Genomic DNA, 57,671 nt, shown 5'->3' on the forward strand with positions numbered 1-57,671 from the left:
GGCTATTGAAGCCAAAGAAAACGTAAAGGTTGAAGATGCTACCCAAACTTTTGCAACCATCACACTGCAAAACTACTTCCGTATGTACCACAAGCTTTGCGGTATGACGGGTACAGCAGTAACTGAAGCAGGTGAGTTTTGGGAAATTTATAAGTTAGATGTGGTTGAAATACCAACCAACACACCGGCCAGCCGAGATGACAGGCAGGATTTGGTTTACCGTACCGTACGTGAAAAATACAATGCAGTAGCCGAAGAGATTGTTGGCTTAACCAAAGCGGGCCGCCCGGTATTGGTGGGTACTACATCAGTTGAAATTTCAGAACTATTGAGCCGCATGCTTAAGCTGCGCGGTATAAAACATAATGTACTGAATGCCAAAATGCACCAGAAAGAGGCCGATATTGTGGCCGAAGCAGGGCAGGCAGGCACCGTAACCATTGCTACCAACATGGCAGGCCGTGGTACGGATATAAAATTAGGCGCAGGCGTTAAAGAAGCCGGCGGTTTAGCCATTGTGGGTACTGAGCGTCATGAATCGCGCCGTGTTGACCGCCAGTTGCGTGGCCGTGCCGGCCGCCAGGGGGATCCGGGCTCATCACAGTTCTTTGTATCATTAGAGGATAACCTGATGCGTTTATTCGGATCTGAAAGGATCTCGAACCTGATGGTGAAGATGGGTATTGAAGAGGGCGAAGTAATTCAGCACTCCATGATATCAAACTCAATTGAGCGCGCACAGAAAAAGGTAGAAGAAAACAACTTTGGTATCCGTAAGCGTTTGCTGGAGTATGATGATGTGATGAACTCACAGCGTACCGTTATTTACTCTAAACGTAAAAATGCCTTATTTGGCGATCGTTTAGAGGTTGATTTGAACAACACCATTTTTGATGTGGTTGAAGATGTGGTTACCGAATACAAAGAATCAAACAATTACGAAGGCTTTGTGCTGGAGATGATCCGTTTGTTCTCTGTTGATACCGATATTGACCATGATCAGTTTACCGCAAAATCAATTAATGCATTGGTTGACATTGCTTTTGAAGAAGTGAACAGCTTTTACAAACGCAAACAGGAAGCTATTGCACAACAGGCCTATCCGGTTTTAAAAGATGTTTTTGAAACCAGAGGCGAGTATGTAGAAGATGTTGTAGTTCCGTTTACTGATGGCATCCACGGTATCCAGGTATCTGTTCCGCTTAAAAAGGCAGTTGCCAATCATGGTTTGGAAGTATTTAAATCGTTTGAGAAAAACGTAACCCTTTACCTGATTGATGATGCCTGGAAAGAGCACTTGCGCGAAATGGATGAGCTGAAACAATCAGTACAAAATGCCGTTTACGAACAAAAGGACCCTTTATTGGTTTATAAGTTTGAGGCTTTTGAATTGTTCCGCCAGATGTTAGCGAGTGTGAACAAAGAGATGGTGAGCTTCCTGTTCCGTGGTGGTATCCCGGTACAGCAGCAGCCCGAAGAAGTTCGCGAAGCAAAACCACAGCCCAAGCTGGATCTGAAAAAAATGCGTACTTCAAAACCTGAGCTGGTGACCGAATCAAACGGTGTACCTGTACAGGATATGCGCGAACTGCAAAAAGCAACACCTGTAAAGGTTGAGCAAAAAATTGGCAGAAATGATCCATGCCCTTGTGGTAGCGGCAAAAAATATAAAAACTGCCACGGCGTAGGCCAGGTATAATAATATAAAGCGTCATTGCGAGGAACGAAGCAATCCCAAACTATACAGAGAGACTTGTATAAAGCCGGGGTTGGTTTCCTGTAATGACATTAATATCAACACCATGAAAAATGCACCATCTTATTTCAAAGCTAAGTTTAGCGCAATAGGATGCTGCATTTTTTTTATGGCGTTTTTTGCGCTTCCGAACTTGGCTGCTGCGCAAACAAGAGGCAAGGTAGAGGTGGTTAAAGACCCGCTGATTGATACCCTGATGGCCCGCCGTGCATCATTAAATAAAAACAATTTAACCGGCGAAGAAACTGCAAGCGGCTACCGGGTGCAGATATTTTTTGGTTCGAGCAGGCAGGCGGCTTACAGCGCACAGGCAAAGTTTAACCAGGATTATCCTGAGCTTAAAACCTATATTATTTATAACGAGCCCAATTTTAAAGTTCGTGCAGGCGATTTCCGCACACGTTTGGAAGCCGAGAAATTACAGAAAGAAATTGCAGGTATGTTCACCAGCCTGTTCATCATTCCCGAAAAAATAAATATTCCTAAAACGGATACAACCAATGATTAAAGAGCAGATCCAGCAGTTATCAAAAACTATTTTTAACGATGTAGTGGCTAACCGCCGTCATTTGCATTCGCATCCTGAACTATCTTTTCATGAGGTTGAAACATCGGCCTATGTAGCTGCAAAGCTTGATGAGCTTGGACTTAAATATGAGCGCATGGCGGATAATGGCTTGGTAGCATTGATACACGGAGATAAACCATCAGATAATGTGGTGGCCCTGCGTGCCGATATGGATGCCCTGCCTATTACCGAAGCTAATGATGTTACCTACAAATCACAAAATGTTGGGGTAATGCATGCCTGCGGCCATGATGCGCACACCTCGTCGTTATTAGGAACAGCCAAAATATTAACCGAATTAAAGAGCCAGTTTGGCGGAACCATTAAGCTGATCTTTCAGCCTGCTGAAGAAAAACTCCCAGGCGGTGCCAGCCTGATGATAAAAGAGGGCGTACTGGAAAACCCTAAGCCACAGGCCGTATTAGGCCAGCATGTAATGCCGCTTATAGAAGCCGGTAAGGTGGGTTTCCGCGCGGGTAAGTATATGGCATCAACCGATGAATTATATGTTACCGTAAAGGGTAAAGGCGGGCATGGCGCACAACCCCAGCAAAATATCGACCCCGTAATTATAATGGCCCATATGCTGACTGCCTTACAGCAGATCGTCAGCCGCTTTGCTGATCCTAAAAGCCCGTCGGTATTATCATTCGGTAAAGTAATTGCCAATGGCGCTACCAATGTGATCCCTAACGAGGTTTATTTAGAAGGCACGTTCCGCACAATGGACGAGAAATGGCGCAGCGAAGCCCATATCAAAATGAAAAAAATGGCCGAAGGCATTGCCGAAAGCATGGGTGGCAGCTGCGATTTTAATATTGTTCGGGGTTACCCTTTCCTGATCAACGAAGAAAAACTGACAGCCTCAACACGCAGCCATGCCGAAGATTATTTAGGTAAAGAAAACGTGGTCGACCTGGATATTTGGATGGCTGCCGAAGATTTTGCCTACTACTCGCAGGTTGCCGATGCTTGTTTTTACCGCTTGGGCACACGTAACGAAAGCCGTGGTATTACCTCATCCGTACATACCCCAACATTTGATGTGGAAGAAAGCGCATTGGAACTAAGCACCGGGCTGATGGCTTATTTAGCCATTAAACAACTGGGAAACTAATACTTTTCAATCGATATTAATCAGGTTCCAGGATCTCATCAAACCAATAGCTTACATATTAATGCCGGGAGTAATTCAATGATCAACCTATATGAATAAAAAGATCTGCCTGCTCCTTTTCTTTTGCACGCTTACTTTAGCCTCTTTTGCCCAGCAGATCAAGCGCTTTAACCCGGATACCATTCGTACCATCGTTATCGACTCTGCCATCAATATTCATTCGCACAGATTAAATGCACAGGATTTTATTGATGCAGTAATGGCTGATACCAGCTTTTACAAGGCCTTTCAAAACATGAAGGGCTACGATTTTGTTGCCGAAAACCGCATTTATACTTACGATAAAAACAACAGGGTTGACGGGAAGATTTACCGTAAGCTCAGGCACAGTAATCCAAACGGCAAACACAAAATAGAGTATCTTACCAAGCGGGATAGCGGCACGGTTTATAAAAGCAATGGCAAATACCAGTTATACACGGTAGAGATGTTCGATTTTATATTTATGAACGCCTACAATTCCGATTTTGTTAAGGGTGATGCGCTGCCAGGGTCGGGCGGGAAAAACGAATCTTATAAAGACAAGCTGAAGACGCTGATATTTACACCGGGCCGCAAAGTAAAAGGCATTCCTTTCATCAGTGGCAAAACCGAGATCTTTTCAAAAGATATGCGTGATTATTACTTCTACCAGTTTGCACGGGGTAAATACATGGATACCATCCCGGTGTATCGTTTTAGGGTGGTAAGAAAGCCAAGCATTTCAGATAATGATGTGATGATAAAGGAAATGACCACCATTTTTGATATGCGTACCTTCCAGATCCTTGGCCGCTATGTGGATATGAAGTATCATAATTTTTTATTCAGCTTTGATGTGCAGATGAACATTGAGCTCAACAAATTTAACGGCGAGCTGCTCCCCACAAAAATAACCTACCAGGGTAACTGGGATATTCCCTTTCACAAAACAGAACGCGCCAGTTTTTTAGTAGTGCACAAGGATTATCAAAAAAATAAGTGATTTAATAAAGCCGGTGGCTAATTCAACCGTATAAAGAAAGGCCTCTACGCTCATCCTTCGAGTACCTCAGGATGACACCCAAATAAAAAACTAAAAAGCCTGTCGTGGTGAGGCTCTCGAACCACAGCGGGCAAAGGCCTCTGCGCCCATCCTTCGGATAACACAGGGTAACACTCCTTGAAAAAAAGACTTCAATCTGTGTAATCAAAAAAATCACCTAAAATCTGTGATCGCGTTCAGCGGTTTCCTTAATCACCTGGTTTCTTTTAAGCAGCAGCATTTCCATATACCGGGCGATAAATGCATAGCTTACTAATTCGCCAAGCCAGCCAAAGGGTGCTTCAAAAATAAAGATGTCTTTCATCACGGTTTCGTTGCCTATGGCAAAAAAGAGATGCTCATGCCGGAAACTTTTGAATGCCCCGCTAATCATTTCGTCGGTAAAGGAATTGGGCGGATCAAACTGGGTGATCTTTGAGGTAAGGTTTTGCCATATCCCGAAGTGCTTTGCGCGCCAGGTAACGGTTTCACCCATTGTTATCAAGCCTGTGGTACGTCCTGCTATTGCTTTTTCGCCCGTTTGCTGTGTTGATTCCACATGCAGGTCAATACTCCTTGCCAAATCAAAGCAAAGCGCAACAGGAGCCTTTATAAGCGTTGATAATTCTATATGGACCAATCTATAATGATTTATTTATTACGCGTTGTGAGGAACAAAGCAATCACGAACTATACAGCGCAAATAGAAAGATGTTAACCTTTATATTTGCGCTGCATATCGGGGGTTGCTTCGTCGTAACTCCTCGCAATGACGGAAGTGTAAAATCCTACCTAAACCCGCAATTAAAACTCTGCGTTTTTCGGGTACCTTGGGAAAGGGATCACATCCCTGATGTTGCTCATACCTGTAACAAACAGTACCAAACGCTCAAAGCCCAAACCAAAGCCGGCATGCGGGCAGGCACCAAACCTGCGGGTATCCAGGTACCACCAAAGCTCATCCTTAGGGATTCCCATCTCATCCATACGTTGTTCCAATTTGTCAAGGCGCTCCTCACGTTGCGAACCACCAATCATTTCACCAATACCGGGGAACAATACGTCCATAGCACGTACGGTTTTACCGTCGTCGTTCTGGCGCATGTAAAATGCTTTGATCTCTTTAGGATAATCGGTCAGTATTACCGGTTTCTTAAAGTGCTTTTCAACCAAATAACGCTCATGTTCTGATTGCAGGTCGGTTCCCCAGCCTTCAACCGGGTATTGGAATTTCTTTTTCTTATTCGGGGTTGATTCCTTTAATATCGTTATCGCTTCGGTATAAGTGATGCGCTCAAAATCATTGTTCAGGCAAAACTGCAGTTTTTCAAGCAGGGTCATTTCTGCCCTGTCCTGTTGTGGTTTTTGCTTATCCTCTTCAATTAAGCGCTGGGTTAAAAACTCAATATCATCCGCATTTTTATCCAATGCGTATTTGATCACATATTTCAGCATGTCCTCGGCAAGGTCCATGTTATCGTTCAGATCATTAAAGGCAACCTCGGGCTCAATCATCCAAAACTCTGCTAAATGGCGGGTGGTGTTTGAGTTTTCGGCACGGAAGGTTGGCCCGAATGTATAAATATCGCTCAGTGCCATAGCACCTAACTCACCCTCTAACTGGCCGGATACGGTGAGGTTAGTGGCTTTACCAAAAAAGTCTTCTTTAAAATCAATTTCTCCTTCAGGTGTTTTTGGCGGATTAGCCAGGTCAAAGTTAGTAACGTGAAAAGTTTCACCTGCGCCCTCCGCATCTGATGCTGTAATAATGGGCGTATGCAGGTAAACAAACCCGCGATCCTGAAAAAACTGGTGCACCGCAAAAGCCAGGCTGTTACGCACACGGAATATAGCGCCGAAGGTATTGGTACGGAAACGCAGGTGCGCCTTTTCCCTTAAAAACTCAAGCGTTTGTTTTTTAGGCTGCAGCGGATATTCTTCCGGGTCGCAATCCCCTAATATTTCAATCTCTTTAGCAATCACTTCAAATTTTTGCCCTTGTCCTAATGACGGGATCAGTTCGCCGGTAACGCTGATGGCGGCACCAAAGGTGATGCGCTTAAGCAAAACAGGATCGGTGTTTTCAAAATCAACAACAATTTGAATGTTGTTATTGGTTGAGCCATCATTCAAAGCAATAAAACGATTTTGACGGAATGCCCGTACCCATCCTTTAACTGTTACATCAATACCTGTTTGGTCACTTTCCAGTAATGCTTTGATCTTTGTTCGCTGGCTCATATAAATATATTTTGAGGGGCAAAAATACAATTATTTGAATGATTGTCTGAACCGGAATTTTATAGAAATTACAATTCTCCCTAATTTTAAACTGATCGTTTAAATTCATTATAGCTCATGGCACATTCCGCTTATCCTTTAATTCGGTAAATTCCGGTTCATAATAATTAAGTTTGCTTCCATGAACCCTAAAGCAAGCCTCATTATTGGGATACTTTGTATCGCCTTTTCACCAATATTTGTAAAGCTTTCGGGGGCGCCGCCTTTAACCTCAGGGTTTTACAGGCTTTTTATAGCCTGGCTTTGTTTAGCACCATACTGTATTATTAAAGGCAAACTTAGAATAGGCCGTAAAGAACTATTGATTGCTTTGATCGGCGGTATCGTTTTCGCATCGGATATTGCCGTTTGGAACATTTCCCTCGCAAAAATATCGGCTACGGTATCTACCCTGCTGGCCAACCTTGCACCGGTTTGGGTAGGGCTGCTTAGCTATATCCTGTTTAAAAAACTATCGGGCAGGTTATTCTGGATCGGTACCTTCGTGGCAATTATCGGGATGGTGATTTTAGTGGGTTACCAGCAAATACTGCACCTGCAGTTTAATGTTGGCATACTGCTGGCCCTGCTGGCGAGCTTTTTTTATGGCATTTACATTATGATAACCCGCGGCATTTTGCAAAAGATAGATACCGCAACCTTTATGTTTTACAACATGCTGGCCGGAAGTGTTTTTTTACTGCTGATAAACATTGGCCAGCATAACGAAATGCTTGATTTTCCTTTATCCGGATGGTTGTGCTTATTAGGGATGGGCATTATTTGCCAGTTAACCGGCTGGTTAACCATTAACCATTCATTGCGCTTCCTGGAATCAACCAAAGTATCCATTGCCCTATTGAGTCAAACCGTAATAGCCGGTTTTTTAGCTATCTGGCTGCTGCATGAAAAGCTGGAGCTGAAAGAAATTATAGGCAGCGCAATTGTTTTAGGGGGTATAGCCATTACTTTTTTAAAGCGCGATAATCCAAATAAAATTGTAAATTAACTTTTGTAAAGGGGCCACCTGTTGGTTTACCTTTGCATTTTTTAGCACATGATCACCAAACCCACCATCGACCGTATTATGGAAGCCACCGACATTGTGGAGGTGATTGGCGAGTTTGTGCAGTTAAAAAAACGCGGGGCAAATTACGTTGGGCTTTCGCCTTTTGCCAATGAGCGTACACCGTCGTTCACGGTATCGCCTGCAAAAGGTATTTTCAAAGATTTTTCCACAGGTAAAGGAGGTTCAGCCATTACCTTTTTAATGGAACTGGAAAAGTTTACCTATCCCGAAGCATTAAAATGGCTGGCCAAAAAATACGGCATTGAGGTTGAGGAAACCGTTGACCCAACAGAGAACCGCGAGGAAGAAAACCACCGCGAAAGCCTGATGATCGTTTCGGGCTTTGCTGCAAAGTTTTTTCACGAAAGTCTGCTCAATACCGATGAGGGTAAAAATATAGGCCTCAGTTATTTTAAGGAGCGTGGTTTCACCAACGAAACCATTAAGAAATTTGAATTAGGGTACTCGCCCGATCAATGGGAGGCCTTTACCGGGCAGGCGCTAAAGGAAGGTTACCTGCAGCAGTTTTTAGAAGAGAGCGGCCTTTCTGTAAAGCGCGATAATGGCTCGCTTTATGATCGCTACCGCGGCAGGGTAATGTTCCCTATCCACGGCTTTACGGGCAGGGTTATTGCATTTGGCGGGCGTACCCTAAAGAACGATAAAAACGTTCCCAAATATGTAAACTCCCCCGAGTCTGAGATCTATCACAAGTCGAGCGTTTTATATGGGCTATACTTTGCCAAAAAAGCCATCCGCGAGGAGGACAATTGCTTTTTGGTGGAAGGCTACGCCGATGTACTTTCGGTACACCAGGCGGGTATTGAAAATGTGGTGGCATCATCTGGCACATCACTTACCGTTGAGCAGATCAGGCTGATAGGCCGCTTTACCAAAAACATCACTATTTTATATGATGGGGATGCGGCGGGTATCAAAGCTTCGCTGCGCGGTTTGGATATGATACTGGAAGAAGGCCTCAACGTAAAGGTTGTGCTGTTTCCTGATGGGCACGATCCGGATTCGTTCGTGCGGAAATTTGGAACCAATGGGTTCAAAAAGCATATTGAAGATAATAAAAAGGATTTTATTTTATTTAAGACCGACATCCTGCTTAAGGAGGCCGGGAAGGATCCGATAAAAAAAGCCGGGGTAATACGGGAGATCGTTGAAAGCGTTGCCAAAATTCCGGATTCTATCAAGGCATCAGTTTTTATAAAAGAGTGTAGCTACCTGCTGCAGATTGATGAGCGTGCATTACTTACCGAGCTCAACAAAATGCGCAACGCCAAGGCTAAAAAAGACTCGCAGCACCAAACATCAAGGCAGGAAGAACCACCCGATGAGCCGAACTTTTTTGATGAGCCCGATGTAAAGATAGTTATCAAAGATGCCACGCAGGAGAAGGAAGTGATCCGCCTGCTGCTGCTTTATGGTAACCGTGTTATTGACTGGGATGGCATCGCCAATACCTACATAGGCCCGTTTATGATAGCAGAGTTAAGCGATGTTGATTTTGAGGATGCGGCCTGCAAATCTTTTGTAGAAATTTATCGTAAAGAGGTTGAAAATGGCGTGCTGCCCGATGAGCAGTACTTTATCCATTATCCTGATAAAGATATAGTTGACCTTACCGTAAACCAGATAGCTACCAAGTATACCCTGAGCGAAAACTGGTACGATATGCATAAAATATTGGTTAACGATGAGCAGGCTAACATGAAAGCCACTATTTTAGGGGCCATATTTCACCTTAAAAAGCACATGGTTGGCAAAATATTAGAAGGGCTGCGCAATGAGCTGCAAAAAACAGATGTGGAGGCCGACCAGGAGATACTGCTGAACCAGTATATGCACATGAAAAAGGTGGAAAAAACTATTTCTGATTTTTTAGGTTCAGTTATCTTAAAATAATGGCGCAGCATAACGACCTGGGCCGCAAGGGCGAAAGTTTAGCCAAAGCTCACCTGGAAAGTAAGGGTTACGAGATAATGGACGAAAACTGGACGCATGGCCGCCTGGAAGTTGACCTGATTGCCTATAAGGATAAGGTGATTATATTTACCGAGGTAAAGGCCCGCACGGGCAATGGTTTTGGCGAGCCGGAAGATTTTGTGGATGCCCGCAAGCAAAAGTTATTGGCTGATGCCGCAGATGAATATATTTACCTGATGAACCACCAGGGCGAAGTGCGGTTTGACATTATATCGGTATTGTTTGACCGGCAAAATAACTACATACTAAAACATATAGAAGACGCGTTTTGGCCTACAGCCTTGTAACAATAAAATGAAACATAAATTTAAAGTACTATTAGCCGCCGTATTATTTGTTTGTGGCTGCAATGAACATAAGCAGGATAGCGGCATCAGCATTAGCCCGGAGGCCGGCACAACGTTTAAATCAGGCGATAATGTTGAAATTAAAGCCCATTATCCTTCAGGTTCAAAACCCGATTCGGTAGTTTACCTGATTGATTCTGTAAAAATCGCCTCGAAGAAAGATTCAAGCGCGCTATCCTTAAAAACAGATACCATGCCGCTTGGCCCAAGGGTAATTACCGCAAAAGTTTATCAGGGTGGCAAAAGCCAGGATATATCAACCAATATAGTTTTATTGCCTGCCAAACCACCTGTTGAATATACCTACAAGGTTGAAAAAGTATTTCCGCATGATACCACCAGCTATACCGAAGGCTTGTTGTTTGAGGATGGTTATTTATACGAAAGCGGCGGCGGTTACCTCATTCCCCCGGCAGGGCAGGTAATAGACGGACAATCGAGCTTAAGAAAGGTTGATCTTACCACAGGTAAAGTGGTAAAAAAGGTAATGCTAGACCCCAAAGTATTTGGCGAGGGTATTTCTATCATTGGCGATAAAATTGTTCAGCTAACCTATCTGGAAAAAATCATATACGTGTATGATAAAAATACCTTTAAGCTGTTAAGCACCGCACCTTTTAATGTCGGCGTTGAGGGCTGGGGTATGTGCTTTGACGGTAAAAAGCTGTACATGGATGATAAAACCAACCGCATCTTCTTTTTAGATAAAAACACCTACCGCCAAACAGGTTATATTGACGTGTTTGACGATAAAGGTGCTGTTAATGAAATTAATGAGCTGGAATATATTGACGGTAAGCTTTACGCCAATGTTTTCACCAAAGATGAGATCATTGTGATTGACCCAAAAACCGGCGCCGTACTTGAACGCATTGACCTTAGCAATTTATACCCCGAAGATAAACGCAACCCCGAAGCCAACGTGCTGAATGGTATAGCGTACGACAAAGCCACTGGCCGCATATTTATAACCGGTAAAAAATGGAATAAGTTGTTCCAGGTTTCTTTTATGAAGAAGTAATCCCCCCAGCCCCCTAAAGGGGGTAGCTTTTGAAAAGCATATTAAACAAAATGCCCGAAGACACATATATCTCCGGGCATTTTTTATTGCTCCCCCTTCAGGGGGCTGGGGAATTACCTCCAGGCTTTATACTGATTGATCAGGCCATTGGTTGATGAATCATGGCTGCTGATCTCGGTGTCGTCTTTTAGTTCAGGTAATATTTTACCGGCCAATTGCTTGCCCAGCTCAACACCCCATTGGTCAAAGCTGTAAATGTTCCAGATAATACCCTGTACAAATATTTTATGCTCATACATCGCAATTAATGACCCTAAGCTTCGCGGGGTGATCTCTTTTAACAGGATAGAGTTTGTTGGCCTGTTGCCTTCAAATTCTTTAAACGGCGCTATCTTTTCAATCTCTTCGGCAGTTTTGCCCGCTTTTTGTAATTCTTCAACTACCACTTCACGGGTTTTACCGTTCATCAAAGCTTCCGTTTGTGCAAAAAAGTTTGATAGCAGCATGTTATGGTGTTCGCCAAGCGGGTTGTGCGATATAGCCGGAGCAATAAAATCACATGGGATCAGTTTGGTACCCTGGTGTATCAACTGGTAAAAAGCATGCTGGCCGTTTGTTCCCGGTTCGCCCCAAATAATTGGCCCGGTAGAGTAATCAACAGGCTTGCCATTGCGATCAACATGCTTGCCATTGCTTTCCATATCACCCTGCTGAAAATAAGCAGCAAAACGGTGCATATACTGGTCGTAAGGCAAAATGGCATTTGTTTCTGATTCGAAGAAGTTATTGTACCAAATACCTACCAATGCCAGGGCAACAGGCAGGTTTTGCTCTAATTCGGCAGATTTAAAGTGATTATCCATTGCATGTGCGCCGGATAAAAGCTCGGTAAAGTTTTCGGAACCGATGCTCAGCGAGATAGATAAACCGATAGCGCTCCATAAAGAGTAACGGCCGCCTACCCAATCCCAAAACTCAAACATGTTTTTGGTATCGATACCAAATTTGGCAACACCTTCGCTATTGGTTGACAGGGCTGCAAAATGCTTGGCAACTTCATCATCTTTTCCACCACCGGCTATAAACCAGTCGCGGGCACTGTGTGCGTTACCCATAGTTTCCTGCGTGGTAAAGGTTTTTGAAGCAATCAGGAATAACGTAGTTTCCGGGTTTAAGCCTTTTAAAGTTTCAACTATATGTGTACCATCAACGTTTGATACAAAGTGCATGTTCAGGTGGTTCTTATAAGCCTTTAATGCTTCGGTAACCATCACCGGGCCTAAATCCGAACCACCGATGCCAATGTTTACCACGTCGGTTATAGGTTTGCCGGTAAAGCCTTTCCATTTGCCTGATATAATATCATCGCTGAAAGCCTTCATCTGATCAAGCACACGGTTAACATCGGGCATAACATCCTTACCATCAACATAAATAGGCGTATTGCTGCGGTTGCGTAATGCAATATGCAAAACAGGGCGGCCTTCGGTAACGTTAATTTTTTCGCCGCTAAACATGGCTTCAATTGCCTTATTTACTGAACACTCCTTAGCCAGCTGAATCAACAATGCTACAGTCTGATCGTCAATGCGGTTTTTGGAGTAATCAAGCAATATATCCTCAAAACGGAGCGAAAACTTAGTAAAGCGTTGATCATCAGTTTCAAATAATTCTTTAAGGCTTTTACCAACTATATCAATATAGTGGTCGGTTAAGTATTTATAAGCCTGGGTAGTGGTAAAATCGGTATTTGGCAACATAATTGAGTGGTTTTTATCAAAAGTAGCAAGTTAATACTTAGATGAATATTAAATCTGAAAAGTATGACACATCGGTGTTATTTTAACACCTTTTGCACACTGTTTGTTTTAAACCGGCAAACGAAATATATATTGTCATATTATTAACATAATCTATATTTCATTCGTAAATTCGAAATTATTAATCAATATATTTGCAATGATGATAAATAAATCAGTGGTTTTTCATTATTTTATTAATGTGCTTTAAAAAATTAACAGTATGTTCGAAAAACTTTTTATGCTTGTCAAAAATAACGCCGGGATGGCTGTTATTGACAACCCTGCAATTCCGGTTAAATACCACGAGGCGGTGATTAATGAGGCTTCAAGTTCAATAATTGAAGTTTTGAAGGGACAGATGGAAACGGGAAAAATAAAAGACCTGATCAGGTTTTTTCAATTCTCGGGTATTTACAACAAATCGCTGGTAGCAAGCATAATCAACAGGTTTGCCAGTAAGCTTAACAACTTTTACGGTATTGCACCAGATAAAGCTTTGGTAGCAGCAAACTCATTGATAACTCCGGTAATGCTGGAGTTGGTTAAGGAATCAAAAAACGAACAGAATAAGGATTTTGGTTTAAGTAATTTTTTAGCCAAGCTAAATGGTAACCAGTCTGACTTTAGCGGTTTGGTTAACCGCATGATGGTTGCATAATTATTCCTCTTCTAAAAAATATCAGGGGCTTGTAAAGGTTAAACTTTACGAGCCCTTTTTTGTTATAAGCAAGTACCCAAACCATAACCATTAAACTACAATTATATATATTTGCCCTATGACTAAAGAACAAGTGCAGGATTTAAGGGATAGAGTAACTTCCCTGAGGAGGCATCTTTGACATCGACAAGAAACTCGATGCACTGCATATAGAACAGGAAATAACCATAGGTCCTAATTTTTGGGACCATCCCAAAGAAGCCGAAAAGGTATTGGCATCCATCAAAGTAAAAAAAGTATGGACCGATGCCTTCCAGGCCGTAGTTTCAATAATTGAAGATACCGGTGTGCTTTTTGAATTTTTTCAGGGTGGCGATGCTACCGAAGCCGAAATGCAGGAGCAATATAACGCAGCAATAAAGGCAGTTGAAGAACTGGAGTTTAAAAACATGCTCTCGGCCGAAGAAGATCAGTTCAATGCCGTATTACAGATAACTGCCGGTGCCGGTGGTACTGAAAGCTGTGATTGGGCCGGCATGCTGATGCGTATGTATATTATGTGGGGCGAAAAACATGGCTACAAAGTTACCGAACAGGATTTTCAGGAGGGTGATGTTGCCGGGGTAAAAACCGTAACCTTACAGATTGAGGGCGATTTTACCTATGGCTATTTAAAAGGCGAAAATGGCGTACACCGTTTGGTGCGCATCTCGCCTTTCGACTCCAATGCCAAGCGCCATACTTCATTTGCATCTGTTTATGTTTATCCTTTGGTTGATGATACTATTGAAATAGAGGTTAAGGATGCCGATATAGAGTTTGAAACCTTCCGCTCGGGCGGTGCAGGCGGGCAAAACGTAAACAAGGTTGAAACTGCCGTGCGTTTATACCACAAACCATCGGGCATTATCATCAAAAACCAGGAGTCGCGCTCACAGTTACAGAATAAGGAAAATGCGATCAGGTTACTAAAATCGCAATTATATGAGGCCGAGATGCGCAAACGTATGGAAGCCAGCAATGCCATTGAAGGGAATAAGAAAAAGATAGAATGGGGCTCACAGATCCGTAACTATGTTTTGCACCCATACAAATTGGTTAAGGATTTACGTACCGATCACGAAACATCAAACGCGGCCGCTGTGTTGGATGGCGACCTGGACGAGTTTCTTAAATCTTATTTAATGGAGTTTGGCGGCCCAAAAAGCTAATTTATTAGTAGCTTGTGCCCGGAATAAGTGATTTCTCCCTTTTAATAAAGAGCCGGTTGTATTACCTGTAACCAACAGGTAATGCAACCCAACCAATTATATAATATTTATACCTATAAATCATGAAACTAATCTGGTGTACCCTAATCATTATGAGCGCAGCAATACTAACCCGGGCACAAGAAAAACCAATGCCGCTATACCCGGCAGGTATACCAAATGCCAAACCCACTCCCGCAACTTATATTGAAAAAAACGATAAAGGCTGGGCTACCAATGTAAGTATCCCAACCATTACACCTTACCTGCCTGAAAAAGGAACTTCAAATGGATCCTCAATTATTATTTTCCCCGGGGGCGGTTATGCAGGGCTTTCTATGGAGAACGAAGGCTCAAGCATTGCTTTGGCTTTTAATAAGATAGGCGTTACCGCCTTTTTGATAAAATACCGATTACCAAGCGATAGTATTATGGTTGATAAAACCATTGGCCCGCTACAGGATGCGCAGCAGGCTGTGTTTACTGTACGCAAAAATGCAGTAAAATGGGGATTAAAGGCTGACAAGATCGGAATCATTGGGTTTTCGGCTGGCGGGCATTTAGCCTCAACCGAGGGCACGCATTTTGATAAAGTATTGATTGATGATAAAGAAAACATCAGCGTAAGACCGGATTTTATGATCCTGCTTTACCCAGTAATCAGCTTTGGGCCCATGGCGCATGTTGGCTCGCGCGAAAATTTGATAGGCAAAACACCATCAGCAGCACAGGTTGACCTGTACAGTAATGAAAAGCAGGTAACTGCTAACACGCCGCCAACGCTGATTATCCATGCCGAGGATGATAACGTTGTACCCGTACAAAATACATTGATGTTTTATGATGCCCTGCTTGCAGCAAAGGTAAAGGCCGAAATGCATGTTTTTGAGGCAGGCGGCCATGGGTTTGGCTTAAACAACCCAAAAAGCAAAGATAAATGGATTGACTGGGCCAAAAACTGGCTGGACGAAAACGGTTTTTTGTAGGTAGATAAAGCAATTTATTTTTCCAGTTATTACTTAACAATTAACACAAAAGGCGATCATTATCCCTTTCCTTTGCAATTACATTATGCTAATCAAATAGTTGTGTTTGATTAGCAGCTCTATACCTCAAAACAGGAGTTTCCCCCTTTTTAAATCTTTCCTTTAATACAGCCGATATAGCCATCGGGATTATTAGTACATGCTAAACAAAAGCTTATAGCATTGTAACAATTACCCTGATATGATAATTAACTATTGGGCAACCACTTTTTTGACCGTATCTTTGTAAGGCAAACTAACAAGTTTAACTTACTATAAAATGGACACCAATCACGACGTTCAATTTGCTTCAGATCTGCGTACGGCTGTAACCCGCCTGATAAAAAAGCTCCGGAAAGAATCGCCTACCGGGCTGCAGCTTTCTTTAACGGAGCGCTCAACAATGGCCATGCTTTTTCAGCATAAAGAATTACTGCCAAGTGAGCTTGCCACTGCAGAGATGATCACCAACCAATCCATGTCGCAGGTATTGAACCATCTGTTTGACCTGGGCTTTATTATCCGGAGGGCATCCCTTACCGATAAAAGAAAAGTGATCATTAGCCTGTCTGAAAAAGGAGAAGAAACACTTTTAAAGTTTCGGCACGAAAGAGATGAATGGCTGGCCCGGGCCATAAGCAAAGCTTGTACGCCACAAGAAATGGAGCTGCTTAAGGAGGCATTAATCCCATTAACAAAATTGGTTGACCTGAAATGAGCAGCCCGACAATATTATACTAATGACAACAGAATCTATCAAAAACTTCAGATTATTCCGGGCATTTAAAAGCCGGAATTATACCTTATACTTTACAGGCCAATCTATATCGCTTATTGGTACCTGGATGCAAAAAACCGCGGTAAGCTGGGTTATTTATACGCTTACCCACTCTACATTTATGCTGGGGCTAACCTTGTTTGCCAGCCTTTTTCCGTCATTTTTATTTTCGCTGATAGGGGGTGTGGTATCAGACAGGTATAACCGTTACCGGGTATTGCTAACCACACAGGTAGCCTCATTGATACAGGCCCTTTTGCTTGCCATACTTATCTTGCTAAAACACTACGCCGTTTGGGAAATTATAAGCCTGAGCGTGGTATTGGGAATTATAAACGCATTTGATGTACCGGCCAGGCAATCATTGGTTTATGATATGGTGGAGGATAAGGAAGACCTGCCCAATGCACTTGCGCTCAATTCATCAATGGTAAACCTGTCGCGTATTATTGGCCCGGGTATAGCCGGCATTATATTAGAGAGTCTGGGCGATGGTGCTTGTTTTTTACTGAATGCCCTAAGCTTTGTGGCCGTTATTGGCTCTTTGCTTTTTATGAAACTACCTAAATTCATTAAAAAAGAACATCCCAAAAATGTATTTGGCGAACTTAAAGAAGGGATGGATTATATTAAACGCACACCATCTATAGCGTTTGTATTATTAATGCTGTCGCTGATTAGCCTGATGGTATTGCCTTACAGCACCCTGATCCCTTATTATGCAAAGGATGTTTTTAATGGAACAGCTTCTACATTTGGTGTTATTGACAGCTTTATTGGCCTGGGTGCCTTTTTAGGGGCCATATTTTTGGCAACGCGAAAAAGCGGTACCAATTTAAAAAGGATCCTTTTTATTAATACGCTGGTTTTTGGTATCGGGCTTATCTTGTTTTCGCACGAACATAGCTATCCGCTGGCATTGGCTTTTGTAGCCATTTCGGGGTTTGGTATGATGTCGCAAATTACGGTAAGCAATACGCTGATCCAAACTACCGTTGAGCCCGATATGCGCGGCCGGGTGATCAGCTTTTATGCAATGGCATTTTTCGGCATGCAGCCGCTTGGCGGGCTGTTAGTCGGCTTGGTTTCAAAATGGATAGGCGCTGCTGATACCTTGTTTTTTGAAGGCGTAGCCGCACTTTTGATTGGTTTGCTGCACTGGATCTACCTGCGTAAAGAAAAGCTTAAACATCAGCAGGATCTGATATTAAAAGAACAAGACCACCCAATGCAAACCGTTTAATTTTTCAGTCCGCGTAAAAAGCCAAAATAAGTGGCTTTCTTTTTATAGTTAACATCAAACAATAGGGGCCAGTCTTTGCGATTATAAAATACAGGGTGTTTAATACAATAACAATGCGTTATTAGTCGATACATTTAAGCTCTTCATCGATTATGTTTTACAAATCGGGGGCATCGCCATAAGTTTACAGCAATCAAAACGAGGTCTCCACCTTGAGTTGTGATAAGGTTTAGGTAAAAGCCCCCAAACAGCGAGTGTAAGGGGGCTTTTTTATTTAGTTTTCTGAAATAGTTTCTGCAATCACACGATCACCCGTGCCACCGATATATTTATAGTTAAGCGTGAACGTCCTGGTAGCCGGGTCATAAACACAGGTACCATTATTTTGAATGGTTTTATTAGCTGCACCAGATGCCGACACTACCGTTACCGTGTTATCGCTGTTAACCGTTAAATTCATAAAGTAGTTGCTTCCGCCTAAATCAGCAGCCTCAGCAACAACCGTATTTGCATTGACAGTAGTTAAGAATTTATCACGACCGGTCCAAGACCTGTTTAACGTCGGATCAGGAAATGAAATGGATCCATTAGCCGTATAATCACCTTCATATTTATTTTTTGTGCTGATAACATACAACACCGAGCGGTAATAGCTGATGGTTTGCCCCTGCGCATCAGTAATAGAAACAGGCAGCATGTATTTTACCAAAGGCGTTAAATTGGCCGATATAATGTTGATGTTGTAGTTAGCCGTAAGCTGCCCGGCCGGGATAGTTACCGTTGAGCTTGGGATAGTAAAAGCATTAGCAGGCATTGCCTGGTAAACCGTATACTGCGAAGCTGTAGGATCGGGCAATGCCGTTGCGTTAGTAACTGCTGTTGTACTATCAGCAAGGTAAAGCGCCCTGTGTGCGGCGTTAAGCCTTGCTAATGCAGCATTATCAACTGTTAAAGTAACCTTTACGTCCTTTTTTAATGGGTTTATAGTTGATATAAGCACTGTGGTAGTTAATGCCTGTGGTGTAGCGCTGATAGAATCGGCAAGCACCCATTTAAACCCGCCATTATCATAAGCAGCCGGGCCGGCGTGGGCGGCTAAAGGCAGTTCAATGGTGGTAGGCATCTTTTTATAATCGTAGTTATTGTCAATTTTTGAGCATGAACTAAAAAGCACCGCCAACCCTATAAAGGCTGAATAAATTTTTGTAGAATTTTTTTTCATTTGTTACTTGTGATGATTTATGGATCTGTAATTACTCGTTCAATTTGCTTATTACTGATGCTGCAGACTGTTGCAAGATTTTAACATCAGCCGTTGCTGGTCAATAAATTACAGCATTTATAAGGGAGTACACTATAAGGCGGTTTACCCTTAGTGTGGATTGAAAAAAATCAGCATGGGAGGGATATGATGATAAACAGCGAAAGAATCTGAATATCAGGTTAGGGATGGAAAGCATTGGGGATACAGAAATCCACTAATAAATAAAATGCCAGACCTCGCAAAAGATCTGGCATTTTATGGTGCTATACTATGGCTATTTCTTATTAGGATCAGCCGTAGTTTAGCTAACAAAAATTTTTACAGGTATTATAACCCCGTTTTAGTCTGTACGTTTTTGCTTACCTGCTCAATGGCATCTTCAGCATATTTTTTAACTTTTTCAACCCATTCAGGTGCGTCGTCAAGCACATCTTCCAGTATCGACCGGCCGCTCTCGTTTTTCTTGGTTATATAATTAACACCGTATCCTACGGCTGCTCCAACTATAATAAATTTTAATAAGCCCATTGTTTTACGTTTTTAAATTAAACGGTTATTGTTCAATAATGTTTTTTAGTATTTGATGGCGCGGTGCAAAAAATATTACAGATCGGTTGGTTTAAACCATTCAATAATTTACATATTGCTCATCAAAGCTACCATCGGCGTAAAAATCAATAAGCCCATAACCGGGGGCGGTTTCGCGTTTATTACCTTCCCACCAGGCACCGCTTACTGCACCATCGCATATATAAGTTACATTATTATATACCACTTTATCGCGCAGGTGTATGTGCCCGCTTAAACAGAGCTTTACATTGGGGTGCTGGTAAAACAGACTTACTATTTTGCTGGTATCGGTATGCATATCGCCGCCTAATATTTCCCATTTAGTACCTTCATTATCATCCACCATCAGCGTAGCCGAAAGGATAGGAATATGCGACAATACACATACCGGCATATTTGCCGGGGTAGTCTTCAGTTCGTTTTGCAGCCACGTAAATTGCTCATCGCCTAATTTGCCTATATACCAGGTATTGTCAACATCCAGGTGAACGCTATCCAGCAAAATAAACTTCCAGCCGTTTTTTACAAAGCTGTAGTAAGGCGTAGCAAGCTGCAGTTGATCCATCGAATACTTTTTTCCATAGATGGCCTGTCCTTTGTCGTTCTCGTTCCACCAGATGTCGTGGTTCCCCAACACATAATTCATGGGCAGGCTACAGTCTGATTTAATCAGGTCATGCCATAGTTTCCATTGGGTATTTATGGTATCAAGATTTTCCTTGTTCATGTCAAAAACAATGTCGCCTCCGTTCAGTATCATATCAACACCGGGTTGCTGCTGTACGTGGTGTAGGCATTTTACAAAGCGGGCAGGGGCATTCCATTTATCTTTCAGGTGCACATCGGTTAAATGGGCCACCCGTAAAACAGGTTTTTTAGTAGTGCTTAAACTTTTAAAGGGAAGCGCCGGCACCAGTAACAGGCCGCCAAGGCTTTTAATAAGTGATCGTCTTTGCATGTGGTATGCCGCATTTTCCGGCATACAAAACTAATGTGTTTACATAAATTAAAGGTGACCTTATCATCATCAATATATTTGCTGTAAAAAGGAAACAGCTATTGAAAATGTTATTATATTTATATCATCAGATGATAAGATGAATAAAAATATAATACCCCGAAGATCATTAGCTACAGAAGTTGCCGTTAAATTACAGGAACGTATTTTAAAAGGAGATTACAAGATTAATCAGAAACTGCCTGTTGAGGCCGAGCTGATGAAAAGGTTTGGCGTAGGCCGATCCAGCATCCGCGAAGCGGTTAAACTGTTGGTAAATTCAGGGTTTCTGCGGGTACAGCAAGGCTTAGGTACGTTTGTTGAAGATGCTACCGGAATTAACGAACCACTGAGCCAGCGACTTAAACGATCGGCACCTGAAAAGATTGATGAGGTACGCGAGATCCTGGAAATGAAAATTGCTGAAATGGCGGCAATGAACCGCACCGGCAATGATATTTCAAAATTAGAACACTTTTTAGGCAAAAGAATAAAAGCCTCAAATGAAAACCTGCTGAGCGAGTGTATTGATGCGCATATTAACTTTTATATAGCAATGGCCGAGGCCTCAAAGAACGACATCCTTGCCGATCTTTATAAATCATTCGCGTTCCAGTTAAAGGCGGCCTTGATCAGTAAATATGATGATACTTCGGCGTTTAAAAGCTTTACCGATCATCACCGGCAATTATTGGATGGCATACTGCGCCAGGATGCTAAAAAGGCATGGTATTGGATAGCCAAAATCACAGGGCATATCACACAATAATTGCTTTCTTATTAATCATCCCATCATCTGATGATTAATTTTCTGCTTTACATTTACTGTTTTTTGCTTTGAATTAAAACATGGAGATCTGCACAGACCTTAGTTCTACGGCTTGCCGTAAAATACTTGCGCGCGTATTTATTTGAGCGGTGATATGATAAATGGCTGTTTCCTCATACCGGGAAGCAACAATCACAGTGGTTTCGCCGGCATGTTCATCAAACAACTGCTGCACCAAGTGTGGGTCGTTATTGTTTTTAGACAGGTGCGAGAGCAGTAAATGCGTCATGAACTCCGGCTTATGCGCTATAAAAAGATCCAGCGCCTGCTTGTTTGACAAATGGCCATTTCCACCCCGGATGCGGTGTTTAAGGTGATAGGGGTAGCCGCCGCTATCCAACATTTCATCATCATAGTTTGCTTCTAAAAAAGCGGCATGGCATTGTTTAAAATGATGGATCAGGTTTTCGCAAACCATACCAATATCTGTAAACACACCTACTTTAATATCCCGGCAGGCAATTAAAAAACTATAAGGATCACTAGCATCATGCTTTTTAGGGAAAGCAGTTATCTGCAGCTCGCCAATGGTAATTATTTCAAAAGCCTTAAAACTGAACACTTGCTGCTCTTCGATAATTATGCCACCTCTTTTTAAAGTAGGCGGGGTGATGTAAACCGGCAGTTTATATTTTTTGGCAAGTACAGCAATGCCGTTTATATGGTCGGAATGCTCATGCGATACAAAGATGGCACGTACTTTTTTCATAGACAGCCCCAGGCGCAGCATTCGCTTTTCGGTTTCACGGCAGGAGATCCCAGCGTCAATAAGCACCGCATCATGCTCATTACCTACGTAATAACAATTACCATTACTGCCCGAATTTAGTGAGGTGATGAACAAAGACATGCTATTACAAAGTAACGGATTTTGGCAGAGTTTTATAACGATGGTGGATAAAAATGGAGTTTTAAAAGTTTATGTATATGTGATATGGGTTTTATGCTTTAAAGCATTGGCCGAGTGCAATTTATTCCCTGGGAAGGTGTGGTAGGAGTATTTTCGTTTTGAGGATATTTTATTGTAAATAACAATCATCGTCCCGCTCATAGCCGCGGGGGCTTAGTTACTTTTTCCTTAGATGAAAAAGTAACCAAAAAATCAAGTCAGAAAAAAGCTTCACCGCTGCAGGCCATGCGCCCAGGCCCGCTTTTCTGACAGGCCTTTACCCGCTTCTGATTGTGTTATATAATATGCAATTCTTTTTCAAGCGCTGGCCCTGTGCGATTCCTTCCCCGGGGAAGGGAAGGCAGGGGTTTAACCAACATACTATAAAAATTCTCTCCTTTGGATAGGATTTAGGCAAGGCTCTTTCATTAATCTCCGTCAAAAACCCAAAAAATCAATATCCGATTTATATATTTAGCCTCATGAACGAACCGATTATTTTACCCATACTTGATGCCGAAGAACTACGTGTGCTTGGCTCCCTGATGGAAAAAAGCAAGACCACGCCCGATTATTACCCCATGACCATCAATAGCCTTACCGCGGCATGCAATCAAAAAACATCGCGCAAGCCGGTGGTGCAATATGATGAGGATACAGTTGCGCAGGCATTAAATACGCTTAAAAAACGTGGGCTGATCTCTACCGCAACAGGTGGTTCTATCCGCAGTGTAAAATTCAAGCATAATTTTGCTATTGTGTTCCCGGTGCTGCCTGCCGAAGTGGCTATCATTTGCCTGCTGATGCTGCGCGGCCCGCAAACACCGGGCGAATTAAATACTAATTCGGGCAGGATGTATGAGTTTGATTCGATAGAAGATGTGCAGGCTGCTTTGGAACGGTTAAGCTCGCCGGAAATGCCTTTCCTGGTACAATTGCCAAGGCGCCCCGGCCAAAAGGAAGTTAGATACGCCCATTTATTAGGCGGAACACCCGAAATAAGTGACGATGATTCGGCAGATGAGATCCCGCGAAGCAATAGCGGACTGGAAGCACGCGTAGTAAAATTAGAAACAGACCTTGCCGAATTAAGGGAAGCTTTTGATAAACTGATGAAGGAACTTACCTAAATAATAAATTTTTCATATTATTAAATATTGGTTAAAAAACTTATTGGTATACTATTTGTTTATAATAATAAATTAAAAAACAAATCTATATACCTATGAAAAAGTTAAGTTATGCGATGATGATCGCAGCGGCAGCTATTGCATTCCAAAGCTGTAACAGCGCACCTAAAGATGCTAAGGAAAGTGCCGACAGTTTAAACAAAACAAAGGATACTACCACTAATGTTGCAGCTACAGGCGGTATTGCAGTAAGTGCCGATGATGCCAAGTTTGCAACTACCGCTGCAAATGGCGGCATGGCCGAAGTAGCCTTAGGCAAATTAGCCCAGGAAAAAAGCACCAATGCCGATATTAAGAGTTTTGGTGCAATGATGGTTACCGATCACGGTAAGGTTAATGATGAGCTGATGGCTATTGCCAAAACTAAAAACATCACTTTACCTGCAGCTGTTGATGCTGATCACCAGAAAAAAATGGACGACCTGTCTAAATTAACCGGTAAAGATTTTGACAAAGCTTATGTTGATGCCATGATTGATGGTCATAAAAAAACGCTTAGCTTAATGCAGGATGAAGCTAAAAACGGTAAAGATGCCGATTTAAAAGCTTTTGCAGCTAAAACTGCTCCGGCCGTACAAATGCACCTTGATGCGATCAATAAGATCCATGATAGCATGAAATAATATAATTGTGAGTGTAATTATATGGGGGCGGATATTTTATCCGCCTTTTTTTATGCCCGCTTTTTCTGGAATAAAAACGAGCTGATTTTCTGATATTGCAGCTAAGATGAAAACACTTAAAGACCTGCTTTTACTGGGCGATCCGCGCCTTTATGAAACCTGCGATGCTGTTTTGGAAACAGAACTGCCACAGGTTAAAAACTGGGTGGCCGATATGGATAACGTGATGAGGGAGATAAGGATTAAATATAACTTCGGCAGGGCTATTGCTGCACCGCAATTAGGGATCATGAAACGGATTATTTACATGAATATTGATAAGCCGGTTGTTTTTATAAATCCCGAACTGACCAATTTGAGCGAAGAGTTGTTTGAATTATGGGACGATTGCATGAGCTTTCCTAATCTTTTAGTGAAAATAAAAAGACACCAGTCATTAACCATAAAATATCTTGACGAAAACTGGGAACCGCAGGAATGGCATATGGAAGGCGCACTGTCTGAACTTTTACAGCACGAATACGACCATTTAAACGGCATACTATGCACCATGCGTGCCATTGACCAAAAATCTTTCCGCTGGCGGTGCTGATAAATGCGTGGTAAAAACAGCTATATTTAAAATCTTTTTATAAGCCAACCAGTAAACGCATTTTATGAAATATCCAGGTGTTATATTATCCCTTGTTATTATAGCCATGCTAACAGCTTTTAAACCGGTTAAGCAAACCAGCCCATTTGATAACTATCCGGTTTTTACCGGGAACGATCTCGGTGTTTTTTATTCGCCATCAAAAACAGCGTTTAAAGTGTGGGCGCCAAAGGCATCCGAAGTAAAATTAAGATTATACGCAGCCGGAAATGGGGGCAGTGCTATGAATACTATAGCCATGACCAAAAGCGAAAATGGCACATGGGAAATTACCATACACCGCAATCTGCTCAACAAATATTATACCTTCCAGGTAATGCAGGATGGTAAATGGCTGCTGGAAAAACCTGATATTTATGCTAAGGCCGTTGGAGTTAATGGCAACAGGGGCATGGTGGTTAATTTGCCTGCAACAAACCCGGCTAACTGGCAGCACGATAAAAAACCAGCGCTAAAAAACTTTACTGATATTGTATTATATGAAACGCATATCCGCGATATTTCAATCAGCCCAAACTCGGGCATCCAGCATAAGGGGAAGTTTTTAGGCCTTGCAGAAACCGGTACAAAAAGCCCTGATGGTGAAGCAACCGGGCTGGACCATATTAAACAGCTTGGTGTTACGCATGTGCACCTGTTACCTTCCTTTGATTTTAACTCGGTTGATGAAACTAAACCCGAAGCCAATAAATATAACTGGGGTTATGACCCCATGAACTATAATGTGCCCGAAGGCAGCTATTCAACCAACCCATACAATGGCAATGTGCGCATTAAAGAGTTTAAGCAAATGGTGCAAGCCCTGCATAAAAATGGCTTGCGTGTAGTACTTGATGTGGTTTATAACCATACCGGCGACATTGTGCATTCTAACTTCAGCCAGTTTGCACCGGGCTATTTTTACCGCCAAAATTCGGATGGTTCTTACTCAAATGGCACGGGCTGTGGCAACGAGGTAGCCTCTGAAAGGGCAATGGTACGTAAGTTTATGATCGAATCGGTAGTTTACTGGGCTAAGGAATATCATTTGGATGGTTTCCGGTTTGATCTGATGGGCGTACACGATACCGAAACAATGAACCAGATAAGTGCAGCACTGCATAAAATAGACCCCACCATTTTTATTTATGGCGAAGGCTGGACGGCTGGCAATAGCCCGCTGCCGGAGGATCAGCGCTCGGTTAAAAAAAATATTGCCAAAGTAAATGAAGTAGCTGCTTTTAGCGATGATATACGCGATGGAATAAAAGGCGGCTGGGGCGATCTGAAAGAAAAAGGTTTTGTAAGCGGTAATCCTGATAAAACAGAGAGTGTGAAATTTGGCATTGTTGCCGCAACCCAAAATGCACAGGTTGATTATACTAAGATCAATTATTCGAAAGCAGCATGGGCAGCCGGGCCCTTCCAGTCTATAACGTATGTTTCCTGCCATGATGATAATACCCTTTTCGACAGGCTTAAAATATCAAACGCCGGTGCAAGCGAGGCAGATTTGATCAGGATGGATAAGCTGGCTAATGCTATAGTACTAACTTCGCAGGGTGTTTCGTTCCTGCATTCGGGTGTCGAAATGCTGCGTACCAAACAAGGGATAGCCAACTCCTATAATTCGCCCGATTCTATTAACCAGATAGATTGGAGCCGCAAAACCAAATATAAAGCCGTATTTGATTATTACAAGGGATTGATAACCCTGCGCAAAAATCACCCGGCCTTCCGGATGCCATCAACCCAAATGATCCAAAATAACCTGAAGTTTTTAGATAGCGGCAACCCTGCAACAATCGCTTACCAGATCAGCAATAACGCCAATGGCGATAGCTGGAAAAACATCCTGGTAATTTTAAATGGCAATACAAGTGATAAAACCGTCAGGATACCGGCAGGGAAATGGATTCTTGCCCTGGATGGGGACACAATAATAGAGCAGGGAATAAAATCGATTGAAAGCGAAAGCTTAACCATTCCTGCTACATCGGCGTATGTTTTGTACAGTAAGTAGGCTTAAATAAACAGCCCATTCAGCGATATATGCTTGAATGGGCTGTTTGAATAAATTGAACTAACTTATCCTTTTAAAGCTTCAATTTCTTTTAGCGTTTTAGGCAGATATTTACCTAAAAGCTGGCTGCCAGTATCTGTTATTAAAAAGTTATCCTCAATACGGATACCGCCAAAATCGCGATAGGTATTCAATACATCGTAATTGATAAAATCAGCATATTTATTTTCGGCTTGCCAGCGGTCTATCAGCTCTGGTATAATGTAAATACCGGGTTCAATGGTAAGTACATAACCGGCTTCCAATTCACGGCCCAAACGCAGCGATTTTAATCCGAAGACGGTTTCTTTTTTCAAGGTATCGGTATAACCTACATATTGCTCGCCCAAATCTTCCATATCATGGGTATCCATACCTAACATATGGCCCAATCCGCATTGAAAAAACATGGTATGCGCGCCTGCTGCTATGGCTTCGGCAGCCTCGCCCTTCATTATATTAACTGCGGTTAAGCCTTCAACTAATTTTTGGCAGGCCTGCAGGTGTATCTCTTTATATTGTACCCCGGGTTTTAGCATGCTTATGGCATGATCCATTGAGTTGAGTACAACTTCATAAAGTTCTTTTTGGCGGGTGGTAAAGCTGCGGCCAACAGGAACGGTGCGGGTAAGGTCGCCACCATAATGCATGGCATTTTCGGCACCAATATCGGCCAAAACCATCCGTCCTTCCTGCAGGGTGTTACCATAATAATGCGTGTGCAGCGTTTGTCCATGGGTAGTAATAATAGCCGGATAACCTAAGCGTGCATTTGCAGCTATCGCTACTTCATGAGCCTTTGCAACCAATTCATATTCCTTAATGCCGGGGCGGGTGTGTTTTATTACAGCTAACTGCATATCCACACTGATAGATACAGCGTTTTCCATTTGCTCAACCTCAAGCGGCGATTTTATAACGCGCTGCGCAATAACCGCTTTAATCAGCTTTACAGAAACATGATCTGCAATATCCTGAATGCTTACATTAAGCCATGCCGAAAGTTTAACTTTATTTTCAGGACGATAAGGCGGCAGGATATGAACCTTACGGCCATTGGTTATAGCTTTATGAACATAATGGGTAATTTGGTTATAGGCATTGGTTTTAGCTACACCAGCTAAGGCTGCCATCTCACTAACGGTAGGTAATATTCCCGTCCATATAATATCATCAATGCTCAGTTCGTTGCCAAAAACAACTTCTTCGCCGGTATCAGTATCAATAATTGCAGCAAGGGTAGGTACATCTAAACCAAAGTAATATAGAAAATTACTGTCTTGCCTAAAGGGATAGCAATTGTCTTTGTAGTTCATGCTGCTATCCTCGTTACCAAGTAACAGGATAAGACCATCATTGCCAATGTTTTGCTTTAGTGTTTGCCTGCGGTTAACGTAAACCTGCTTATCAAAAAGGTTGAGTTCCATACCGCAAATATATTCCTTATTTGAAGAATTAAGCAGATTTGCAGCTATTGAAAAGTGTTAAACAACTTAAGCCGCTAATTGGTAGGCTATCTTTTCAATCAAACAACTAATATCAAATGGTTTTTGCAGTATATCATCAGGGGCTCCTTTTTGCTTTAATGAATCAGCAATGGGATCCTCGCTCGAGCACATGATAACCGGAAGATTTTGCGTTGTTTTATTAAGTTTTATAAGCTGGCATATTTCCTTGCCGTTTATGCCTGGCAATATAGCGTTCAGTATGATGAGGTCGGGGTGATCCGATTTAATATGATTAAAAATATCGCTGCCGCTGGTTATTGCAAATACCTCGTAACCATTATTTATTAATATGTAGGTCATCACCTCCAGCATGAGCACATTATTGTCTACTATTAATATTTTCTTTGTCATTATGCTTCTGCTTTACCTTTGCAGATGCACAATACAATACAAAGCCCATGCCACAGGTTAAAAATTAAAAATATAACTGCTTAGTTTTGAGGTTTTAATGCTTTCAGAATTATATTTACGCAATAATAGTACATACCCCAGCACAATAATTGACTTTTATTACATTTGATGGGTACAAAAAAATGTTTGCATAGAAATGGACAATATTAATATCAAGATACTTGCTAAGGAATTAAATATCTCAACGTCTACCATTTCGAGGGCATTTAACGGCAGTCCTGATATTAATAAGGACACAAAAGAGAAGATCCTGGCATTTGCCCGCGAACATAATTTTTTACCAAACCATTATGCCAGTAACCTTCGCGATAAAAAAAGCAGAACGTTAGCTGTTATAATTCCCGAAATAACCAATGAGTTTTTCTCGCAGGCCATAAACGGTATTGAAGAAATTGCCCGTAAAAAGGGTTTTTATATTTTACTTTACCGTACCGATGATGTTTTTGAAAAAGAAGTATCGTTTGTAAACTACCTTAACAATGGTAAGGTTGATGGTATTATCATGTCGGTTTCAGGCGAGGCCAATGATCACAATTATCTGCGTAAGCTCGAACAAAAAAATATCCCTGTAGTGTTTTTTGACCGTGTATACGAAGATATTGAAGCAGCCAAAGTAACTACTAATGACTATGAGAGCAGTTTTGCCGCAACCGAGCATTTGATTGATACCGGCTGTACCAGGATAGCCTACCTGGTGGTTAACAAAAGCATCTCAATTGGTAAGGTGCGTATGCAGGGTTATGTTGATGCACTGCAAAAACACAATGTTCCTTTTAATGATGACCTGGTTATTGATTGCAGTAACGATGAAAAGGAAAATTACGCCATACTGAAAAAGGTTTTGGAAGAAACCAAACCCGATGGTATCTTCAGCTCGGTTGAGCGTTTGGCCTTTGCAACTTATTATGTTTGCAATGATCTGCAAATAGATATTCCGGGTAAGCTAAAGGTCATCAGCTTTTCCAGCCTGGGTATAGCACCCTTATTATGCCCGCCGCTATCAACCATTACACAGCCAGCCTATGAAATGGGTATAAAAGCAGCCACCCTGCTGTTTGACGAGCTGGAACGTAAAGGGATGCCGGTGAGCAAAAAGGAACACGTATTAAAATCAAAGCTGTTTATAAGGAAGTCATCCGGCGGGTGATCTGAAAAGATTAAAAGCAGTCGCTCGGCTCCAGCCGAGTGACGATTATATGGCGGCCTCTGGCCGAAGCTATTCCCTGTTTTCGGCCAGGACTGAAGGAATATTAGCCACTCGGCAGGAGCCGGGCGACTGCAAGGAAAATTATTATAAAAGGAAAGGCGCCGAATTGGCGCCTTTCCTTTTATAATATCAAATAGTTATCTATTAAATATGGATGAATAATTCCGCTTTAGGTTTACGAACCTTAGCTAATTTGCTGTAGTCATCATCAGCAGAGCGGAAACCAATTGGAGCAATTACCGAAGCGGTTAAGCCTTTTTCTTTCAGCCCAAGGATCTCATCAAACTTACCATTCTGGAAACCTTCCATCGGGCAGGCATCAATGCCTAAATCAGCTGCAGCAGTAAGCAATACACCTAATGCAATGTAAGCCTGTTTGTGCGACCATGTGATCTTCTGATCTTCGCTTAAACGGTCAACAGTACCAACCATTGTTTGCTCAAAACCTGCAATATGCTCGCGGTCAATGCCACGGGTTTCAACAATATTGTCAACATACTTAGCTACCAAAGCCTCGTCAATTGTAGTTTCAGAAGCAAATATAATAACATGCGATGCTTCTGTTAACTGCGGCTGGCCATAAGCAGCTTCACGCAGTTTTTCCCTGATCTCCGGGTTTTCAACTACCAATACTTTGTACGACTGAAGACCATAAGATGATGGTGCTAATTGTACCGCAGTTAAAAGGCTATCTAATTGTTCGGCACTTAATTTCTTAGTGTGATCGAATTTTTTTGTGGCGTAACGCCATTTTAATTTATCTATTAATGACATGTTTTTAAAGTTTTTACAAGATTAAGTGTTTAAACAAGCTTTTCGGTCATTTGTGGGTAAATCTATTCTTTTACCGCGTCCTTTAACACCTTTTCCTGGTCCTTTTCATCGCTCCGCATTTTCCGTTTTTCCTGGCGGATCTCTTTCTTGGTCTTTCCTGCTGTATCAACTAAAAGCTCTTTCCTTTTTTCCTCATCGCGCAGGCGTTCAATATCGGCCTTAAGTTTATCCTTGGCGCTTATTGTTTTTACTTCCTGCTTTTTAGCGGTGGTATCCTTTTTACCAAATAACCGCTGAAAAAAAGTTGGCTTTTTTTCGGGCACCACGCCTACCGGCACGGCATCATCATCGTCATTCTGTTTCATTAAACTATCGGCAACTGCGGTATTAACCGGCGCTATCTCGCGGCGCAAACCCTCTTTAAGCCTTACCGAATAAAAGCCATAATAATTACTATCGCGCTGCGCACGGCCATGCCCCGCCATTAAATTACCCAGCGAATTAAAATAGCCAATCAAGCCCGGCCTTAATGTACCATCGGGCATAAATGAGTATAAGCCTGTTTTTGGGTGCGGAACAATACTGGCCAGGTAAATACTTTCGCCAATGGTAAGCTCGGCCGGTGTTTTGCCAAAATAATAGCGGGAAGCTTCGCCAATACCATAAATTCCCCTGCCCCATTCAATAATGTTGAAATACACTTCAAGCATTCGGTTTTTAGTCATGATATGGTTGTTCTCAATCATCCATACAATCAATATCTCCTCAATTTTGCGGGCCAGCGTTTTTTCGCGGCTCAAAAAGGAGTTTTTAACCAGCTGCATTGATATAGTACTACCGCCGCGTTTAAATTTTTTATCCTTAAAGTCGGTAGCTAATGATTTGCGGATGCTTTCCTCCACAAAACCATGATTGGTATAAAACGAAGGATCCTCGGCCGTCATAACTGCATTGCGCAGGTTTGGTGAGATCTGATCAAGCGGTGTATAATAAGAATTTTCGGGGCCGATGATATGCGGGCCCATTGGCTTGCCTTTTTCATAAGGCGTATAAACAAATACATTGTTTAGCTTGGAAAGATCTGTTTTACCATACTTACGAATGCTAAAACCATCCTTCCCCAGGCGCGAATCAAACTGAACATCATCCGGGCTGGCCGTGTTTAAAAAAAAGTTGAGGCTATAGTTAAGCTTTCCGGCAACCTGGATGCCATCCAACGAATCAAAGATCCCCGAAGGAAAAGAATCAAACAGATCCTGTGCATTAAGCCAGCCGGTATTTACTTTCATTTCGTAAATCTTGACCGGGTTCAATGTATATTTTATATAAGGATGTGCCGTTATCTTTTTAAGGTGGATAAGCGATGAGCTATCAATTGATACATAGTTTTGCCCTACAAAAACATTTGCATCAATACCTGCATTGGGCACCACAATATCGGTACTGGCAAGGCCCGGCTGGTTAATCAGCAGGTTGCTTACGCCCCAGTAGCCAAATATCCTGGTTTCGCCGTCGCTGTGTTCAACTTTGCTTAAGCGGGTGCTCAGCGTATCAAAATTAACTTTCAGGTGGTAGCGTTTTTCAATAAAGGGCAGCTCTACTTTTTTGCCATCGGCATAAAGCTTTATGTCAATGTCTTTGTCTGACGGATGCATGCGGCCATCAAAATGCCATATAGCAGCACCATCATTAAGATTAAAGGTTGAACTTAATTTTCCATCTTTTATCAATGCCGATTGTGCCAGCACCTTAAAGCTGCTGCTATCGTTTTTAAAGGAGATAAGAAAGTTATTCAGTGTCAGATCATCCGGGATTTTATATAAAACCTCTTTGATCAGGTTATTTGAAAGTTCAGACAGGTCAACCTTTTGATGTTCGGTGGTGTCCTTTTTCCTTTTAAATAAAAAATCGAAGTTTTTAACGTGGTTAATATCCGTCAGGTTCAGGTGCCCTTCCTGCAGGTTTACATTGGCCAGCTTAACTTCGCCTAATATCAGCGGCAGCAGCTTCACACTTACATCAAACTTTTTAATGCTGAGCAGGCTATCCCGCTGCTGTGGTACTACAGTAATATTAGTAAAGGATACGGTACTTAAGCCGGTAAAACTGGCCGAGCCAATTTCAAGGTCTAAATTATACTTGCTTTTTGCCTTGTTCTTTGCTTTTTCAATAGCGTGCTGTAATAAAGCCCCGCGTTTGCTATAGGCAATATAACCCCCGATTAACAGAATAACAATAAGGGAAACGAGCACAATACCCGCAATACGGATATATTTATGTTTAAGGCTGGGGCTATGCATCTAAAAATATTTATCCAAAACTAAACTAATTCTTATGCGATACAAACGCGGGGCAACGTAAAATGTTTCCTAAATCAGATAGTAATGAACAATATGGTAATGCAGGGCCCGAAAGCCATTAACCAGTTTATCCCTCTGCCAACACCTTTGAACTGGCAATTTCATTATAAATACCATCCCAAAGATCAATCCTTTTTTGAAGGGCTGTAACTGAGGCCGCGGTGATCTCTTCCCATTTCTGAGGATCATTACCGCAAAGCTCGGTAGTCATTTCAAGGGCAAGGTGGCTGTGATGCCCGCCGTCTACTTCTATATGGCGGTCGAGGTAATATTTAAATTGAGATACCTGGCCCGGGAATTTGCTGTTCAGATCGTTTACAATGGAAAGGAACATATAAGGGATCAGGTCTTCGCGGCCGAAGGTAAATACTGCTGCCTGTAAATAAGACTTTCCGCTGTTAATCACATCAAAAGTATGCTCAACAAACCCGCGGGCAGCATCAGGCACATTAGTGGTATTGAAAGCCGCTGTTAGATCGCCTGTGTTTTTCAGCGCAGCTATAAAATTCAAAAAATCAACCGGCTCGGCACCGCATTGCTGCATGGCAGCCAGGTACATTTCAAAATGGCTTTTGCGAATGCCTTCGCTATCCACATCAGATTCTTCGCCGGTTACAATTTCGTTGATCAGGTAACGGGTATTTGCTGTGCCAACCGGGAACCAGGGCACATCGGTACAGGTTAAGTTTTGCTGTAATGATTTTAGTAACGACATAAAATCCCACACGGCATAAATGTGGTAGTTCATAAATACGCCCAAGTCATCAATGTTACTTATTACATTGTAAACCTTGTGGTTAATTATCTGCTGCTGTAATGGCTCAATAGCCTGCTGTAGCTTTTTTATCTGCTCGTTCATCTGTTATCAACACTTTTTCCGGGAGCAAAGGTAGGATATTGTGCTGATTTGCAAATTTGAAATGCGCAAAAAAGGTGATGCTTAGCCGATTATGAGAAAGTGGTGACTTGCGGGAGCAGCTACAGGAAACTTAACTTCATTGCGATGAGGTATGAAGAAGCAATCACCAGCTTTGCAGATCGAATAGAATGATTTACAATTTGAAAAGCCGCTCTGTAAAATAGGGGATTGCTTAGCTATCGATTGAAATAACGCGTTTTTAGCAGGCATGTAATTATGCACTACTTCTCACTGATCACCACCCTGAATTTATTTTTATACACCACATGCCCGGTGCTTTGTATATATGGCTGCACGGCTTGTAAAACAGTATCATGTACCTTTTCAAATCCGTTCATTTCAATTGCTTTTGCAGCCGGGCCTACGGCCAGCAGGCCACGCAGTGCGGTATTGGTATCCGGGTAATCCCACGTGGTATCCAGATCGCGGTTATCAATTATTTTGAAGTCGGCCTGGGTTAAAATAGTTTCCAACAGCTGGTTTTCTGATAAGGCAAACGGGCCGGGAGCGCCGGGCGGTGGTGGCGGTAGCAGGCTGCCAACGGCCTTTAAATAAGTTGCCGCTTCGCAGTCATCCTTGTTTCCCCATATCATTACTACCAGTTTACCACCAGGTTTTAATACGCGGTGTGCCTGGGCAAGCGCATTTGGTGTATTGGCTGCATATTGAAAAGAGTTAAAGCCGCAAACCACATCAAAGGTATCATCAGCAAAAGGAAGTTCTTCCATCTCGCCGGTAGTAAAGTTGGCGGTGGTATTGCGCTGCCGGGCTTCGGTTATCAGTGCTTCGCTGGCATCAATCCCGGTTACATAGGCCCCGGTAGCACTTGCCAGGCTACTGAACAGCCCCGAGCCGCAGCCAACATCTAATAGTTTATCGGCCGGATTAAGGTTTAAAAATATCAGGGCATGCACATAACCGGCATTGCCTGTTTGTTCCTGTATTGTTGCCCAATCCTTTGATTGCTTGCCCCAAAGCGGCCCCTGTATAGCAGCTGAACCCATATTGTTAAGATTTTAAGCAAGTTAGGAAATTTTAAAAAACATGACAATGATAAAATTCATAACCACAAAGGATTTATTGCTTGCTAATTATTATACTTAATTAAAACATTTTACTTTAAGTAAACTTATTTACATTAAGTAATAAAAGCAAACATGAGCAAATTAGAAAACATAGAACTGCAAAAGCAATTTGGGGCGGCTGTTAATAACAGTGATTGGGATAAGTTGTATACTCTGGTTTCTCCTACTAATATTGATCATGATCCGGCTCCGGGCCAGGCTGAAGGGCCAGAAGGTTATATCAACTTTTTCAAAATGATGAAATCAGCTTTTCCTGATATGAAAATTGAAGTTGAGCACCTGGTGGCCGACGAGGACAACGTATCTTTTGCCTACCGCGTAACCGGCACTCACAAAGGTGAGTTTATGGGCATAGCAGCAACCGGGCAAACTATTAATGCCCGTGGCATGCAGATCAGCAAGTTTAAAGATGGTAAAATGGTTGAACGCTGGGGAAGCTCGGATGAGTTAGGTATTTTAAAGGAGTTAGGGCTTAAATTTTAATTTTATAGCGCACAATAGGTCAGGGAACCCGGGGGATATAAAAGTTTCCAGGTATTTCTGACCTGTTATTTACCGCATCATAAAAACTTACACCTTAATTGCTCAATACCTCCCGAGCCATCTGCTATCAAAAAAATTCCGGGTAAGCCAAAAAATCTGCACATTTGCAAAGCAGCATATTTGAGCACCAACAAAATGTCATTATCCGATTTTTTTAGTCCTATTGATCTTAAAAACATTGTCCCCTCAACAGGGTATTATACCAGTCAGTTAGGGAGTAAGATCGAGCATTTTTCGGTTGATTTTCCTTCGATGGAAGACAAAACGGATATTGCCATCATCGGAGTGCAGGAAGACCGCAACGCCATCAACAATTCCGGCTGTGCCCTTGGCCCCGATTATGTGCGCGAAAAGCTATACCGGCTTAACGAGGGTAATTATAATACCAAAATTGTTGATCTTGGTAATATCCGCCAGGGCGCAACCGTAACAGATACCTATATTGCCCTGAAAACGGTTGCCGAGGAGCTGATTAAGAACGATATTATCCCGGTAATTATAGGCGGTGGGCAGGACCTTACCTACGCCCAGTATATGGCTTATGAAAACCTGGAGCAAAAGGTAGATCTGGTAATTATTGACCCGCGCTTTGACCTGGATGACGACATCAGTCCTGAAAGCATTGAAGCCACTTCAGAATCCTATCTCAATAAAATATTCCTGCACGATCCTAACTTTTTGTTTAATTACAGCAATTTGGGTTACCAAACCTATTATGCCAGTCAGGATAGTCTGCGCGTAATGGATAAACTGTACTTTGATGTACACCGCCTTGGCGAGCTAAGCGGCAATGTGGCCATTACCGAGCCTGTCATCCGCAATGCAAGTATGATCAGTTTTGACATGGGTGCCATCCGCTCGTCAGATGCAATGGCTAATGCCAATGCAGGCCCCAACGGTTTTTATGGCGAGGAGGCCTGCCAGATAGCACGTTATGCCGGCTTTAATGATAAGTTGAGCTCCATAGGCTTTTATGAGTTTAACCCTGCTTATGATAATAACGGGCAAACGGCCATGCTGCTGGCCCAAATGATCTGGTATTTTATTGATGGTGTTTACAACCGCAAAAAAGATTTTCCGCTCAATCCAAAATCGCAATACCTTATTTACAAAACAAGCCTGAAACATGATGACCACGAACTGGTGTTTGTGAAAAGCAAAAAATCAGACCGCTGGTGGATGCAGGTACCTTACCCTACAGGCGGCTCAAAAAACGAGCGCTTTCACTTAGTTCCTTGTCGCTACGACGATTATAAGACGGCTGTTTCCGGCGAAATGCCCGATCTTTGGTGGCGCACTTATCAAAAATTAAACTGATCTGCATAATTCATTGGCAGTTTTAACGTTATCACAGCTTATCATTCAATAAAATAGTGAAGAGAATATTTTTTTATTTCATAGCAATGCTGCCAGCTTTGGCCTTTGCCCAGGATCCCGCAACATTTAGCATACAGAGCAAGGTTGGCACATTAAATGCCCCTGCAAAAGCATACCTCATTTATCAGTATGGCGCCAATAAGGTAATTGACTCGGCACAGATCAGCGCCGGAAGCTTTAATTTTACCGGGCAGATATTAACACCCACCAACGCAATTATGGTTATTGACCATACCGGTGTAGGCTTTGAAAAATTAGACGAAAAGGCCGATGTATTAAATTTTTATATAGATAAAGGAGATTTTGCCATGAGCAGCCCTGATTCTATTTCAAAAGCACAGATCACCGGCTCGCCGATAAATGACGACAATAAAAAGCTGATCGCCGCTTTAAAACCGATAAAGGATAAAGCTAAAAAATTATCCGATGACAAAAATGGCGCTACACCGGCGCAGCAACTGTCTGCCGAGTTTAAAGCATCCATAGTAGTAAGGCAAAAGGAATTACAGCTTACCCAAAAAACTATTTTAAAGCAATTTATATTAGCCAATCCAAACAGTTATTTGAGCTTGCTGGCACTATATTCGGTTGATGGGCCATCGCCCGACCCTGCCGACCTGGAGCCGCTTTACAATTCACTATCAGACAATGTAAAGAGCACCGAAACCGCTAAGGTGTTTAAAACCGCGCTCGATAAGTTAAAACTTACAGCCGCCGGTGTAATGGCCCCTGATTTTACCCAGAACGATGTAAATGGCCTTCCGGTAAAGCTATCATCCTTTAGGGGTAAATATGTTTTGATTGACTTTTGGGCATCGTGGTGCCGTCCCTGCCGCGAGGAAAACCCCAACGTGGTAAAAGCCTACAATGCTTATAAAGACAAAAACTTTACCGTGCTGGGCGTATCGCTTGATAAAGAAGACGGGAAAGCGGCCTGGCTTTCGGCTATAAAAGCTGATGGCTTGAACTGGACACAGGTATCAGACCTTAAATATTGGAACAACCAGGCGGCAGCCTTATATTATGTATCATCAATTCCTGCTAATTTTTTGATTGACCCTAACGGGAAGATCATTGCGAAGGACCTGCGCGGCGATGACCTTGAAAATAAGCTGAAAGAACTTTTAGATAAAAAATAACACCTCCGGATGCTTAATTCGCACTAAATTTCTTTAATAGACATTAAAGTTTTATTTTGCGTTAAAAAGGGAATAGAATGAAGAAACTAATTATAGCAGCGCTGGCTTCGTTACCGGCACTTGCATTTGCCCAGGATGGCAAATATTCGGTTCAGGGATCGGTTGGCGCTTTCAACGCGCCGGCAAAAATGTACCTTGAATCTTTCGCAGCAGGAAAAACCGTTGTTGATTCGGCTACGCTTATTAATGGAAAATTCCAGTTTGAGGGAACTACCGGCGCCGTGCCAAAAAATGCGTACCTGATATTTAATCAAAAAGGTACCGGCCCTAACACCAGGGATTATAAAATGATCTACCTTGAAAAAGGTACAGTAACCGTAACCAGCAGCGACACCCTTAAAAGTGCTAAGGTTGCCGGAACAAAAACCAACGAAGACAATACCCGTTACGAAGCTGCTTTGAAACCAACCGCTGATGCTTATGCAGCATTAGAGGCTAAACAAAGCAAAGCAAGCCCTGAAGAGCAAAAATCTGAAGCTTTTTTAAAACAAGGCCATAAAGAAGAAAAAGCCATTGACCTGCAGGAGGCTGCCATAAATAAAAAATTCATCCAGGAAAATCCTGATTCATTTATCAGCCTGAATGTACTGGAAAGCTATGCTTACAGTGCTGATTACGTTGATATTGCACCATTGTTCAACAACCTTTCGCCAGCTATTAAAGAAACTGATAACGGTAAAAAGTTTGCTGAAAGACTGCCAAAATTAAAAGCGGTTGCTTTAGGTGCCGTTGCACCAGAATTTGCCGAGGCTGATACCGCAGGTAAAATTGTTAACCTGTCATCTTTCCGCGGTAAATACGTGCTGATTGATTTTTGGGCATCATGGTGCGGCCCTTGCCGTCACGAAAACCCGAATGTGGTAAAAGCATACAATCGTTATAAGGATCAAAAATTCACTATCGTAGGCGTATCGTTAGACAGGCCTAATGCAAAAGATAAATGGTTAAAAGCTATCCATACTGATGGCCTTGCCTGGACCCAATTATCTGACCTGCAATTCTGGAACAGCAAAACAGCTGGGTTGTACGCAGTGCGTGCCATCCCGCAAAACTTTTTGCTTGATCCTAATGGTAAGATCATCGGTAAAAACCTAAGAGGTGATGATTTGGAAGATAAATTAGCCGAGCTTTTTCCTAAGGCTGCAAAAGCAGGAAAAGCTGAAAGCAAATAAGAAATAACCATACAGGGCAAATGCCCCATTGGATAAAACTAAAGTCCGGAAGAAAGCGCATAATGCTTTGCCTTCCGGACTTTTTTTATTTTGCCGAATCAACAGTTTCTTTAACAGCCATTCCTGATACCTTTTAATTGTGCTTTATTTTTTTTAATTTCCGGATGTATGATACTTTTGGTTATTTGTGTTAAATAGCCATTAAAGTTTTGTGCTGAAATATGAACACTGCCGATAATTATGAGCTCTTAATTGATAAGATCAACATCTTTATACGCAAATACTATTTCAATAATTTTTTACGCGGGCTTATCTTTTTAGGCGCCGGCCTGTTCTCGGCCTATGTAGTTATTACACTTTGCGAATACTTTGGCAATTTCAATACCCTTTTCCGCACCATATTATTTTACCTGTTCATCCTGTTAAATGCCGGCCTTATTTTTTGGCTCATCATTCCATCATTATTAGCATGGTTAAAGTTAGGCAACTCCCTAACCCACGATGAAGCCGCCGAGATCATCGGCAAACACTTTAATGATGTTAATGATAAACTGCTCAACACCCTTCAGCTTAAAAAACAAGCGGCCGAAGATGTACAGCACCGTGCATTAATTGAGGCCAGCATCAACCAAAAAATTGAAGCCTTAAAACCTGTCAGCTTTCCATCGGCCATAAATATCCGCGAAAATACAAAGTACTTAAAGTGGGTACTGATCCCAGCAGGGCTCATTTGTATTATCGCGCTTGCTGCACCTTCTGTATTAACAGAAAGCACCAAAAGGCTAATCAGGCATAATGAATACTTTGTACCGGTTGCCCCGTTTACTTTTGTAGTGCAAAACAAGGCGCTATCTGTAGTTCAGGGCGATGACTTTAAGCTCGACCTTAAACTTATCGGCGATAAACTGCCAGCTGATGTTTATGTAGAAACTGCCAACAATACCTTTAAGCTTGATAAAGAGAATATCAGCCATTTTCACTATCTCTTTAGCAATTTGCAGCAAAATACTACGTTTAAGCTATCGGGCAATGGCTTTATATCGGCACCATACCAGATAAAGGTAAACCTGCGCCCTTCACTTTTACATTTTGATGTGCAGTTAAATTATCCGGCTTATCTACATAAAAAAAATGAATCACTGCCAAATGCGGGCGATCTCACTATTCCTGCCGGAACGGTGGTTACCTGGGCATTGCATACACAGCATGCTACAACACTGCTTTTTAACATCAATGGCAAAACAACTAATGTTACAGCTACCACACCAGATGTTTTTGAACACCGCGAAAGGATAATTAAAAACAGCGTTTATAAAATAACGCCGCTTAATACCAGCGTAAACCATAGCGATTCGGCCAGTTACAGGGTAAATATTATTGCGGACGAGGCGCCTTCCATAACTGTACAGGAAAAGCCGGATTCGGTAAGCATGAAGGCCCTTTATTTTAATGGCCGCATCCAGGACGATCATGGTTTTTCGTCCCTTACCTTTCATTACCAGGTTGGCGCCCCCGGTGATAAGGTAAACGTTAAAACGTATACAATGCCTGTTAAGACAGGGCTTGACCAGCCGCAGGCTGATTTCTTTTATTTTTGGAACTTAAAAGATGTGGGCATAAAGGCTGGCGACCATGTTACCTATTATTTTGAGGTGGCTGATAATGACGCCGTTAATGGCCCTAAAAAAGTTCGCTCGCCTGAGCATACGCTGAACATACCTGACGCAAAAGAAATAAACGACCAGCTAAATGCAGGCACACAGGCTGTAAAACAAAAAATGCAATCGGCCATTAAGCTTGCCGGGCAGATAGAAAAGGATTCGCAAAAGCTTAACCAGCTTTTACTGAATAAAAACTCGCTCTCTTTTGATGATAAAAAACAAATTGCCGACCTGCTGCAAAAACGCCGCGAGCTGGACGATTTAGTGAAAGAGGTGCAGGCCGATAATAAAAAGAACCTGTACAACCGGCAGGAAAACCAGCAACAGGATAAAAACCTGAGCGAAAAGCAGCAGCAAATGGAACAACTCCTTAGCAGCATGCTTGACCCTAAAACCCAGCAAATGCTCGAAAAATTGCAGAATATGCTGGAGCAGGAACAAAAAGAAGGGGCCCGGGATCAGCTTTCAAAAATGCAGACGGATAATAAATCCCTAAAAAAGGAACTTGACCGCATGCTGGAGCTTTATAAAAAATTAGAGTTTGAGCAAAAGCTGAATCAGAATGTTGACCAGTTGAACAAGCTATCGGAACAGCAGCAAAAACTGGCCGACCAGGCAAAACAAGCCGGCGCAGATGCGCAAAGCCTGCAAAAAGAACAGCAAAAGCTTAACCAGGATTTTCAGGACACCAAAAAATCATTAGACGACCTGCAAAAAACAAATGAGCAGGCAGAACACAAGCAGGATTTTCAAGACCCTAAAAAGGAAGAGCAAAGCATTGAGCAGCAGATGGAAAAAAGCGCCGATGAACTGAAAAAGAACAGTCCCGAAAAAGCATCAAAACCACAGCAGCAGGCCGCAAAAGAAATGAAGCAACTGGCTGATAAAATGCAGCAAAAGGAACAGGATGGTGAAGAGGCTGAAAACAGTGTTGACGAGCAGCAATTAAGGGCCTTATTGAAGAACCTGGTTAACAGTTCTTTTGAGCAGGAAAAGGTTATGCAAACCTTAAAGAGTACCAATCCAACCGATCCTAATTATACTACGCTTGCCCAAAACCAAAAGAATATAAAAGATAACCTTAAAACTGCCGAGGATAGTTTATATGCATTAAGTAAAAGGATACCTCAAATACAATCGACTGTTAATAAGGAGGTTACCGGTATTAATGAGCATATTGACCAGGCCCTTGAAAACCTTGGCGAAAGGCGTACCGGAGAGGCTACGAGCAACCAGCAATACGCTATGACCTCCATGAACAACCTTGCCCTGATGCTTAATGAGGCGCTCGACCAGCTGCAGAATATGAAGAGCAAAGGCAAAAGCGGCAAGGGAAAAGGCAAGCAGCAATCAGTTTCTCAACTGGCTAAAATGCAGCAGCAATTGAACCAGAATATGCAAAAAGCAAGGGAACAAATGCAGCAGCAGGGCAACCAGGGAAGCCAGGGAAAAAATCAAGGCGGAAATAATGGGAATAATGAAAAAATGAGCGAACAATTAGCTAAATTAGCGCGTCAGCAACAGCAGATAAGGGAGGCGTTGCAGCAAATTAATCGCGAGGAAAACAAAGACGGTACGGGTGGTTTAGGTAATTTGGATAAAATTTCGAAAGAAATGGAACAAACTGAACACGATCTCGTAAACAGGAGGATAACGGAGGATGCCATTAAGCGGCAGCAACAGATTCAAAGTCGTTTGCTGGAGGCAGAAAAGGCCGAACAGGAGCGTGAACAAGAACAGCAGCGCGAAAGCCATGCAGGAAAAGATACGCCGCCGGGATACATCAAGGCTTTGCAAAGCTATAAGCAGGCCAGCGAAAAACAAACAGAACAGGTAAGGACCGTTCCGCCTGCGCTAAATTTATACTATAAATTAAAAATTAAATCTTACTTTGATCTACTCAACGCTAAATGACATGGACCAATCAAATGTTGAAACAGGTGAACTGTATACCTTACAGCTTCCATCAAAACAAGAAAGCATAACCCTGCTTGAAAATTTGATAGAAGAAATTGCCGACAAGCATAAAGTTAGCGAGGATACCTTTGCTAATATGATGACATGCCTTAGCGAAGCTGCTAATAATGCCATTATACACGGTAACAAGCTCGACGAAAATAAAAAGGTAATTGTAAATGCCGATGTTGAAGGCAGGCGCATTATCTGGACCATTACCGACGAAGGTGATGGCTTTGACTATAATAACCTTGCAGACCCAACAGCGCCTGAAAACCTGGAGAACCTGACAGGCAGGGGTGTGTTTATTTTGAAACACCTTGCTGACCAATGCATATTTAATACAAAAGGTAACGAAGTTGAACTTCACTTTAAAATATAATGCCTGCTATACAGTTTTTTGAAGAAGACATCGCCTATAAATTAAAAAACAAAATAGCTGTGCGGCAGTGGATAACAGATACCATACAAGCCGAGGGTTATAAATTAAAAGAGCTCACTTATATTTTTTGTACCGACGAGTATTTATTGCAGATAAACCAGCAATACCTGGATCATGATACTTACACCGACATTATCACCTTTGATAATTCGGAAAAAGAAAAGGTGATTGTGGGTGATATTTTTATCTCTATTGAGCGCATCCGCGAAAATGCAGGCAAATTCAGCCTTACCGAAACTGACGAACTGCACCGTGTAATTATTCATGGCGCACTGCACCTTGTTGGTTATACCGATAAAACACCTGCCGACAAGAAAAAAATGACATTAAAAGAAGATTTCTATTTGAATAAGAGAAGCTTTAATAATTAATTTTACCTTGTACAAAACGCCTTTTATCCAGAAACCAACTTATTAATTAACATGAAAATATTAGTTTTATGCTTAGCGTTAATGTTTGTTACCGCTCCAAAATCAGTTTATGAGTTTAAATTGAAATCAATTGAAGGCAAGCCCTTTAACCTGGCCCAGTATAAAGGCAAAAAAGTACTGATTGTTAACACTGCTTCAAAATGTGGTTTTACGCCTCAGTATGCCGATCTGCAAAAATTAGCTGATCAGTATAAGGATAAGGTTGTTGTTGTTGGGTTCCCGGCAAACAACTTTGGCCAGCAGGATCCGGGTACAAACTCTGAAATTAAAGAGTTTTGCAAAGCCCGTTTTGGTGTAACATTTCCGCTTAGCGAAAAAGTTAGCGTAAAAGGCGATGATATTGACCCCTTGTTTAAATACTTAACATCGGCTCCAAATCCTGATTTTACAGGTGAGATCAAATGGAACTTTGAAAAATTCCTGATCGACGAAAATGGTAACTTAATTCACCGTTTCCGTTCACAAACCACACCTTTATCTCCGGAGATTACTAAATACCTATAATAAGGAAACATAAAAAAGCGGCCTCTGAAATATCAGAGGCCGCTTTTTTATGTCCGTTTTTTTAACCGGTTTACTGTTTACCCGCTGCTGCATCTGCCGCGGCTTTTGCTTTTTTGATAGAATCCTGCTGCGCCTTTTTCTTCTTGTTTTTGAAAAAGCCTTTTAATAAAAAGTTGTGCTGGGCGGCTGTCAAATCCTCATTAAGTGTGCTGGTGGTTTTATGTACATTTTGCATGGTGGTACGCGCCTGTTTAACCGTGGCATCTAAATCGTTGGCTATCTTATCGTTGTTTAGCAGGCGGCCAATGCTTCCCTTACCACTGTTTATCTTAGCCACAATTGATGACAGGCCCGATGTTAATGATTCGGCATTATCGGCCACCCTGGTTAGCTTAGCTATAATTTTATCAACATCAACAGGGTTAACGGCTGTTAGCTGGCTCCCGCCACCAACCGCTTGCGTACTTGTAATACCTCCCGGAGCTATCACCACTAATTTATCGCCCATTAAACCATCGCTGCCAATACTTATTTTTGAGTCTGTTTTAATAAACTTTTTAACGTTGTTATTCAGGGTAAGGTCAACCCTTACAGAGCTGTCCGTTTCAATATTAATGGCTTCCACCACACCTACGTTTATACCGGCAAAGCGTACATTATTACCCACCTGCAGTCCATTCACATTTTTAAATGTGCCGTAAATATTAAAGGTTGAACTGAATAAGTTCTTTTGGTTCCCGATAAAAAAAATGACCAGCACCAATACCAGCAAGCCGATAAAGGTAAAAATGCCGATTTTTATTTTTTGTCCTGAAGTTGTTTTCATGATATATCCTTAAAGTATGATAGTACAATTTTGTCTTTTGATTTGTGGAGCTCATCAAATGTGCCCTCTGCAACATATTCGCCATCGTTCATAATCACTACCCTATCGGCGGTTATGCGGGCACATTCCATATCGTGCGTAATAATTATGGATGATGTTTTCTGTTTCTTTTGAATGGTTAGGATCAAATCGCTGATCTCCCGGGAAGTGATGGGATCAAGCCCTGTAGTTGGTTCATCATAAAGGATCACTTCCGGTTCAACTATAATGGTTCGTGCCAGGCCAGCGCGCTTACGCATCCCGCCCGAAAGGTCTGATGGCAGCTTATCTATCGCGTCGAGCAATCCAACGCTTTCTAAGGCATCTTCTACCCGCTTATCTATCTCTGCCTGGTCTTTCATTTTTAAGACCCTAGTAAGCGGAAACTCGAGGTTCTCACGTACGGTCATAGAGTCGTACAACGCCCCGCTCTGAAACAAAAATCCAATCCTGATCCTTAGTTCTTTCAGCCCTTTTTCTGATAGTTCAGATACTTCCTCGCCAAATACCTTAACAGAGCCCTCATCAGGTTTTAACATGCCTACGATACATTGTATAGTAACCGATTTTCCGGTACCTGAACGGCCCAAAATAACTACGTTTTCGCCCCGTTTTACTTCAAGGTTTATGTTTTTCAACACGTGCTTTGTACCAAAGGATTTTTTAAGCCCTTTAATAGCTATTACAATCTCTTCCTTATCCGGTGCTTTCGACTTTTTTTCGGCTTTTATTTTTGCTGCTTCCATCACCATCCTATTTATAAAATAATAAACTGGTGATCTGCACCGCAATGGCATCTATCACAAAGATCCATAAAGAGGCTGTTACCACTGCCGAATTAGCTGCAACACCAACACTTTCGGTACCCTTATCAGAGTGAAAGCCTTTGTAGCAGCCCACAAAGCCGATGGCAAAGCCAAAAAATATCGTTTTAATAAAGGCTGGTAAAAAATCAGAGAAATCAAGCGAGCCAATTACCTTGGTAAAGTAAAGCTGAAAACTTATGCTATCGCGGATATTTAAGGCCAAAAAGCCGCCGAAAAGCCCTATCGCATCGCCCAAAACAGATAAAAGTGGCACCATAATCGTAGTAGCCATTATCCGCGTTACCACTAAGTATTGCAGCGGGTTGGCACCTGATACTTCCATCGCAGCTAACTGCTCGGTAACTTTCATGCTGCCTAATTCGGCACCAATACTGGAGGCTATTTTACCCGCGCAGATGATGGCGATAATTACGGGTCCAATCTCGCGGACAAATGATACCGACAGCGTTTTAGGCAGCATACTGGCTGCGCCAAAGGCCACCAGGGTTGGCCTTAGCTGCAATATTAGCACTACACCCATAATAAATGAGGTTATGCCCACCAGCATCATTGACCGGTAACCGATCTCGTAACACTGTTTTACAAACTCAGACCATTCAAAGCCACCAACAAAAATGTTTTTGAAAAATTTGAAGAAAAAGCCCACCTGGTCGCCAATGCCTTCAAACCATTTTTTCCAGGCGGGTATCGTAACCTCTTCTGCCATAGGTATTATATTTTGCGTATTAAAGCAATGGTTTATAAAATTGTTTTAACCCGATCAATATTTGACAACTAAAGCAGATCCTGAGCTACTTACAACATGGGTATATCCATTAAAAGCAAGCGGGATTGTGATTGAAATTCAATTATAATTGAGTTGGTATTATAAACACCCAGTGCATCCCTTTTGTTTAAGGTGGTATTATTTATTTTAACACTGCCATCTAACAAGAATGCATAAACGCCGTTTCCGGGTGTTTTGATCTCATAATTTATGGTTTGCCCGGCCTCAAACTCACCCATCGAGAAGGTAGCATCCTGATTGATCCACAGCGTATCCTCACTTTTTTCGGGTGATATTAAAGTAGTAAGCTCATTAAGCTTCATTTGCTCCTTGAAGCTCTTTTGATCGTAGCGGGGTTTAATGTTTTCCTCTTTTGGAAACAGCCAGATCTGCAATGTTTTTGAAGGCTCTGTTTTGGAGTGATTATATTCGGAATGTTCCACACCTGTTCCGGCCGACATTACCTGTACCTCGCCGGCTGTTATTACGCCTATGTTACCCATGCTGTCTTTGTGTTCCAGCGCGCCTTCTAAAGGGATAGTAATTATCTCCATATTATCGTGCGGATGGCGGCCAAAGCCCATGCCAGGAGCAATTATATCATCGTTCAATACCCTTAATACTCCAAAGTGCACCTTATCAGGGTTGTAATATGGTCCAAAACTGAATGAAAAATTTGCTTTTAGCCATCCTATATCATTGCTTCCCCGCTCATTGGCAGGATAAAATATCTGGTTCATGTGTATTTCACTTAATTATATGTTTAAACACTCAATATTTATACCACAATTTAATTATGTGTATTTTTGCAAAAAATTTGATACTCAATGGCAAATAAAGCGATCATAGCGGGCGCAAGCGGACTAATTGGCAGTAGCCTGTTGGATTTGCTGTTGAATAACCCCGGCTATGATGCCGTTTTGGTATTGGTGCGCAAAGAATTACCGATAAAAAACAGCAAGCTAACACAATTGATTGTAGACTTTGATAAAATTGAAGATTACAACAAATCAATTACCGGCGATGTTATTTTTTGTTGTTTAGGATCGACCAAAAAAAAGACCCCCGATTTATCGGAGTACCGAAAAATAGACCATGACTATCCACTGAAGCTGGCACAAATAGCGTTGAATAATGGGATAAAGCAGTATCATTTGGTATCATCAATTGGCGCAGATCCTGCCTCGTCAAACTTTTATACAAAGATGAAGGGCGAAACAGAAAACGATATAATAAAAGTTGGCTTAACCAGCTTACATATATATAGGCCCTCGGCATTAATGGGCGACAGGAAAGAGAGCCGTCCGCTGGAGAGCATCTCTGTTGCCGTAATGAAAATAATCAATCCGCTGCTTTTTGGCAGTTTTAAAAAATACAGGAGCATAGCGGCATCAACCGTTGCAAGCACCATGTACAAACAATCATTAAAAAAAGAAGATGGCGTAATTATTTACCCGTCCGACCAAATACAACAATTATCGTGAGCAATTACATTTCAGCCGAAAACCTCGGCCATTCTTTTCATGACAACTGGTTATTCAGAAACGTATCAGTTGGTATTAACCGTGGCCGCAGGGTAGCGTTGGTAGGCGTCAACGGTGCCGGGAAAACTACCTTATTGAAACTATTATCAGGCAGCCTTAAACCAACCGAAGGCAAGGTGGCACAAATGCGCGATTTGAATATGGGATATCTTGAACAGGATCCAGGCTTTAAAGGCGCGGTTACTATCAGTGATTATATTTTTCATGCTGATGATGTGCAACAGCAAATGATCAGAAAATATGAAGAGCTTTTAGAGAATGACCCAGACAACGCCAAAGCCATTGAAAACATAATGGAAGAAATGAGCAATGTGGATGCATGGGAGTACGAATATAAAATAAAAACCATTTTAGGCCGCCTTGATATTCATCACCTGAATCAAAAGATCAATACCTTGTCGGGCGGACAAAAGAAACGCCTTGCATTGGCAAAGCTGCTGATTGAGGACCCGGATATTTATATTTTAGATGAGCCTACCAATCACCTGGATATTGACACCATTGAGTGGCTGGAGAAATTATTGACCGACGGATCAAAAACGATCCTGATGGTTACCCACGACAGGTACTTTCTGGATAATGTATGTAATGAAATTTTAGAGATAGACAAAGGCAAAATAATCCCTTATGTAGGTAACTATGGTTACTACTTAGAAAAGAAAGCCGAAAGAGAAGCATCTGACGAGGCCTCATTCCAAAAAAACAGCAATCTTTTACGTAAGGAATTGGAATGGATGCGCAGGCAGCCCCAGGCACGTGGAACCAAATCAAAAGCACGCATTGATGCTTTTTATGATCTGGAAGAAAAAACCAAGAATGGTGGCGCCAAGCAAAAAGTTGAGCTGAGCGTTAAAACTGCACGACAGGGTAATAAGATTATGGAGATGAACCATCTCTTTAAATCATTTAACGACCATACCTATATAAACGATTTTAGCTACATATTTAAAAAAGGCGACCGTATTGGCCTTGCCGGAAAGAATGGTAGCGGAAAATCAACCCTGCTAAACCTGATCACCGGTAAATTAGATCCGGATAAAGGCGTTATAGATAAGGGTGAAACTACCGTTATGGGCTACTTCCACCAATCAGGCATTGTGTTTAAGGATGATGAGCGTGTAATTGACATTGTAAAAAATGTTGCAGAGTTTATCACAATGGCCGATGGCAAGCTGATCTCAGCATCTGCATTGTTAACCTTGTTCCTCTTCCCCCCTGCCAAGCAATATGGTTTTATATCAAAACTTAGCGGTGGTGAAAAGAAAAGATTGCAACTGATGAGCATCCTGATGAAGAACCCTAACTTTTTGATCCTGGATGAGCCTACCAACGATTTGGATATTGATACACTAAATGTATTGGAAGAGTTTTTAACCAATTATTCAGGCGTGTTAATGATGGTATCGCACGATAGGTATTTATTGGATAAGCTAACCGACCAGCTTTTTATTATGGAAGAAGGTGGCCATGTGAGGATATATAATGGCAACTACTCTTCATACCGGATAGAATTAGAAGAAAGCAAACAGCAAAGCAAACGCGCGCCAATTGTTGAAGCGCCAAAACCAGTTGAAGTAAAAAAGAACAAGCTTAGTTTTAAAGAGCAAAAAGAGTTAGAAACCCTTGAAGCAGAAATTGCCAAAATCGAGGCACAGCTAAAAGCCAAAAACGACGAACTTAATGTTGTAGGGATTGCAGCTTCAAAGCTGAATGATATTTTACAACAGATAACTGCATTGAACAGCCAGTTAGACGGCAAGAGCATGCGCTGGATTGAACTGACCGAACTAAAAGAAGCATAGATGAAAACATCAGATATACTGGCATCAATAGGCGTTATTATATTACTGATAGCCTTTTTGTTAAATTTATATAAGAAACTGCCATCATCCAGCAAGGCCTATGCAGCCATGAATTTTATAGGCGCTGGCATCTGTTGCTATTCTTCATACTTAATCAGCTTCTACCCTTTTGTGGTATTAGAAAGTGTTTGGGCAATTGTAGCGTTACTATCATTATTTAACGTTCCACGTGGAACATCAGTTGGTAATGAATAATTTTGCATAAGAACAAACCATAAAGGTCAAGGCAACCATAAAGACCGGCAATATTATTGCTTCTCTTTTGTTAATAAAGACATAACGTTCCACGTGGAACGTTATTAAGAATATAAATAAAACAACAATGTTCCACGTGGAACATGCCTTTTATAACATAATATGCGCCCTTTGGCGCATTATAGGAATAAAACAATGTTTAAGAAGTACGATGTAATAGTTGTAGGTGCAGGACATGCCGGCTGTGAGGCTGCTGCTGCTGCTGCAAACCTGGGTTCGTCTGTGTTATTAGTAACCATGAATATGGGCGTGATAGCACAAATGAGCTGCAACCCCGCTATGGGCGGTGTTGCCAAGGGACAAATAGTGCGTGAGATAGATGCAATGGGTGGCTATTCAGGTATAATAACGGATAAAACATCTATCCAGTTCCGGATGCTTAACCTATCTAAAGGCCCAGCTATGTGGAGCCCGCGTGCACAAAGCGACAGGATGCGCTTTGCCGAGGAATGGCGCCTGGCACTTGAACGCACCCCTAATGTAGATTTTTGGCAGGATACGGTTAACTCCTTATTGGTAAAAGGTAACACTATTTCGGGAGTTCGTACCTCCTTAGGTATAGAGATTGAAGCGGATGCCGTGATATTAACCAACGGTACGTTTTTGAATGGGCTAATCCACATCGGAGAAAAAAGATTTGGTGGTGGCCGTACTGCCGAGAAAGCAGCTACCGGCTTAACCGAGCAACTGGTAGAGCTGGGCTTTGAATCGGGCAGGATGAAAACAGGAACCCCACCACGTGTTGATGGCCGCAGTTTGAATTATAAACTGATGGAGGAACAATGGGGCGATAAGGAACGCGGTCGTTTTTCATACACCGATGTAGAGATGATTAAAGAACAGCGCTGCTGCTGGATCACCTACACTAACACCAAAGTACACGAAACTTTAAAAGAGGGCTTTGAAAAATCGCCGATGTTTACCGGCAGGATCAAAGGTCTTGGCCCACGCTACTGCCCATCAATCGAAGATAAAATAAATCGCTTTGCTGAACGCGACAGGCACCAGATTTTTGTGGAACCCGAAGGTTTGCACACAGTAGAGATCTATGTAAATGGGTTCTCAACATCATTACCTGAGGATATTCAATACAAGGCCCTGATACAAATACCGGGTTTTGAAAATGCAAAGATGTTCCGCCCGGGTTATGCCATAGAGTATGATTACTTCCCGCCTACCCAGTTAGGCTTAACCTTAGAAACCAAAATGATCAGCAACCTCTATTTTGCAGGACAGATAAACGGAACCACCGGTTATGAAGAAGCAGCATCACAAGGATTTATTGCCGGCATTAACGCGCATCAAAAATTAAATGATAAACATGAGCTGATTATGAAAAGATCAGAATCATATATCGGTGTGTTAATTGATGACCTTGTAACAAAAGGAACCGAAGAGCCCTATCGCATGTTTACCTCAAGGGCCGAGCATCGTTTACTTTTACGCCAGGATAATGCCGACATCCGGCTTACCCCTATTGCACACGAATTAGGTTTGGTAAATGACGAGCGCTTAGAAAAAGTAAAGGCTAAAGTTAAAAACTCAGATGAGATAGTTGCGTTTACCCGGACACGGTCAATAGACCCATCATCGGTTAATCGCCTATTAGAAGAATTAGGTACAAGCACGCTCAATCAAAACACAAAATTATTTAACTTGCTTAGCCGCCCGCAGGTTTCAATTAACGACCTTAGAAAAGCTGATGACACGCTGGATAATTTATTGACAGCTTACGACAGGGAAACTATTGAGCAGGCCGAAATAAAAATAAAATATGAAAGCTATTTTGAAAAGGAATTAGAGATTGTAGACAAAATGAAAAAAATGGAGGACAAAGAAATTAATCCAGAATTTAATTATCATCAGTTGGTTTCACTGTCAAAAGAAGCACGCGAAAAATTAATGAAAATAAAACCACGTACTTTAGGACAGGCATCCCGCATTTCGGGCGTAACACCGTCTGATATATCGGTTTTAATGGTTCATATCAGCAGATAGCTTTGTAACTATCTGATAATAAATAATATACATCGATTTTGTTTCAGATCAATTATTTTTAGTTTTTAATATTACAGCTCATTAAAATATAAAGATCGCTTATAGCGTTTAAAAACAATGTTAAATAAAAAGGGCCTCTTTTTCGCTTACCTACTAACTGCTTTTTGCATCATTTTACTCAATTTTGGTTGTGCAAACCGTCAATTACCCCAGGGTGGGCCGCGGGATCATGATCCACCCAAATTATTGAAGGCCTCACCGCCAAACATGACGAGGAATTTTAAAGAGAAAGTTATCACCCTTGATTTCGACGAATTTTTTAAACTGAACAATCCCTACTCCGAAATTAGCATGAGCCCTACTCCTGCAAAATTACCGGAGTATAAAGTGAAGAAAAAAAGTATTGAGATAACGCTTAAAGATACGCTGGAAAAAAACACCACCTATGTTATAAACTTTGGCAAGAGCATTGCCGATGTTAACGAAGGGAACGTGCTTAAAAATTTTACGTATGTTTTTTCTACCGGTATCCATATCGACTCTTTGAGTATTTCGGGTACAGTGATTAATAATGAAACCCAGCTAAAAGAAAAAGATGTAACTGTTATGCTTTTTACCCTGAAACAGGATTCGTTACTGTTTGGTAAAAAGAAGCCTACCATTTTTGCAACAACTGATAGTGCCGGCGCATTCACTTTAAATAATCTTCACCCAGATACTTATCGGATATATGCTCTTAAGGAGGCCAGCCCGAACAAGATCTATGATAAAGACGACGAGCTGATCGCATTTATTAAAAACGATATTCATTTAACTAAAGATACATCGGATATACAGCTAAAACTTTTTAAACAAACGCCGGTTAAATTTCGCTTTATTGACAGAAGGTTTGATCCGGATGGAAAGTTGTTTTTTACTTTCAACAAAAAATTAGATAATCCATCACTGCGTGTTATTTATCCTAAAGGTTATGATAGTCAAAAAATAGTCGACATTAGTAAAACAAAAGATACGGCCACACTTTATATGCGCAATATGGATTTCGACTCCATAAGGGTTGCTCTTTTTGATAATAATAAACCGCTTGATTCTTTATCGTTTAGAAAAGGGCGTAAAGAAACCTTTCAGCGTACCTTATCTTTTGGTTACAATGTATCAAACGATAATAAATTAAAGCCAGGTGTTCCTTTAAATATAAAAGCCAATTACCCTATTAATTCCTTTGATCCGGCACTTATTACACTGAAAGAAGATTCTGCAGATGTAAGTAATTTTACGGTTGAAAAAGATACGGCCAATACCAAATTATTTACCCTTAACTATAGGTGGAAACAGATAGATAACTATGTATTAACTATAAATGAAGGCGCTTTTACTGATATTTATGGTGATAAAAATAAAAGAACGGTTAGGAAGTTCCAGGTAGATAAACCCGAAAATTATAGTTTGCTTACCCTGGCTGTAACTGTTCCGGATACCTCAAAATCATATATAATTCAGTTACTGAATGAACAAAAAGTTCTTTTACGCAGCGACCTGATAAGAAAGAATACCCAGTTAGTTTATAAAAACTACTATACGGGCAAGTATAACGTAAAGGTTATTTATGATTCCAATAATAATGGAAAATGGGATAGCGGAAGTATTAAACTTAGAACCCAGCCCGAAAATATATGGGTAAATGAAATACCCATAACATTGAGGCCTAACTGGGAGCAGGTAACGCCTATAATTATACCTAAGGAACCGGTTAGTCCTTAAACCAGCCGGCGTACATAATATAGTTATTAGGGAGTTTTTTAAGCAGTTCCTTTTGATCGTCTGTTAAAGGTTTGATCTTTTTTGCGGGTGTACCAGCATATAAAAAGCCCGATTCACAGATTGTTTTTTCCAAAACGACAGAGCCTGCTGCTATAATAACAAATTCTTCAATAATAGCATGATCCATTACAATGGCACCCATGCCTATCAGCACATTATCTTTTAATATACAGCCGTGTACAAGCGCATTGTGCCCTATTGACACGTTGTTACCAATAGTGGTAGGCGCATACATATAAGTAGCGTGTATAACGGCTCCGTCCTGTATATTGGTGTTGTTCCCTATCTTAATATAATGCACATCTCCACGGATCACTGCATTGAACCAAACCGAACAATTATCGCCCAAAACAACATCACCAACTAAGGTAGCATTAGGGGCTATAAAACATTCCTTACCCCATGATGGACTTATATTTTTTACTGGCAGTATAACTGGCATATTTTTAATTATTAGTTAGTAATGTTAGTTTTGTTGATAACAAACGTAATTATAACATTTTCAATTATGATAAAGTTATCGTTAACAATTGCTTTTTTATCAGTTCTTTCAATTTGCTACGGGCAAAAAACTTATCATTTAAATAAAGATACAGCCAACTATAAACATTATGCATTTATGGTAACAACTGATGATGGTGTTACTGTACCAATTTATAATTATGCCATTGATTTTGGCACTGTTGAATCAACTAAAAAAGAATATGATAAGTTAGCTAACGATACAGTTATTATATACAAATTAAAGCCAGGCATCCGCTTACTCAACTTTGATCAGCTATTAAAAAAATTTAACATAGCTACAAAATATGCTGATGCCCCGGTATATGTTGATAGTGCTATCACTTATAAACCACAAACATCTTATTATCAGTTAAGTGCAGTTCGATCTATTAAAATTCAAAAAGAAGAAGGTACACATTTAAAGTACATCAGTATTATTACCATTCATCATGTAAACAACCCCAAAATTGCTGATGTGTTTATAAACGGAACCTATAAAAAGCAAAATACAGGTAATTGAATACTCAATTAATAATTTATACTTACTTTCGGGTACAAAATAAGCGGAAATAGCTCAGCTGGTAGAGCATCAGTTTCCCAAACTGAAGGCCGCGGGTTCGAATCCCGTTTTCCGCTCATTTCAAATTAAAATACAGTATCCTTTATTTCAGTATCGTGATAAGGATAATCAGTAGTTGAATGTAAACCCCTGCTCTCTTTACGTAACATAGCTGATTTTACAACCAGGAAGGATACCTGTATCAAATTACGCAGCTCGCAAAGTTTTACCGATAGTTTGGTTTTTTTGTAGAATGCTTCAGTTTCTTCATACAATAAACCCAACCTGCGCATGGCACGCTCCAGCCTGAAATCTGAACGGACTATACCCACATAATCATTCATTATCTTTTGCATTTCGCGCACATTGTGCGTTACCAAAATATCTTCATTTAGTAATTGCACTCCTTTTTCATCCCAGTCAGGAATATTATCAGGGATAACTATATCAGCAAACTGGCCAATGGCATCTTCGTAAATACGGTGCGCAAATACCAAAGCTTCTAACAATGAATTTGAAGCTAACCTGTTAGCACCATGCAAACCTGTTGATGAACATTCACCACAGGCATAAAGTCTTAATAAAGATGACCTACCCACATGATCGACCATTACTCCACCACACATATAATGGCAAGCAGGCGCAACAGGAATCATATCCTTTGTCATATCAATACCAATATCCAAACACTTGGCATATATATTAGGGAAGTGTGCCAGTATATCTTTTTTACTGCGGTGCCTTATATCTAAGTAAACATAATCCTCACCCGATTTTTTAATCTCGGCATCAATTGCACGGGCAGTAATATCACGGGGAGCTAATGATTTACGTTCATCGTACTCCTGCATAAATTCCTCACCGTTGGTACGTTTTAAAATACCACCGAAACCACGTACAGCCTCGGATATTAAAAAGGATGGGTAATCGCCGGGGTTATATAAAGCAGTAGGATGAAATTGTATAAATTCCATATTCCTTACTTTTCCTTTAGCACGATAAACCATAGCAACACCATCACCTGTGGCTATGGTAGGGTTTGTTGTTATTGAATAGATGTGCCCGGCACCACCTGATGCCATAACGGTAACCTTTGAAAGTATTTTTTCAACGTTTTTGGTTTCGTTATTAAATGCATAGATACCATAACATGTAATATCCGTAGTTGCCTTACCTACCAATACGCCTAAATGATGCTGTGTGATCAGGTCAACAGCGAAGTAATGGGTAAGTATTTCAATATTTGGATTAGCATGGATCTGCTCCAATAATGATCTTTCAATTTCAAAACCGGTTATATCTTTATAGTGCAGTACACGAAATTCAGAGTGACCACCTTCTTTTGCTAAATCATAGAAACCTTCATTCGTTTTATCGAAATTTGTACCATAATCTATTATCTCTCTGATCCTTTCGGGTCCTTCCTTAACAACAGCTTCAACTACTGCTGCATCACAGAGGCCATCACCCGATATTAAGGTATCCTCTATATGTTTTTCAAATGAATCTTCCTTCTTATCAACCACTACCGCAACACCACCCTGGGCATACTTAGTGTTTGACTCATCTTCGTTTGATTTTGTAACTATCAGAACCTTACCATGTTTTGCAGCCTTTAATGCAAAACTCAATCCTGCTATGCCTGATCCTATTACCAGGAAATCCACAGTTCTGGTCATATTATATCTATTGTTTTTTTTAAATAGCACCTGTGTTAATAACCGGTGCATAAGTTGTTAATTTAATGTAAGCAAAAACTCATAAAAACTTTATTCGTTGATAACCCCACATTTTACTGCAAATCCTATTAAATTTTAAGCGACTTTTGAGCTCTTAAAGCGTCAAAGCTAACATTTTGAAAAGTAATAAAGTATCAACATATAAGTTTTTACATTTAAATTTGTTTGTCAGATGAATCTAAAAATCAATTAAATAGGTAATCCAAAAACCACATTAATTGTTAATAAATTATTAAAAAAAATATTTTACCGTAGTTTACAAACTACTTTTAAACATAACTAACACACCAATAACAATAGTTTTATTTATATATAAAAAGTAATTGTTATTAATTGAATTGTTGAAATGGATACC

The 57,671-nt window shown here is 41.4% G+C and carries 53 protein-coding genes and 1 tRNA gene (2 of these 54 cut by a window edge); 35 read left to right on the forward strand and 19 right to left on the reverse strand.

The annotated features are described in order from the left end of the window. The 4 genes from secA to ACQY4U_RS02310 all read left to right on the forward strand — a co-directional run. Positions 1 to 1,699, forward strand: the 3' portion of a protein-coding gene (gene secA / locus ACQY4U_RS02295; protein ID WP_428327755.1) for a preprotein translocase subunit SecA. Its footprint begins 1,610 nt before the window's first position; only the last 1,699 of its 3,309 coding nucleotides appear in the window; its start codon lies off the left edge, out of view; its stop codon occupies positions 1,697 to 1,699. A gap of 103 nt (positions 1,700 to 1,802) precedes the next feature. After that, positions 1,803 to 2,264: an SPOR domain-containing protein gene (locus tag ACQY4U_RS02300; protein WP_428327756.1), complete on the forward strand. Its 462-nt coding sequence runs from the start codon at positions 1,803 to 1,805 to the stop codon at positions 2,262 to 2,264. After that, complete coding sequence (locus ACQY4U_RS02305; RefSeq protein WP_428327757.1) at positions 2,257 to 3,441, forward strand: M20 metallopeptidase family protein; 1,185 nt, start codon at positions 2,257 to 2,259, stop codon at positions 3,439 to 3,441. Before ACQY4U_RS02300 ends, ACQY4U_RS02305 begins: the two co-directional genes overlap by 8 nt. A 91-nt stretch (positions 3,442 to 3,532) precedes the next feature. Further along, positions 3,533 to 4,465 carry a hypothetical protein gene (locus ACQY4U_RS02310; protein ID WP_428327758.1) on the forward strand — a complete coding sequence of 311 codons (933 nt, stop codon included), beginning with the start codon at positions 3,533 to 3,535 and terminating at the stop codon, positions 4,463 to 4,465. A gap of 217 nt (positions 4,466 to 4,682) precedes the next feature. Here ACQY4U_RS02310 and ACQY4U_RS02315 read toward each other — a convergent pair whose 3' ends face one another. Together ACQY4U_RS02315 and asnS are read right to left on the reverse strand one after the other, a co-directional pair. After that, a complete protein-coding gene (locus ACQY4U_RS02315) occupies positions 4,683 to 5,144 on the reverse strand; it encodes an SRPBCC family protein (protein WP_428327759.1) in 462 nt (153 codons plus the stop codon). A gap of 164 nt (positions 5,145 to 5,308) precedes the next feature. Continuing rightward, complete coding sequence (gene asnS / locus ACQY4U_RS02320) at positions 5,309 to 6,745, reverse strand: asparagine--tRNA ligase (protein ID WP_428327760.1); 1,437 nt, start codon at positions 6,743 to 6,745, stop codon at positions 5,309 to 5,311. Between the two features lie 181 nt (positions 6,746 to 6,926). Here asnS and ACQY4U_RS02325 point away from each other — a divergent pair, with 181 nt between their 5' ends. The 4 genes from ACQY4U_RS02325 to ACQY4U_RS02340 are packed head-to-tail and all read left to right on the forward strand — an operon-like array spanning position 6,927 to position 11,216. Further along, positions 6,927 to 7,793 carry a DMT family transporter gene (locus tag ACQY4U_RS02325; protein ID WP_428327761.1) on the forward strand — a complete coding sequence of 289 codons (867 nt, stop codon included), beginning with the start codon at positions 6,927 to 6,929 and terminating at the stop codon, positions 7,791 to 7,793. Between the two features lie 48 nt (positions 7,794 to 7,841). Further along, the gene (gene dnaG / locus ACQY4U_RS02330) at positions 7,842 to 9,767 is read left to right on the forward strand and encodes a DNA primase (RefSeq protein ID WP_428327762.1); all 1,926 of its coding nucleotides are present in this window, start codon (positions 7,842 to 7,844) and stop codon (positions 9,765 to 9,767) included. Next, the gene (locus ACQY4U_RS02335; protein ID WP_428327763.1) at positions 9,767 to 10,135 is read left to right on the forward strand and encodes a YraN family protein; all 369 of its coding nucleotides are present in this window, start codon (positions 9,767 to 9,769) and stop codon (positions 10,133 to 10,135) included. Before dnaG ends, ACQY4U_RS02335 begins: the two co-directional genes overlap by 1 nt. Positions 10,136 to 10,142: 7 nt before the next feature. Continuing rightward, on the forward strand, positions 10,143 to 11,216 hold the full coding sequence (locus tag ACQY4U_RS02340; RefSeq protein ID WP_428327764.1) for a glutaminyl-peptide cyclotransferase: 1,074 nt from the start codon (positions 10,143 to 10,145) through the stop codon (positions 11,214 to 11,216). Between the two features lie 113 nt (positions 11,217 to 11,329). Here ACQY4U_RS02340 and pgi read toward each other — a convergent pair whose 3' ends face one another. Further along, a complete protein-coding gene (gene pgi / locus ACQY4U_RS02345) occupies positions 11,330 to 12,976 on the reverse strand; it encodes a glucose-6-phosphate isomerase (RefSeq protein WP_428327765.1) in 1,647 nt (548 codons plus the stop codon). A gap of 262 nt (positions 12,977 to 13,238) precedes the next feature. Here pgi and ACQY4U_RS02350 point away from each other — a divergent pair, with 262 nt between their 5' ends. The 5 genes from ACQY4U_RS02350 (at position 13,239) to ACQY4U_RS02370 (ending at position 17,972) form a co-directional block, all read left to right on the forward strand. Continuing rightward, positions 13,239 to 13,676: a hypothetical protein gene (locus ACQY4U_RS02350; protein ID WP_428327766.1), complete on the forward strand. Its 438-nt coding sequence runs from the start codon at positions 13,239 to 13,241 to the stop codon at positions 13,674 to 13,676. 118 nt (positions 13,677 to 13,794) lie between these two features. Beyond that, a protein-coding gene (gene prfB, locus ACQY4U_RS02355; RefSeq protein ID WP_428327767.1) for a peptide chain release factor 2 occupies positions 13,795 to 14,887 on the forward strand; the annotation gives its coding sequence in 2 pieces (ribosomal slippage) (positions 13,795 to 13,854 and positions 13,856 to 14,887; 1,092 coding nt in all). A gap of 152 nt (positions 14,888 to 15,039) precedes the next feature. After that, positions 15,040 to 15,912 carry an alpha/beta hydrolase gene (locus tag ACQY4U_RS02360; RefSeq protein WP_428327768.1) on the forward strand — a complete coding sequence of 291 codons (873 nt, stop codon included), beginning with the start codon at positions 15,040 to 15,042 and terminating at the stop codon, positions 15,910 to 15,912. A 319-nt stretch (positions 15,913 to 16,231) separates the two neighbouring features. Next, positions 16,232 to 16,669 (forward strand): MarR family winged helix-turn-helix transcriptional regulator, encoded by a 438-nt coding sequence (locus tag ACQY4U_RS02365; RefSeq protein WP_428327769.1) that lies wholly within the window; start codon positions 16,232 to 16,234, stop codon positions 16,667 to 16,669. Positions 16,670 to 16,691: 22 nt separating this feature from the next. Then, entirely contained in the window at positions 16,692 to 17,972 is a 1,281-nt protein-coding gene (locus ACQY4U_RS02370) for an MFS transporter (RefSeq protein ID WP_428327770.1), read from the forward strand. A gap of 274 nt (positions 17,973 to 18,246) precedes the next feature. Here ACQY4U_RS02370 and ACQY4U_RS02375 read toward each other — a convergent pair whose 3' ends face one another. The 3 genes from ACQY4U_RS02375 to ACQY4U_RS02385 form a co-directional block, all read right to left on the reverse strand. Further along, positions 18,247 to 19,194, reverse strand: a complete 948-nt coding sequence (locus ACQY4U_RS02375) for a BT_3987 domain-containing protein (RefSeq protein ID WP_428327771.1) — start codon at positions 19,192 to 19,194, stop codon at positions 18,247 to 18,249. A gap of 369 nt (positions 19,195 to 19,563) precedes the next feature. Beyond that, positions 19,564 to 19,764: a YtxH domain-containing protein gene (locus ACQY4U_RS02380; RefSeq protein WP_428327772.1), complete on the reverse strand. Its 201-nt coding sequence runs from the start codon at positions 19,762 to 19,764 to the stop codon at positions 19,564 to 19,566. A gap of 100 nt (positions 19,765 to 19,864) precedes the next feature. Then, positions 19,865 to 20,764, reverse strand: a complete 900-nt coding sequence (locus ACQY4U_RS02385; RefSeq protein ID WP_428327773.1) for a metallophosphoesterase family protein — start codon at positions 20,762 to 20,764, stop codon at positions 19,865 to 19,867. A 139-nt stretch (positions 20,765 to 20,903) separates the two neighbouring features. On the opposite strand from ACQY4U_RS02385, the gene ACQY4U_RS02390 reads away from it, so the two are divergent. Further along, positions 20,904 to 21,572, forward strand: coding sequence for a FadR/GntR family transcriptional regulator (locus ACQY4U_RS02390; RefSeq protein ID WP_428327774.1), 669 nt, complete (start codon positions 20,904 to 20,906; stop codon positions 21,570 to 21,572). A gap of 73 nt (positions 21,573 to 21,645) precedes the next feature. Here the strand turns inward: ACQY4U_RS02390 and ACQY4U_RS02395 are convergent, their stop codons facing one another. Then, positions 21,646 to 22,482, reverse strand: a complete 837-nt coding sequence (locus ACQY4U_RS02395) for an MBL fold metallo-hydrolase (RefSeq protein WP_428327775.1) — start codon at positions 22,480 to 22,482, stop codon at positions 21,646 to 21,648. Between the two features lie 521 nt (positions 22,483 to 23,003). On the opposite strand from ACQY4U_RS02395, the gene ACQY4U_RS02400 reads away from it, so the two are divergent. The 4 genes from ACQY4U_RS02400 to pulA all read left to right on the forward strand — a co-directional run bounded on the left by ACQY4U_RS02400 (position 23,004) and on the right by pulA (position 26,988). Continuing rightward, positions 23,004 to 23,651 (forward strand): YceH family protein, encoded by a 648-nt coding sequence (locus ACQY4U_RS02400; RefSeq protein ID WP_428327776.1) that lies wholly within the window; start codon positions 23,004 to 23,006, stop codon positions 23,649 to 23,651. A gap of 95 nt (positions 23,652 to 23,746) precedes the next feature. Next, entirely contained in the window at positions 23,747 to 24,334 is a 588-nt protein-coding gene (locus ACQY4U_RS02405) for a DUF4142 domain-containing protein (protein WP_428327777.1), read from the forward strand. A gap of 106 nt (positions 24,335 to 24,440) precedes the next feature. Next, the gene (locus tag ACQY4U_RS02410; RefSeq protein WP_428327778.1) at positions 24,441 to 24,926 is read left to right on the forward strand and encodes a peptide deformylase; all 486 of its coding nucleotides are present in this window, start codon (positions 24,441 to 24,443) and stop codon (positions 24,924 to 24,926) included. Positions 24,927 to 24,990: 64 nt separating this feature from the next. Beyond that, positions 24,991 to 26,988, forward strand: coding sequence for a type I pullulanase (pulA, locus tag ACQY4U_RS02415; RefSeq protein ID WP_428327779.1), 1,998 nt, complete (start codon positions 24,991 to 24,993; stop codon positions 26,986 to 26,988). A gap of 65 nt (positions 26,989 to 27,053) precedes the next feature. Here the strand turns inward: pulA and ACQY4U_RS02420 are convergent, their stop codons facing one another. Both ACQY4U_RS02420 and ACQY4U_RS02425 read right to left on the reverse strand, forming a co-directional pair. Next, complete coding sequence (locus ACQY4U_RS02420; RefSeq protein WP_428327780.1) at positions 27,054 to 28,454, reverse strand: aminopeptidase P family protein; 1,401 nt, start codon at positions 28,452 to 28,454, stop codon at positions 27,054 to 27,056. Between the two features lie 66 nt (positions 28,455 to 28,520). After that, entirely contained in the window at positions 28,521 to 28,886 is a 366-nt protein-coding gene (locus tag ACQY4U_RS02425) for a response regulator (protein WP_428327781.1), read from the reverse strand. Positions 28,887 to 29,082: 196 nt separating this feature from the next. On the opposite strand from ACQY4U_RS02425, the gene ACQY4U_RS02430 reads away from it, so the two are divergent. After that, positions 29,083 to 30,093: a LacI family DNA-binding transcriptional regulator gene (locus tag ACQY4U_RS02430; RefSeq protein WP_428327782.1), complete on the forward strand. Its 1,011-nt coding sequence runs from the start codon at positions 29,083 to 29,085 to the stop codon at positions 30,091 to 30,093. Positions 30,094 to 30,297: 204 nt separating this feature from the next. Here the strand turns inward: ACQY4U_RS02430 and ACQY4U_RS02435 are convergent, their stop codons facing one another. From ACQY4U_RS02435 to ACQY4U_RS02450, 4 genes are all read right to left on the reverse strand, one after another. Beyond that, complete coding sequence (locus ACQY4U_RS02435; RefSeq protein WP_428327783.1) at positions 30,298 to 30,927, reverse strand: NAD(P)H-dependent oxidoreductase; 630 nt, start codon at positions 30,925 to 30,927, stop codon at positions 30,298 to 30,300. A 62-nt stretch (positions 30,928 to 30,989) separates the two neighbouring features. Next, complete coding sequence (locus ACQY4U_RS02440; RefSeq protein WP_428327784.1) at positions 30,990 to 33,227, reverse strand: transglycosylase domain-containing protein; 2,238 nt, start codon at positions 33,225 to 33,227, stop codon at positions 30,990 to 30,992. 127 nt (positions 33,228 to 33,354) lie between these two features. Further along, positions 33,355 to 34,146: a DUF3050 domain-containing protein gene (locus ACQY4U_RS02445; protein ID WP_428327785.1), complete on the reverse strand. Its 792-nt coding sequence runs from the start codon at positions 34,144 to 34,146 to the stop codon at positions 33,355 to 33,357. Between the two features lie 281 nt (positions 34,147 to 34,427). After that, on the reverse strand, positions 34,428 to 35,210 hold the full coding sequence (locus ACQY4U_RS02450) for a class I SAM-dependent methyltransferase (RefSeq protein ID WP_428327786.1): 783 nt from the start codon (positions 35,208 to 35,210) through the stop codon (positions 34,428 to 34,430). A gap of 153 nt (positions 35,211 to 35,363) precedes the next feature. On the opposite strand from ACQY4U_RS02450, the gene ACQY4U_RS02455 reads away from it, so the two are divergent. The 8 genes from ACQY4U_RS02455 to ACQY4U_RS02490 all read left to right on the forward strand — a co-directional run bounded on the left by ACQY4U_RS02455 (position 35,364) and on the right by ACQY4U_RS02490 (position 44,576). Further along, positions 35,364 to 35,774: an ester cyclase gene (locus tag ACQY4U_RS02455; protein WP_428327787.1), complete on the forward strand. Its 411-nt coding sequence runs from the start codon at positions 35,364 to 35,366 to the stop codon at positions 35,772 to 35,774. 195 nt (positions 35,775 to 35,969) lie between these two features. Continuing rightward, positions 35,970 to 37,151 carry a formimidoylglutamase gene (locus ACQY4U_RS02460; protein ID WP_428327788.1) on the forward strand — a complete coding sequence of 394 codons (1,182 nt, stop codon included), beginning with the start codon at positions 35,970 to 35,972 and terminating at the stop codon, positions 37,149 to 37,151. A 56-nt stretch (positions 37,152 to 37,207) separates the two neighbouring features. Continuing rightward, on the forward strand, positions 37,208 to 38,350 hold the full coding sequence (locus ACQY4U_RS02465) for a redoxin domain-containing protein (protein WP_428327789.1): 1,143 nt from the start codon (positions 37,208 to 37,210) through the stop codon (positions 38,348 to 38,350). Positions 38,351 to 38,427: 77 nt separating this feature from the next. Next, a complete protein-coding gene (locus tag ACQY4U_RS02470) occupies positions 38,428 to 39,582 on the forward strand; it encodes a redoxin domain-containing protein (protein WP_428327790.1) in 1,155 nt (384 codons plus the stop codon). A gap of 221 nt (positions 39,583 to 39,803) precedes the next feature. Further along, positions 39,804 to 43,157: a DUF4175 family protein gene (locus tag ACQY4U_RS02475; protein WP_428327791.1), complete on the forward strand. Its 3,354-nt coding sequence runs from the start codon at positions 39,804 to 39,806 to the stop codon at positions 43,155 to 43,157. Position 43,158: 1 nt separating this feature from the next. Next, positions 43,159 to 43,581, forward strand: a complete 423-nt coding sequence (locus ACQY4U_RS02480; RefSeq protein WP_428327792.1) for an ATP-binding protein — start codon at positions 43,159 to 43,161, stop codon at positions 43,579 to 43,581. Then, on the forward strand, positions 43,581 to 44,012 hold the full coding sequence (gene ybeY / locus ACQY4U_RS02485) for an rRNA maturation RNase YbeY (RefSeq protein WP_428327793.1): 432 nt from the start codon (positions 43,581 to 43,583) through the stop codon (positions 44,010 to 44,012). Before ACQY4U_RS02480 ends, ybeY begins: the two co-directional genes overlap by 1 nt. A gap of 51 nt (positions 44,013 to 44,063) precedes the next feature. Further along, positions 44,064 to 44,576, forward strand: coding sequence for a glutathione peroxidase (locus tag ACQY4U_RS02490; RefSeq protein WP_428327794.1), 513 nt, complete (start codon positions 44,064 to 44,066; stop codon positions 44,574 to 44,576). Between the two features lie 70 nt (positions 44,577 to 44,646). Here the strand turns inward: ACQY4U_RS02490 and ACQY4U_RS02495 are convergent, their stop codons facing one another. The 4 genes from ACQY4U_RS02495 to ACQY4U_RS02510 all read right to left on the reverse strand — a co-directional run bounded on the left by ACQY4U_RS02495 (position 44,647) and on the right by ACQY4U_RS02510 (position 47,774). Then, positions 44,647 to 45,402 carry an MlaD family protein gene (locus tag ACQY4U_RS02495; protein WP_428327795.1) on the reverse strand — a complete coding sequence of 252 codons (756 nt, stop codon included), beginning with the start codon at positions 45,400 to 45,402 and terminating at the stop codon, positions 44,647 to 44,649. Next, the gene (locus ACQY4U_RS02500; RefSeq protein ID WP_428327796.1) at positions 45,399 to 46,187 is read right to left on the reverse strand and encodes an ABC transporter ATP-binding protein; all 789 of its coding nucleotides are present in this window, start codon (positions 46,185 to 46,187) and stop codon (positions 45,399 to 45,401) included. Before ACQY4U_RS02500 ends, ACQY4U_RS02495 begins: the two co-directional genes overlap by 4 nt. A gap of 7 nt (positions 46,188 to 46,194) precedes the next feature. Then, positions 46,195 to 46,974 (reverse strand): MlaE family ABC transporter permease, encoded by a 780-nt coding sequence (locus ACQY4U_RS02505; protein ID WP_428327797.1) that lies wholly within the window; start codon positions 46,972 to 46,974, stop codon positions 46,195 to 46,197. Between the two features lie 89 nt (positions 46,975 to 47,063). Continuing rightward, complete coding sequence (locus tag ACQY4U_RS02510) at positions 47,064 to 47,774, reverse strand: pirin family protein (RefSeq protein WP_428327798.1); 711 nt, start codon at positions 47,772 to 47,774, stop codon at positions 47,064 to 47,066. A gap of 87 nt (positions 47,775 to 47,861) precedes the next feature. Here ACQY4U_RS02510 and ACQY4U_RS02515 point away from each other — a divergent pair, with 87 nt between their 5' ends. The 5 genes from ACQY4U_RS02515 to ACQY4U_RS02535 all read left to right on the forward strand — a co-directional run bounded on the left by ACQY4U_RS02515 (position 47,862) and on the right by ACQY4U_RS02535 (position 54,454). Further along, a complete protein-coding gene (locus ACQY4U_RS02515; RefSeq protein WP_428327799.1) occupies positions 47,862 to 48,518 on the forward strand; it encodes an NAD(P)H-binding protein in 657 nt (218 codons plus the stop codon). Beyond that, positions 48,515 to 50,380 (forward strand): ABC-F family ATP-binding cassette domain-containing protein, encoded by a 1,866-nt coding sequence (locus ACQY4U_RS02520; protein WP_428327800.1) that lies wholly within the window; start codon positions 48,515 to 48,517, stop codon positions 50,378 to 50,380. The genes ACQY4U_RS02515 and ACQY4U_RS02520 overlap by 4 nt, the downstream gene beginning before the upstream one ends. Then, entirely contained in the window at positions 50,381 to 50,635 is a 255-nt protein-coding gene (locus ACQY4U_RS02525; RefSeq protein ID WP_428327801.1) for a CBU_0592 family membrane protein, read from the forward strand. It abuts the gene before it with no gap. Between the two features lie 195 nt (positions 50,636 to 50,830). After that, complete coding sequence (gene mnmG / locus ACQY4U_RS02530) at positions 50,831 to 52,693, forward strand: tRNA uridine-5-carboxymethylaminomethyl(34) synthesis enzyme MnmG (protein WP_428327802.1); 1,863 nt, start codon at positions 50,831 to 50,833, stop codon at positions 52,691 to 52,693. A 117-nt stretch (positions 52,694 to 52,810) separates the two neighbouring features. Then, on the forward strand, positions 52,811 to 54,454 hold the full coding sequence (locus tag ACQY4U_RS02535; RefSeq protein ID WP_428327803.1) for an Ig-like domain-containing protein: 1,644 nt from the start codon (positions 52,811 to 52,813) through the stop codon (positions 54,452 to 54,454). Here the strand turns inward: ACQY4U_RS02535 and ACQY4U_RS02540 are convergent. After that, positions 54,444 to 54,956 carry a gamma carbonic anhydrase family protein gene (locus tag ACQY4U_RS02540; protein ID WP_428327804.1) on the reverse strand — a complete coding sequence of 171 codons (513 nt, stop codon included), beginning with the start codon at positions 54,954 to 54,956 and terminating at the stop codon, positions 54,444 to 54,446. The two genes, ACQY4U_RS02535 and ACQY4U_RS02540, sit on opposite strands and share 11 nt — an antisense overlap. A 66-nt stretch (positions 54,957 to 55,022) precedes the next feature. Between ACQY4U_RS02540 and ACQY4U_RS02545 the strand changes: the two genes are divergently transcribed. Then, positions 55,023 to 55,538 (forward strand): hypothetical protein, encoded by a 516-nt coding sequence (locus ACQY4U_RS02545; protein WP_428327805.1) that lies wholly within the window; start codon positions 55,023 to 55,025, stop codon positions 55,536 to 55,538. Positions 55,539 to 55,581: 43 nt separating this feature from the next. Further along, positions 55,582 to 55,654: transfer RNA gene (locus ACQY4U_RS02550), tRNA-Gly, on the forward strand. A gap of 9 nt (positions 55,655 to 55,663) precedes the next feature. Here the strand turns inward: ACQY4U_RS02550 and nadB are convergent. After that, a complete protein-coding gene (gene nadB, locus ACQY4U_RS02555) occupies positions 55,664 to 57,256 on the reverse strand; it encodes an L-aspartate oxidase (RefSeq protein WP_428327806.1) in 1,593 nt (530 codons plus the stop codon). Positions 57,257 to 57,662: 406 nt separating this feature from the next. Between nadB and nadA the strand changes: the two genes are divergently transcribed. After that, positions 57,663 to 57,671: the 5' end (the start) of a quinolinate synthase NadA gene (gene nadA, locus ACQY4U_RS02560; RefSeq protein ID WP_428327807.1), read on the forward strand. 984 nt of this gene lie beyond the right edge of the window; the window shows 9 of its 993 coding nt (coding positions 1–9); the start codon lies at positions 57,663 to 57,665; the stop codon falls past the right edge of the window.

The sequence above is a fragment of the Mucilaginibacter sp. genome (assembly GCF_965277465.1).
GTDB lineage: Bacteria > Bacteroidota > Bacteroidia > Sphingobacteriales > Sphingobacteriaceae > Mucilaginibacter.

What these genes read in the sequence shown, in the direction of transcription:
- ACQY4U_RS02300 (WP_428327756.1), top strand. Translation starts at nt 1,803, where the DNA reads ATGAAAAATGCACCATCTTATTTCAAAGCTAAGTTTAGCGCAATAGGA.
- ACQY4U_RS02305 (WP_428327757.1), top strand. Translation starts at nt 2,257, where the DNA reads ATGATTAAAGAGCAGATCCAGCAGTTATCAAAAACTATTTTTAACGAT.
- ACQY4U_RS02310 (WP_428327758.1), top strand. Translation starts at nt 3,533, where the DNA reads ATGAATAAAAAGATCTGCCTGCTCCTTTTCTTTTGCACGCTTACTTTA.
- asnS (WP_428327760.1), bottom strand. Translation starts at nt 6,745, where the DNA reads ATGAGCCAGCGAACAAAGATCAAAGCATTACTGGAAAGTGACCAAACA.
- ACQY4U_RS02325 (WP_428327761.1), top strand. Translation starts at nt 6,927, where the DNA reads ATGAACCCTAAAGCAAGCCTCATTATTGGGATACTTTGTATCGCCTTT.
- dnaG (WP_428327762.1), top strand. Translation starts at nt 7,842, where the DNA reads ATGATCACCAAACCCACCATCGACCGTATTATGGAAGCCACCGACATT.
- ACQY4U_RS02335 (WP_428327763.1), top strand. Translation starts at nt 9,767, where the DNA reads ATGGCGCAGCATAACGACCTGGGCCGCAAGGGCGAAAGTTTAGCCAAA.
- ACQY4U_RS02340 (WP_428327764.1), top strand. Translation starts at nt 10,143, where the DNA reads ATGAAACATAAATTTAAAGTACTATTAGCCGCCGTATTATTTGTTTGT.
- pgi (WP_428327765.1), bottom strand. Translation starts at nt 12,976, where the DNA reads ATGTTGCCAAATACCGATTTTACCACTACCCAGGCTTATAAATACTTA.
- ACQY4U_RS02350 (WP_428327766.1), top strand. Translation starts at nt 13,239, where the DNA reads ATGTTCGAAAAACTTTTTATGCTTGTCAAAAATAACGCCGGGATGGCT.
- ACQY4U_RS02360 (WP_428327768.1), top strand. Translation starts at nt 15,040, where the DNA reads ATGAGCGCAGCAATACTAACCCGGGCACAAGAAAAACCAATGCCGCTA.
- ACQY4U_RS02365 (WP_428327769.1), top strand. Translation starts at nt 16,232, where the DNA reads ATGGACACCAATCACGACGTTCAATTTGCTTCAGATCTGCGTACGGCT.
- ACQY4U_RS02370 (WP_428327770.1), top strand. Translation starts at nt 16,692, where the DNA reads ATGACAACAGAATCTATCAAAAACTTCAGATTATTCCGGGCATTTAAA.
- ACQY4U_RS02375 (WP_428327771.1), bottom strand. Translation starts at nt 19,194, where the DNA reads ATGAAAAAAAATTCTACAAAAATTTATTCAGCCTTTATAGGGTTGGCG.
- ACQY4U_RS02380 (WP_428327772.1), bottom strand. Translation starts at nt 19,764, where the DNA reads ATGGGCTTATTAAAATTTATTATAGTTGGAGCAGCCGTAGGATACGGT.
- ACQY4U_RS02385 (WP_428327773.1), bottom strand. Translation starts at nt 20,764, where the DNA reads ATGCAAAGACGATCACTTATTAAAAGCCTTGGCGGCCTGTTACTGGTG.
- ACQY4U_RS02390 (WP_428327774.1), top strand. Translation starts at nt 20,904, where the DNA reads ATGAATAAAAATATAATACCCCGAAGATCATTAGCTACAGAAGTTGCC.
- ACQY4U_RS02395 (WP_428327775.1), bottom strand. Translation starts at nt 22,482, where the DNA reads ATGTCTTTGTTCATCACCTCACTAAATTCGGGCAGTAATGGTAATTGT.
- ACQY4U_RS02400 (WP_428327776.1), top strand. Translation starts at nt 23,004, where the DNA reads ATGAACGAACCGATTATTTTACCCATACTTGATGCCGAAGAACTACGT.
- ACQY4U_RS02405 (WP_428327777.1), top strand. Translation starts at nt 23,747, where the DNA reads ATGAAAAAGTTAAGTTATGCGATGATGATCGCAGCGGCAGCTATTGCA.
- ACQY4U_RS02410 (WP_428327778.1), top strand. Translation starts at nt 24,441, where the DNA reads ATGAAAACACTTAAAGACCTGCTTTTACTGGGCGATCCGCGCCTTTAT.
- pulA (WP_428327779.1), top strand. Translation starts at nt 24,991, where the DNA reads ATGAAATATCCAGGTGTTATATTATCCCTTGTTATTATAGCCATGCTA.
- ACQY4U_RS02420 (WP_428327780.1), bottom strand. Translation starts at nt 28,454, where the DNA reads ATGGAACTCAACCTTTTTGATAAGCAGGTTTACGTTAACCGCAGGCAA.
- ACQY4U_RS02425 (WP_428327781.1), bottom strand. Translation starts at nt 28,886, where the DNA reads ATGACAAAGAAAATATTAATAGTAGACAATAATGTGCTCATGCTGGAG.
- ACQY4U_RS02430 (WP_428327782.1), top strand. Translation starts at nt 29,083, where the DNA reads ATGGACAATATTAATATCAAGATACTTGCTAAGGAATTAAATATCTCA.
- ACQY4U_RS02435 (WP_428327783.1), bottom strand. Translation starts at nt 30,927, where the DNA reads ATGTCATTAATAGATAAATTAAAATGGCGTTACGCCACAAAAAAATTC.
- ACQY4U_RS02440 (WP_428327784.1), bottom strand. Translation starts at nt 33,227, where the DNA reads ATGCATAGCCCCAGCCTTAAACATAAATATATCCGTATTGCGGGTATT.
- ACQY4U_RS02445 (WP_428327785.1), bottom strand. Translation starts at nt 34,146, where the DNA reads ATGAACGAGCAGATAAAAAAGCTACAGCAGGCTATTGAGCCATTACAG.
- ACQY4U_RS02450 (WP_428327786.1), bottom strand. Translation starts at nt 35,210, where the DNA reads ATGGGTTCAGCTGCTATACAGGGGCCGCTTTGGGGCAAGCAATCAAAG.
- ACQY4U_RS02455 (WP_428327787.1), top strand. Translation starts at nt 35,364, where the DNA reads ATGAGCAAATTAGAAAACATAGAACTGCAAAAGCAATTTGGGGCGGCT.
- ACQY4U_RS02460 (WP_428327788.1), top strand. Translation starts at nt 35,970, where the DNA reads ATGTCATTATCCGATTTTTTTAGTCCTATTGATCTTAAAAACATTGTC.
- ACQY4U_RS02470 (WP_428327790.1), top strand. Translation starts at nt 38,428, where the DNA reads ATGAAGAAACTAATTATAGCAGCGCTGGCTTCGTTACCGGCACTTGCA.
- ACQY4U_RS02475 (WP_428327791.1), top strand. Translation starts at nt 39,804, where the DNA reads ATGAACACTGCCGATAATTATGAGCTCTTAATTGATAAGATCAACATC.
- ACQY4U_RS02480 (WP_428327792.1), top strand. Translation starts at nt 43,159, where the DNA reads ATGGACCAATCAAATGTTGAAACAGGTGAACTGTATACCTTACAGCTT.
- ybeY (WP_428327793.1), top strand. Translation starts at nt 43,581, where the DNA reads ATGCCTGCTATACAGTTTTTTGAAGAAGACATCGCCTATAAATTAAAA.
- ACQY4U_RS02490 (WP_428327794.1), top strand. Translation starts at nt 44,064, where the DNA reads ATGAAAATATTAGTTTTATGCTTAGCGTTAATGTTTGTTACCGCTCCA.
- ACQY4U_RS02495 (WP_428327795.1), bottom strand. Translation starts at nt 45,402, where the DNA reads ATGAAAACAACTTCAGGACAAAAAATAAAAATCGGCATTTTTACCTTT.
- ACQY4U_RS02500 (WP_428327796.1), bottom strand. Translation starts at nt 46,187, where the DNA reads ATGGAAGCAGCAAAAATAAAAGCCGAAAAAAAGTCGAAAGCACCGGAT.
- ACQY4U_RS02505 (WP_428327797.1), bottom strand. Translation starts at nt 46,974, where the DNA reads ATGGCAGAAGAGGTTACGATACCCGCCTGGAAAAAATGGTTTGAAGGC.
- ACQY4U_RS02510 (WP_428327798.1), bottom strand. Translation starts at nt 47,774, where the DNA reads ATGAACCAGATATTTTATCCTGCCAATGAGCGGGGAAGCAATGATATA.
- ACQY4U_RS02515 (WP_428327799.1), top strand. Translation starts at nt 47,862, where the DNA reads ATGGCAAATAAAGCGATCATAGCGGGCGCAAGCGGACTAATTGGCAGT.
- ACQY4U_RS02525 (WP_428327801.1), top strand. Translation starts at nt 50,381, where the DNA reads ATGAAAACATCAGATATACTGGCATCAATAGGCGTTATTATATTACTG.
- mnmG (WP_428327802.1), top strand. Translation starts at nt 50,831, where the DNA reads ATGTTTAAGAAGTACGATGTAATAGTTGTAGGTGCAGGACATGCCGGC.
- ACQY4U_RS02535 (WP_428327803.1), top strand. Translation starts at nt 52,811, where the DNA reads ATGTTAAATAAAAAGGGCCTCTTTTTCGCTTACCTACTAACTGCTTTT.
- ACQY4U_RS02540 (WP_428327804.1), bottom strand. Translation starts at nt 54,956, where the DNA reads ATGCCAGTTATACTGCCAGTAAAAAATATAAGTCCATCATGGGGTAAG.
- ACQY4U_RS02545 (WP_428327805.1), top strand. Translation starts at nt 55,023, where the DNA reads ATGATAAAGTTATCGTTAACAATTGCTTTTTTATCAGTTCTTTCAATT.
- nadB (WP_428327806.1), bottom strand. Translation starts at nt 57,256, where the DNA reads ATGACCAGAACTGTGGATTTCCTGGTAATAGGATCAGGCATAGCAGGA.